At 29.3% G+C, this 57,671-nt stretch carries 51 protein-coding genes and 1 pseudogene (2 of these 52 running past the window's edge); 49 read left to right on the top strand and 3 right to left on the bottom strand.

The genetic code is table 11. From position 1 onward, the window contains the following. The 16 genes from cimA to recJ form a co-directional block, all read left to right on the top strand. Nucleotides 1-796 carry the end of a citramalate synthase gene (gene cimA, locus ARA19_RS12850; protein WP_055071369.1) on the top strand. It extends 797 nt beyond the left edge of the window, so 796 of the gene's 1,593 nt are visible here — the last part of the coding sequence; its start codon lies off the left edge, out of view; it ends in the stop codon at nt 794-796. Between the two features lie 21 nt (nt 797-817). Next, entirely contained in the window at nt 818-2,077 is a 1,260-nt protein-coding gene (leuC, locus tag ARA19_RS12845; RefSeq protein ID WP_055071368.1) for a 3-isopropylmalate dehydratase large subunit, read from the top strand. Between the two features lie 16 nt (nt 2,078-2,093). Next, nucleotides 2,094-2,594 (top strand): 3-isopropylmalate dehydratase small subunit, encoded by a 501-nt coding sequence (gene leuD / locus ARA19_RS12840; RefSeq protein ID WP_055071367.1) that lies wholly within the window; start codon nt 2,094-2,096, stop codon nt 2,592-2,594. Nucleotides 2,595-2,645: 51 nt separating this feature from the next. Next, complete coding sequence (gene leuB, locus ARA19_RS12835; protein ID WP_055071366.1) at nt 2,646-3,728, top strand: 3-isopropylmalate dehydrogenase; 1,083 nt, start codon at nt 2,646-2,648, stop codon at nt 3,726-3,728. Between the two features lie 5 nt (nt 3,729-3,733). Further along, nucleotides 3,734-5,392 carry a dihydroxy-acid dehydratase gene (gene ilvD / locus ARA19_RS12830; RefSeq protein ID WP_055071365.1) on the top strand — a complete coding sequence of 553 codons (1,659 nt, stop codon included), beginning with the start codon at nt 3,734-3,736 and terminating at the stop codon, nt 5,390-5,392. A 15-nt stretch (nt 5,393-5,407) separates the two neighbouring features. Continuing rightward, a complete protein-coding gene (gene ilvB / locus ARA19_RS12825) occupies nt 5,408-7,078 on the top strand; it encodes a biosynthetic-type acetolactate synthase large subunit (protein WP_055071364.1) in 1,671 nt (556 codons plus the stop codon). Between the two features lie 16 nt (nt 7,079-7,094). Further along, nucleotides 7,095-8,603 (top strand): 2-isopropylmalate synthase, encoded by a 1,509-nt coding sequence (locus tag ARA19_RS12820; RefSeq protein WP_055071363.1) that lies wholly within the window; start codon nt 7,095-7,097, stop codon nt 8,601-8,603. 102 nt (nt 8,604-8,705) lie between these two features. Beyond that, nucleotides 8,706-9,710: a ketol-acid reductoisomerase gene (gene ilvC, locus ARA19_RS12815; protein WP_055071362.1), complete on the top strand. Its 1,005-nt coding sequence runs from the start codon at nt 8,706-8,708 to the stop codon at nt 9,708-9,710. A gap of 427 nt (nt 9,711-10,137) precedes the next feature. Then, nucleotides 10,138-11,553: a glycosyltransferase family 2 protein gene (locus tag ARA19_RS12810; protein WP_055071361.1), complete on the top strand. Its 1,416-nt coding sequence runs from the start codon at nt 10,138-10,140 to the stop codon at nt 11,551-11,553. Between the two features lie 115 nt (nt 11,554-11,668). Further along, complete coding sequence (mnmH, locus tag ARA19_RS12805; protein WP_055071360.1) at nt 11,669-12,709, top strand: tRNA 2-selenouridine(34) synthase MnmH; 1,041 nt, start codon at nt 11,669-11,671, stop codon at nt 12,707-12,709. Between the two features lie 86 nt (nt 12,710-12,795). After that, nucleotides 12,796-14,748 (top strand): DNA gyrase/topoisomerase IV subunit B, encoded by a 1,953-nt coding sequence (locus tag ARA19_RS12800; RefSeq protein WP_055071359.1) that lies wholly within the window; start codon nt 12,796-12,798, stop codon nt 14,746-14,748. Nucleotides 14,749-14,761: 13 nt separating this feature from the next. Further along, entirely contained in the window at nt 14,762-17,683 is a 2,922-nt protein-coding gene (locus ARA19_RS12795; protein ID WP_055071358.1) for a DNA topoisomerase IV subunit A, read from the top strand. 115 nt (nt 17,684-17,798) lie between these two features. Next, on the top strand, nt 17,799-18,368 hold the full coding sequence (locus ARA19_RS12790) for a DJ-1 family glyoxalase III (protein WP_055071357.1): 570 nt from the start codon (nt 17,799-17,801) through the stop codon (nt 18,366-18,368). A 409-nt stretch (nt 18,369-18,777) separates the two neighbouring features. After that, a complete protein-coding gene (locus ARA19_RS12785; protein ID WP_055071356.1) occupies nt 18,778-19,962 on the top strand; it encodes an SAM-dependent methyltransferase in 1,185 nt (394 codons plus the stop codon). 129 nt (nt 19,963-20,091) lie between these two features. Then, nucleotides 20,092-21,300, top strand: a complete 1,209-nt coding sequence (locus tag ARA19_RS12780; RefSeq protein WP_055071355.1) for a M16 family metallopeptidase — start codon at nt 20,092-20,094, stop codon at nt 21,298-21,300. Nucleotides 21,301-21,315: 15 nt separating this feature from the next. Beyond that, nucleotides 21,316-23,115, top strand: coding sequence for a single-stranded-DNA-specific exonuclease RecJ (gene recJ, locus ARA19_RS12775; protein ID WP_055071354.1), 1,800 nt, complete (start codon nt 21,316-21,318; stop codon nt 23,113-23,115). A 118-nt stretch (nt 23,116-23,233) separates the two neighbouring features. On the opposite strand, the pseudogene ARA19_RS12770 reads toward recJ, so the two are convergent. After that, nucleotides 23,234-23,404, bottom strand: a pseudogene (locus tag ARA19_RS12770) (alpha/beta-type small acid-soluble spore protein); the annotation flags it as partial. Between the two features lie 329 nt (nt 23,405-23,733). Here ARA19_RS12770 and ARA19_RS12765 point away from each other — a divergent pair. The 3 genes from ARA19_RS12765 (at nt 23,734) to ARA19_RS12755 (ending at nt 29,423) form a co-directional block, all read left to right on the top strand. After that, nucleotides 23,734-24,801, top strand: coding sequence for an undecaprenyldiphospho-muramoylpentapeptide beta-N-acetylglucosaminyltransferase (locus ARA19_RS12765; protein WP_055071353.1), 1,068 nt, complete (start codon nt 23,734-23,736; stop codon nt 24,799-24,801). Between the two features lie 285 nt (nt 24,802-25,086). Then, a complete protein-coding gene (gene nifJ / locus ARA19_RS12760; protein WP_055071352.1) occupies nt 25,087-28,623 on the top strand; it encodes a pyruvate:ferredoxin (flavodoxin) oxidoreductase in 3,537 nt (1,178 codons plus the stop codon). Nucleotides 28,624-29,045: 422 nt separating this feature from the next. Then, nucleotides 29,046-29,423 carry a DUF1292 domain-containing protein gene (locus ARA19_RS12755; RefSeq protein WP_055071351.1) on the top strand — a complete coding sequence of 126 codons (378 nt, stop codon included), beginning with the start codon at nt 29,046-29,048 and terminating at the stop codon, nt 29,421-29,423. 328 nt (nt 29,424-29,751) lie between these two features. Here ARA19_RS12755 and ARA19_RS12750 read toward each other — a convergent pair whose 3' ends face one another. Both ARA19_RS12750 and ARA19_RS12745 read right to left on the bottom strand, forming a co-directional pair. Then, nucleotides 29,752-31,011 carry an ABC transporter permease gene (locus ARA19_RS12750; RefSeq protein ID WP_055071350.1) on the bottom strand — a complete coding sequence of 420 codons (1,260 nt, stop codon included), beginning with the start codon at nt 31,009-31,011 and terminating at the stop codon, nt 29,752-29,754. Between the two features lie 5 nt (nt 31,012-31,016). After that, on the bottom strand, nt 31,017-32,063 hold the full coding sequence (locus ARA19_RS12745; RefSeq protein ID WP_055071349.1) for an ABC transporter permease family protein: 1,047 nt from the start codon (nt 32,061-32,063) through the stop codon (nt 31,017-31,019). 742 nt (nt 32,064-32,805) lie between these two features. Between ARA19_RS12745 and ARA19_RS12740 the strand changes: the two genes are divergently transcribed. From ARA19_RS12740 to fliG, 30 genes are all read left to right on the top strand, one after another. Next, a complete protein-coding gene (locus tag ARA19_RS12740) occupies nt 32,806-33,225 on the top strand; it encodes a chemotaxis protein CheW (RefSeq protein ID WP_055071348.1) in 420 nt (139 codons plus the stop codon). 35 nt (nt 33,226-33,260) lie between these two features. Next, on the top strand, nt 33,261-33,767 hold the full coding sequence (locus ARA19_RS12735) for a chemotaxis protein CheD (protein WP_055071347.1): 507 nt from the start codon (nt 33,261-33,263) through the stop codon (nt 33,765-33,767). A gap of 3 nt (nt 33,768-33,770) precedes the next feature. After that, nucleotides 33,771-34,820, top strand: a complete 1,050-nt coding sequence (cheB, locus tag ARA19_RS12730; RefSeq protein WP_055071346.1) for a chemotaxis-specific protein-glutamate methyltransferase CheB — start codon at nt 33,771-33,773, stop codon at nt 34,818-34,820. A gap of 7 nt (nt 34,821-34,827) precedes the next feature. Beyond that, the gene (locus ARA19_RS12725) at nt 34,828-35,589 is read left to right on the top strand and encodes a CheR family methyltransferase (RefSeq protein WP_055071345.1); all 762 of its coding nucleotides are present in this window, start codon (nt 34,828-34,830) and stop codon (nt 35,587-35,589) included. Nucleotides 35,590-35,601: 12 nt separating this feature from the next. Further along, nucleotides 35,602-37,587 carry a chemotaxis protein CheA gene (locus ARA19_RS12720; RefSeq protein ID WP_055071344.1) on the top strand — a complete coding sequence of 662 codons (1,986 nt, stop codon included), beginning with the start codon at nt 35,602-35,604 and terminating at the stop codon, nt 37,585-37,587. 22 nt (nt 37,588-37,609) lie between these two features. Next, nucleotides 37,610-38,209 (top strand): chemotaxis protein CheC, encoded by a 600-nt coding sequence (locus ARA19_RS12715; RefSeq protein WP_055071343.1) that lies wholly within the window; start codon nt 37,610-37,612, stop codon nt 38,207-38,209. Between the two features lie 23 nt (nt 38,210-38,232). Continuing rightward, nucleotides 38,233-38,592 (top strand): response regulator, encoded by a 360-nt coding sequence (locus ARA19_RS12710; RefSeq protein ID WP_055071342.1) that lies wholly within the window; start codon nt 38,233-38,235, stop codon nt 38,590-38,592. Nucleotides 38,593-38,602: 10 nt separating this feature from the next. After that, nucleotides 38,603-39,004, top strand: a complete 402-nt coding sequence (locus tag ARA19_RS12705; RefSeq protein WP_055071341.1) for a chemotaxis protein CheW — start codon at nt 38,603-38,605, stop codon at nt 39,002-39,004. 18 nt (nt 39,005-39,022) lie between these two features. Next, complete coding sequence (fliM, locus tag ARA19_RS12700; RefSeq protein WP_055071340.1) at nt 39,023-40,018, top strand: flagellar motor switch protein FliM; 996 nt, start codon at nt 39,023-39,025, stop codon at nt 40,016-40,018. Then, complete coding sequence (fliY, locus tag ARA19_RS12695) at nt 40,011-41,159, top strand: flagellar motor switch phosphatase FliY (protein WP_055071339.1); 1,149 nt, start codon at nt 40,011-40,013, stop codon at nt 41,157-41,159. The genes fliM and fliY overlap by 8 nt, the downstream gene beginning before the upstream one ends. A gap of 159 nt (nt 41,160-41,318) precedes the next feature. Beyond that, a complete protein-coding gene (locus tag ARA19_RS12690; RefSeq protein WP_055071338.1) occupies nt 41,319-41,597 on the top strand; it encodes a flagellar biosynthesis anti-sigma factor FlgM in 279 nt (92 codons plus the stop codon). Further along, complete coding sequence (gene flgN, locus ARA19_RS12685; RefSeq protein WP_055071337.1) at nt 41,597-42,004, top strand: flagellar export chaperone FlgN; 408 nt, start codon at nt 41,597-41,599, stop codon at nt 42,002-42,004. Before ARA19_RS12690 ends, flgN begins: the two co-directional genes overlap by 1 nt. A 54-nt stretch (nt 42,005-42,058) precedes the next feature. Further along, nucleotides 42,059-43,876 carry a flagellar hook-associated protein FlgK gene (gene flgK / locus ARA19_RS12680; protein WP_055071336.1) on the top strand — a complete coding sequence of 606 codons (1,818 nt, stop codon included), beginning with the start codon at nt 42,059-42,061 and terminating at the stop codon, nt 43,874-43,876. A 12-nt stretch (nt 43,877-43,888) separates the two neighbouring features. After that, nucleotides 43,889-44,881: a flagellar hook-associated protein FlgL gene (flgL, locus tag ARA19_RS12675; RefSeq protein ID WP_055071335.1), complete on the top strand. Its 993-nt coding sequence runs from the start codon at nt 43,889-43,891 to the stop codon at nt 44,879-44,881. Between the two features lie 141 nt (nt 44,882-45,022). Further along, complete coding sequence (gene fliW, locus ARA19_RS12670) at nt 45,023-45,451, top strand: flagellar assembly protein FliW (protein ID WP_055071334.1); 429 nt, start codon at nt 45,023-45,025, stop codon at nt 45,449-45,451. 1 nt (nt 45,452) lies between these two features. Then, nucleotides 45,453-45,671: a carbon storage regulator CsrA gene (gene csrA, locus ARA19_RS12665; RefSeq protein WP_055071333.1), complete on the top strand. Its 219-nt coding sequence runs from the start codon at nt 45,453-45,455 to the stop codon at nt 45,669-45,671. 171 nt (nt 45,672-45,842) lie between these two features. Next, nucleotides 45,843-46,229 (top strand): flagellar export chaperone FliS, encoded by a 387-nt coding sequence (gene fliS, locus ARA19_RS12660; RefSeq protein WP_055071332.1) that lies wholly within the window; start codon nt 45,843-45,845, stop codon nt 46,227-46,229. Between the two features lie 35 nt (nt 46,230-46,264). Then, complete coding sequence (gene fliD, locus ARA19_RS12655) at nt 46,265-47,791, top strand: flagellar filament capping protein FliD (protein WP_055071331.1); 1,527 nt, start codon at nt 46,265-46,267, stop codon at nt 47,789-47,791. Nucleotides 47,792-47,796: 5 nt separating this feature from the next. Then, nucleotides 47,797-48,126: a hypothetical protein gene (locus ARA19_RS12650; protein WP_055071330.1), complete on the top strand. Its 330-nt coding sequence runs from the start codon at nt 47,797-47,799 to the stop codon at nt 48,124-48,126. Between the two features lie 61 nt (nt 48,127-48,187). After that, nucleotides 48,188-48,727, top strand: a complete 540-nt coding sequence (locus tag ARA19_RS12645) for a hypothetical protein (protein ID WP_055071329.1) — start codon at nt 48,188-48,190, stop codon at nt 48,725-48,727. A 198-nt stretch (nt 48,728-48,925) separates the two neighbouring features. Further along, nucleotides 48,926-49,417 carry a hypothetical protein gene (locus tag ARA19_RS12640; RefSeq protein ID WP_055071328.1) on the top strand — a complete coding sequence of 164 codons (492 nt, stop codon included), beginning with the start codon at nt 48,926-48,928 and terminating at the stop codon, nt 49,415-49,417. Between the two features lie 46 nt (nt 49,418-49,463). Further along, complete coding sequence (locus tag ARA19_RS12635) at nt 49,464-50,150, top strand: hypothetical protein (RefSeq protein WP_055071327.1); 687 nt, start codon at nt 49,464-49,466, stop codon at nt 50,148-50,150. Between the two features lie 321 nt (nt 50,151-50,471). Further along, entirely contained in the window at nt 50,472-51,281 is an 810-nt protein-coding gene (locus ARA19_RS12630) for a flagellin N-terminal helical domain-containing protein (RefSeq protein ID WP_055071326.1), read from the top strand. A 280-nt stretch (nt 51,282-51,561) separates the two neighbouring features. Then, nucleotides 51,562-52,668 (top strand): NAD/NADP-dependent octopine/nopaline dehydrogenase family protein, encoded by a 1,107-nt coding sequence (locus tag ARA19_RS12625; protein ID WP_055071325.1) that lies wholly within the window; start codon nt 51,562-51,564, stop codon nt 52,666-52,668. A gap of 192 nt (nt 52,669-52,860) precedes the next feature. Next, the gene (locus tag ARA19_RS12620; protein WP_055071324.1) at nt 52,861-53,721 is read left to right on the top strand and encodes a flagellin; all 861 of its coding nucleotides are present in this window, start codon (nt 52,861-52,863) and stop codon (nt 53,719-53,721) included. Nucleotides 53,722-54,107: 386 nt separating this feature from the next. Then, nucleotides 54,108-54,500, top strand: coding sequence for a flagellar basal body rod protein FlgB (gene flgB / locus ARA19_RS12615; RefSeq protein ID WP_278321700.1), 393 nt, complete (start codon nt 54,108-54,110; stop codon nt 54,498-54,500). 2 nt (nt 54,501-54,502) lie between these two features. Beyond that, on the top strand, nt 54,503-54,913 hold the full coding sequence (gene flgC / locus ARA19_RS12610) for a flagellar basal body rod protein FlgC (RefSeq protein ID WP_055071323.1): 411 nt from the start codon (nt 54,503-54,505) through the stop codon (nt 54,911-54,913). Nucleotides 54,914-54,920: 7 nt separating this feature from the next. Beyond that, the gene (gene fliE / locus ARA19_RS12605) at nt 54,921-55,238 is read left to right on the top strand and encodes a flagellar hook-basal body complex protein FliE (protein ID WP_055071322.1); all 318 of its coding nucleotides are present in this window, start codon (nt 54,921-54,923) and stop codon (nt 55,236-55,238) included. A 24-nt stretch (nt 55,239-55,262) separates the two neighbouring features. Further along, nucleotides 55,263-56,831, top strand: a complete 1,569-nt coding sequence (gene fliF, locus ARA19_RS12600; protein WP_055071321.1) for a flagellar basal-body MS-ring/collar protein FliF — start codon at nt 55,263-55,265, stop codon at nt 56,829-56,831. A 5-nt stretch (nt 56,832-56,836) separates the two neighbouring features. Next, nucleotides 56,837-57,671: the 5' portion of a flagellar motor switch protein FliG gene (gene fliG, locus ARA19_RS12595; RefSeq protein ID WP_055071320.1), read on the top strand. 182 nt of this gene lie beyond the right edge of the window; the window shows 835 of its 1,017 coding nt (coding positions 1-835); the start codon lies at nt 56,837-56,839; its stop codon lies beyond the right edge, outside the window.

The following is a 57,671-nucleotide window of genomic DNA, read 5'->3' as shown; positions in this document are numbered from 1 at the left end:
AAATCTCACATCAGTAGCAAGATATATAGCTGAAATATCAAATATTACATTAAGAGATGAAGAATCTTATATTGGAAATTCAGCTTTTGCACATAAGGGTGGAATGCATATAGATGCCGTTGTAAAGGAACCAAGAGCTTATGAACATATAAATCCTAGTTTAGTAGGAAATAAGAGGAGATTTTTAATTTCAGAAGTTAGTGGAAAAAGTACAATTTTAAAGGAAATACAAAAGATATTTCCTAATATATCTAAGGATTCAGAGGATGTAAGAAAAATAACAGATAAATTAAAGGAATTAGAATATGAGGGTTATCAATTTGAAGGAGCAGAGGGAACTGTTGAAATTGTAATGAGAAAGATTATGGGGAAATATAAACCTTTCTTTGAATTAAATAATTTTAAGACTATAGGGGAACAACAGTCATTATTAGAGAAAGAGTATAGCTCAACAGCTTTTGTTAATATATCTGTGGAAGGAAAAAATCAAATAACAGCAGCAGAGGGAGATGGACCAGTAAATGCTCTTGATAAGGCTTTAAGAAAGGCCTTAGAAGTTTTTTATCCAAAGCTTGCAGATGTGAGACTTGTTGATTATAAGGTAAGAGTTTTAGATACAGAAAATGCTACTAATGCTAAGGTAAGGGTTTTAATAGAATCAACAGATGGATATGAAAATTGGAGTACAGTAGGGGTTTCAAGGGATATTATTCAAGCAAGTTGGATAGCTCTTGTAGACTCTATTGAATATAAATTAATAAAGGACATTGAAAGAAATGTAAAAATGTATTTTTAAAAAAGAGGGGGATGTTTAATTATGGGGATGACTATGACACAGAAAATTCTTGCAGCACATGCAGGATTAAAGAAAGTAAAGGCTGGACAATTAATAGAGGCTAATTTAGATATGGTGTTAGGAAATGATATAACTACACCAGTAGCTGTTAAGGAATTTGAGAAGTTGGGGCTTAAAAAAGTTTTTAATAGTGATAAGGTTGCAATAGTACCAGACCACTTTACACCTAATAAAGATATAAAATCAGCAGAGCAATGTAAATGCATAAGAGAATTTGCTAGAGATAAGGAAGTAAATAATTTCTTTGATATAGGAGAGATGGGAATAGAGCATGTAATATTACCTGAAAAAGGTTTAGTTGTAGCAGGTGATATTGTTATAGGAGCTGATTCTCATACATGTACTTATGGAGCTTTAGGTGCTTTTTCAACAGGTATAGGTTCTACAGATATGGCAGCAGGAATGGCTACAGGAAAATGTTGGTTCAAGGTACCTTCAGCTATAAAATTTGTTTTAAAGAATAAACCAAGTAAGTGGGTAAGTGGTAAAGACTTAATACTTCATATTATAGGAACCATAGGAGTAGATGGAGCATTATATAAATCTATGGAATTTACAGGAGAGGGAGTAAAGCACTTATCAATGGATTCAAGATTTACAGTAAGTAATATGGCCATTGAAGCAGGAGCTAAAAATGGAATATTTCCTGTGGATGAGTTAACTATAGAATATTTAAAGGAACATGGAAAAAGGGAATGGAAGGTTTTTGAGGCTGATGAAGATGCTGTATATGATAAAGTTTATGAAATAGATTTAAGTACATTAAAACCAACAGTTGCATTTCCACACTTACCTGAAAACACAAGAACTATAGATAATGTAGGAAATGTTGAGATAAATCAAGTTGTTATAGGTTCTTGTACTAATGGAAGAATAGAAGACTTAAGAATGGCAGCTGAAATTTTTAAGGGGAGAAAAGTTAAGAAGCAAGTTAGAACTATAATTATTCCGGGATCACAAAAAATTTATTTACAAGCTATGGAAGAAGGTTTATTAAGAACTTTTATAGAGTCAGGAGCTATAGTTTCAACACCTACTTGTGGGCCATGTTTAGGAGGGCATATGGGTATACTTGCAAAGGGAGAGAGATGTGTTTCCACTACTAATAGAAACTTTGTAGGAAGAATGGGGCATGTTGAATCAGAGGTATATTTAGCTAATCCAGTAGTTGCGGCTGCTTCAGCTATATTAGGAAAAATATCATCACCAGATGAATTATAAAAAGGGGGATATATTAATGGAGGTTTGTGGAAAAGTTTTTAAATATGGAGATAATGTTGATACAGATGTAATAATTCCTGCAAGATATTTAAATACATCAAATCCAAAGGAGCTTGCTGCTCATTGTATGGAAGATATAGATAAGGAATTTGTAAAGAAGGTTAGTGATGGAGATATAATGGTAGCTAACAAAAATTTTGGTTGTGGTTCTTCAAGGGAGCATGCACCAATAGCTATAAAGGAAAGTGGAGTAAGTTGTGTAATAGCCAAAACCTTTGCAAGAATTTTTTATAGAAATGCAATAAATATAGGGCTCCCTATACTAGAGTGTGAAAAAGCTGTTGATGGAATTGAAGCTGGAGATAAAGTTTCTATAGATTTTTCAACAGGAATAATTAAAAACTTAACTAAGGGCGAAGAGTATGAAGGTGAACCTTTTCCTGAATTTATGCAAAACATTATAAATAGTAATGGACTTATAAATAAATTGAGAGTTAATTCAGATAGAACTATTTAAAGAGTTTAATTATATAAGTGAAGTTTTAAAATAAAAATTGGGGGAATTATTATGGATTTTAAAATTGGGGTTATTAGTGGTGATGGAATAGGACCAGAGGTTGTTTCTGAAACTATTAATATTTTAGATGAAATAGGAGAAAAGTATAATCATAATTTTGAATATACTGAAATATTAGCTGGTGGTTGTGCTATTGATGTAACAGGTAATCCATTACCTGAAGAAAGTTTAGAGGCTTGTAAAGCTATGGATGCAGTGATTTTAGGTGCTGTTGGTGGACCTAAGTGGGACAATCCAACTGCAAAGGTTAGACCTGAACAAGCACTTTTAGGACTTAGAGGTGGCTTAAATCTTTATTGTAATTTGAGACCAGCTTTATTATATGAACCTCTTAAGGATGCATCTCCATTGAAGGCTGAACTTGTTGGTGATGGTATAGATATTTATGTTGTTAGAGAATTAACTGGAGGAATTTACTTTGGAGAAAGAGGTAAGTCTGGAGAAGGAGAAGATGAGGCTGCCTTTGATACTGAAAAATATTCTGTTTCTGAAATAAGGAGAATTACTAAAATTGCATTTGATACTGCAATGAAAAGAAATAAGAAAGTAACAAGTGTTGATAAGGCTAATATATTAGAAAGTTCTAGATTATGGAGAAGAGTTATTGAGGAGGTTCATGAGGACTATCCAGAAGTTGAATTAAATCACTTATATGTTGATAATGCAGCTATGCAACTTGTTAGAGATCCAAGACAATTTGATGTAATTGTAACTAGTAATATGTTTGGTGATATTTTATCTGATGAAGCATCTATGATAACAGGTTCTATAGGAATGTTGCCATCAGCAAGTTTAGGGGAAGGAACCTTTGGAATATATGAACCTATTCATGGTAGTGCTCCTGATATAGCGGGACAAGGTATTGCTAATCCTTTAGCTACAATTTTATCAGCAGCTATGATGCTTAGATATAGTTTATCTTTGGAAGAAGAAGCGAAGGATATTGAAAATGCTGTTATAAGAGTTTTAGAAAAGGGATATAGAACTGGGGATATCATAAATGAAGGGAAAATTTTAGTAGGAACTAGAGAAATGGGCTCTTTAGTAGTTAGAGAGTTAATGAGGGAGGAGTGATTATTTTGAGAAGTGATCTTGTTAAGAAGGGGGCTAGTAAAGCACCACATAGATCTTTGTTTAAGGCAGCAGGTCTAACAGAAGAGGAAATAGAAAGACCTTTAATTGGTGTGGTTACAGCTCAAAATGATATTATTCCTGGACATGTAAATTTAGATAAAATTGTTGAAGGGGTTAAAAAGGGAATTTTAATGGCTGGAGGAACACCTTTAGCCTATCCTGTTATAGGAGTTTGTGATGGAATCGCCATGGGACATGAGGGGATGAAATTTTCCCTTGCAAGTAGAGAAATTATAGCAGATTCCATTGAGTGTATGACTAAGGCTCATGGTTTAGATGGATTAGTTTTAATACCTAATTGCGATAAAATTGTTCCGGGCACTTTAATGGGGGCATTAAGAGTTAATATACCAACTATAGTTATTTCTGGTGGTCCAATGCTTGCAGGAAATTTAAATAATAAGAAATGCAGTTTAACTACTATTTTTGAAGGAGTAGGAGCTTATGAGGCTGGAAAAATAACCTTAAGGGAATTAGATGAAATGGAAAATAAGGTTTGCCCAACTTGTGGTTCTTGTTCAGGGATGTTTACTGCAAATTCGATGAATTGTTTATGTGAAAGTTTAGGTATTGCATTGCCTGGAAATGGTACTATACCAGCTGTTTATTCAGAAAGAATTAGACTTGCCAAAAAGGCTGGAATGGCTATTATGGATTTAGTAAAAAAAGATATAAAGCCTAGAGATATAATAAATGAAAAGAGCATAAGAAATGCATTAACAGTAGATATGGCTCTTGGATGTTCAAGTAATAGTGTTCTTCATTTAACAGCTATAGCCAATGAAGCTAAAGTTGGATTAAATTTAGATATAATAAATGAAATAAGTTCAAAGGTTCCTAATTTGTGCAAGCTTTCTCCAGCTGGAAGCAATCATATTGAAGATTTATATGAAGCTGGTGGAGTTGCTGCAGTTATGAATGAGCTTAGTAAAAAGAATTTATTAAGTTTGGATACAATTACAGTGACAGGGAAAACCCAAGGAGAAAATATAGAGGGAAAACTTGTTTTAAACAATGATGTAATTAGATCAATAGAAAATCCTTATGGTGAAACAGGTGGTATAGCCATATTAAAAGGTAATTTAGCACTTAATGGAGCTGTAGTTAAGAGGTCAGCAGTATTACCAGAGATGCTTGTTCATAAAGGTCCAGCTAGAGTTTTTGATTCTGAGGAAGAATCTATTAAAGCTATAACATCTGGAAAGATTAAAAAAGGTGATGTAGTTGTAATAAGATATGAAGGACCAAAGGGCGGACCTGGAATGAGAGAAATGCTTTCTCCAACTTCTGCTATTGCAGGAATGGGACTTGATAGGGATGTTGCATTAATAACAGATGGAAGATTTTCAGGAGCTACGAGGGGAGCATCTATAGGGCATATTGCACCAGAAGCAGCAGAAGGTGGACTTATAGCTTTGGTAAAAGAAGGAGATATTATATCTATAAATATACCTGAGGGAGAATTAACATTAGAGGTTTCTCCTGAGGAAATTAATAAAAGAAGAGAAGGATTAAAGGATTTTGTGCCTAAGGTTAAAGAAGGGTACTTGTATAGATATAGTAAACTTGTATCCTCAGCTAGTGAAGGAGCAATATTAAAGTAAGGGGGGGATTTAGTTATGTTATTAAATGGTTCTGAAATTTTAATTCAATGCTTATTAGAACAAGGAGTAGATACTATTTTTGGTTATCCAGGTGGTTCTGTCCTCAATATATATGATGCTTTATATAAATATAAGGATAAGATAAATCATATTTTAACTTGTCATGAGCAAGGGGCAGCTCATGGAGCAGATGGATATGCAAGGTCAACTGGAAAGGTTGGGGTTTGTCTTGCAACATCAGGACCAGGGGCTACAAATTTAGTAACGGGAATAGCAACTGCATATATGGATTCAATCCCAATAGTGGCTATTACAGGGAATGTTCCTAAAGGCTTACTTGGGAAGGATAGTTTCCAAGAAGTTGATATAGCAGGAATAACAATGCCCATAACAAAGCATAACTATATTGTTAAAAATATAGAAGAGTTAGCAGAGGTAATTAGAGAAGCTTTTGTTATAGCTAAATCAGGGAGACCGGGACCAGTTTTAATAGATATACCAAAAGATATAACAGCCCAAAGAACTATATATGAATATAAATCTCCTAAAGCTATAGAAAGGAGTACATCATATATAAATGATAAAACTTTAGGGGAAGTGGCAAAGCTTATTAATCAAAGTGAAAGACCATTTATATACGCTGGAGGTGGAGTTATTAGTTCAGAAGCTTCAGAGGAATTAAGGAAGTTTGCTAAAAAAATAAATGCACCAGTAGCTACTTCACTTATGGGACTTGGGGCTTATGATGAATATGATGAGTTATTTACAGGAATGATTGGAATGCATGGAACAAAAGCTTCTAATTTAATGATTACCAAAAGTGATTTAATAATATGTATTGGAGCAAGGTTTAGTGATAGGGTTATTGGAAGTAAAAATCATATAAGGAATGCAGAAATTATTCATATAGATGTAGATCCAGCAGAAATTAATAAAAATATAAAGGTTGAAAAGTATATAGTTGGTGATATTAAAGAGGTACTGACTAAGCTTTTACCACTTGTAGATATTTCAGAAAAAAAAGAGTGGATTAAAATGCTTAATATATTTAAAGAAGATAATGAAAAGAAATATTATGATAATGAGAATACACCAGAGAAACTTTTTGATTCATTAAATAATTTATTAGATGATGAAGCTATTGTTGTTACAGATGTAGGACAACATCAAATGTGGACAGCTTTAAACTATAAGTTCAAAAAGCCAAGAAAATTTATTACCTCTGGTGGCTTAGGAACTATGGGATTTGGACTTGGTGCTGCAATGGGGGCACAAATTGGTAATAAGGATAAAAAGGTTGTTTTAATTACAGGGGATGGGAGCTTCGCAATGAATTGCAATGAGATTCCTACTTTAGTTAAAAATAATTTGCCTATTACTATAATTTTAATAAATAATAATGCTTTAGGAATGGTTAGACAGTGGCAGACTTTATTTTATGAAAAGAGATATTCTGAAACAACTTTAGATAGAAAAACAGATTTTGTTAAGTTAGCTGAAAGCTTCGGGGCTAAAGGAGTTAGAGTTTTAGAAGATAGTGAAATGGAAGAGGTTTTAAAGGATGCCATAGAATATAATGGGCCAGTTATAATTGATTATGTTATAAACGAAGATAAAAAGGTATTTCCAATGGTAGCACCGGGGGAACCTATATCAAATATTATTTTAGAAGAAGATTTAAATTAATAAGGGGGAAAAATTAATGAATAAAAAAATAAAAATTTTTGATACCACCTTAAGAGATGGGGAGCAAACACCTGGAGTTAATTTAAATCTGAAAGAGAAATTAATAATAGCAAAAAAACTTGAAGAATTAGGGGTTGATGTAATAGAAGCTGGATTTCCTATGGCATCAGAAGGTGATTTTAATAGTGTAAGAGAAATTGCTAGAAAGGTTAAGAACTCTTATGTTGCAGCTTTATGTAGGGCAACTAAAAGTGATATAGATAGAGCTTATGAAGCTGTAAAAGATGCAGCAAAACCTAGACTTCATATATTTATAGCTACTTCTAAAATTCATATGAAGTATAAATTAAATATGCGTGAAGAGGAAGTTTTAAAAAAGGCTGAAGAGGCAGTAGCTTATGGAAAAACTTTTTGTGAGGATATAGAATTTTCTGCTGAAGATGCCTATAGAAGTGATAAGGAGTTTTTAGTTAAAGTATTTGAAAGAGTAATAAGGGCAGGAGCCACTGTTATAAATATTCCAGATACAGTGGGCTATGCATTACCAAATAATTATTATGATTTTATAAAATATATAGTAGAAAATACTAAGGGCATAGAAAATGTAGATGTTTCAGTACATTGTCATAATGATCTAGGGATGGCTGTAGCAAATTCTTTAAGTGGAATAATGGCAGGGGCAACTCAGGTGGAATGTGCTATTAATGGACTTGGTGAAAGAGCTGGAAATGCAGCCTTAGAAGAGATTGTAATGGTCATTGAAACAAGAAAAAAAGACTTAAAGATGAGTACTAATATAGATACTACTAAATTTACTAAAATATCTAATTTAGTTTCAGCTATAACAGGTGTAAGGGTTCAGCCTAATAAGGCTATTATTGGAGAAAATGCTTTTTCCCATGAGTCAGGAATTCATCAAGATGGTGTTTTAAAGGAAAAGAGTACTTATGAAATAATAACTCCTGAATCTGTAGGGAAAATAAATAATAAGAATATTGTTTTAGGTAAGCATTCAGGAAGACATGCATTTCAAAGTTATTTACAAGGTAATGGAATAGATTTATCTGGTGATGAGCTAGATGAAGCTTTTAAAAAGTTTAAAAGGTTAACTGATATGAAAAAAACTATAACTGAAAAAGATATAGATGCAATAGTGAATGATAATATAAGTTCGGTAGATGAATATTATAAGTTAATTTCTTATCAAGTATATAGTGGAAATAAGATGATTTGTACAAGTACTGTGGAAATAAAAAAAGGTGATGAAATAATAATGGAAAGTGCTGTAGGGGAAGGTTCAGTAGCATCAGCCTTTACAGCAGTTGAAAGAGCGATTGATAAAAAAATAAATCTTAAAGATTATTCTATAAGATCAGTAACAGATGGAGAAGATGCTTTAGGAGAGGTTACAGTTAAAATAGAAGAAGGAAATAAAATTTTTACTGGTAGTGCTTTATCTGGAGATATTATGGAAGCAAGTTTAAATGCATTAATTAAAGCTATTAATAAAGCAAAACTTAATTAGATAATAAATTAAAAATGAATTTAATAAAATGGCAAATGGTGTTGTGGTGTGGATTGGGAATTTAATAGTAAGCAAAAATATAATTTGTAGGGGGTTTTTGAGATGGTTAATATGTATTATGAAAAAGATACTAATTTAGATTTATTAAGGGGGAAAAAAGTTGCAGTTATTGGTTATGGAAGCCAAGGACATGCACATAGTTTAAATTTACATGAGAGTGGTATTGATGTAACTATTGGATTATATGAGGGCAGTAAGTCATGGAAAAAAGCTGAAGATGCTGGTTTGAGGGTTGAAACAGTAAGTGAGGCAGTTAAAAATAATGATATAGTTATGATTTTAATTCCAGATGAGAAACAAAGGGAGGTTTATAAAGAAGAAATAGCACCATATTTAACAGAAGGTAAAGCTTTAGCTTTTGCACATGGTTTTAATATTCACTACAATCAAATAGTACCACCTGCAAATGTAGATGTATTTATGGTTGCACCAAAAGGACCAGGTCACATGGTTAGAAGAACTTATACAGAGGGTTCAGGAGTTCCATGTTTAATTGCAATATATCAAGATTATACAGGTAAGGCAAAAGATTTAGCTTTAGCTTATACAAACGGTATTGGTGGAGCAAGAGCTGGAGTTTTAGAAACTACATTTAAAGATGAAACAGAAACAGATTTATTTGGAGAACAAGCTGTTTTATGTGGTGGTGTGACAGCATTAATTAAAGCGGGATTTGAAACTTTAGTTGAAGGAGGATATGCTCCAGAAAATGCTTATTTTGAATGTATGCATGAAATGAAATTAATTGTTGATTTAATGTATCAAGGTGGAATGAGTTTAATGAGATATTCTATAAGTGATACTGCTGAATATGGAGACTATATGATTGGAAATAGAATAGTTACTGAAGATACTAAAAAAGAAATGAAAAAAGTACTTTCAGAAATCCAAGATGGAACTTTTGCAAAGAATTGGCTTGTTGAAAATATGGTGGGAAGACCAAACTTCAATGCAATGAGAAGAATGGAAAGTACTCATGAAATAGAAAAAGTTGGAGTACAATTAAGAGAAATGATGACTTGGATAAATAAAGATATAAATAAATAATATTTTAGGGAAGTTTATAAATATATAAAGAAATAGTTTATTGGAAATGATTTCTAAATATTTCCAATAAACTATTGTAATTTGGAAAAGTGTAATATAAAATAGTTATATTAAGAATTTTAAAATTATCTTAACAATAAAATTTATTGTTTTTATAAATAATATTTTATATTACATTTTTTTAGTTAAATATATTAAAAATAAAAAAAAGATTATTCTTAGTTTAGGTAATTTTAACAAAGAATTTATATGAGTTGTATATTTGTAAATAAAAGAAGGCTAATAAAAAAAAATCATTAAAAAAATATAAAGAGTTTGAATTTTACCTTAATAAATAATATAATATTTATTAGCAATGAATTAAGAATTTTTAAATTGAAGTAAATTAATATTTAGTAGTTAATTTAAAGCTTAGGAGTGACAAGAAATGGCGATATTCTTTTTAACCATTACTATTCTGTTTCTTTTAATCATGCTTTCTATTACTTTATACCATTTTTTCATTGGAATTATTGGAGCAAGGGCAATTAAGAAAGATATAGGAAAAGAAAAAATAGAACATAAACCTAAGAATAGCTTTGCACTTATAGTTTCGGCGCATAATGAAGAAGTAGTAATAGGCAACTTGGTAGATAGCTTCAATCAAATAGATTATCCCAAAGCCCTTTATGATGTGTATGTGATTGCTGATAATTGTACAGATTCAACAGCAAAAGTTGCTAGAAGACATGGGGCAAATGTTTACGAGAGATTTAACAAAGATAAAAGAGGAAAAGGTTATGCTCTTGAGTGGATGTTTGATAAGCTGTTCAAAATGAAGAAAAAATATGATGCTATAGCAATATTTGATGCAGATAATTTAGTTCATAAGGACTTTTTAACAAAAATAAACAATAAAATGTGTGAAGGCTATGAAGTTGTTCAATGTTTTATTGATACTAAAAATGCAAAGGATTCATGGGTAACAGAATCATGTGAAGCATCTCTTGCTAGTACTGCTAGAAGATTACAGTATGGACGAGATAGATTAGGATTATCAGCTCAATTAGGAGGAACTGGATTTGCTTTAAGTACGGAAATTTTAAAGAAGTTAGGTTGGGGAGCAACTTGCTTGACAGAAGATTTAGAATTTTCTTGTAAATTAGTTCTTAACAATAAAAAAATAGGTGTTGCAGATGACGCTTTAATATACGATGAGAAACCTTTAGAATTTAATGATTCTTGGAAGCAAAGAAAAAGATGGATGCAAGGTTTTGCTGATGTAGCAAGCAGATATGCTATTCCATTATTTAAAAAAGCTATAAAAGAAAGAAGTATGGTTGCTTTTGACTGTGCAATGTATGTAATACAACCATTCATAACAGCTATATTTGGTTTATCATTACCTTTTGTTATATTTATATTTATGATTATAAATTCATCAAGAGAATTCATCAATAACTACATATTCTTTGATGGATTGTGGGCATTTATATGTATTGCAGAAGTTGGTTTTGTTGGCTTCATGTTAATAAAAGATAAGACAAACATCAAACGTGGAACAGGAGCCTTAGTATTATTTTTAATAATAGCATTTTTACAGCCATTTTTCGTTGTAAATTTATCTATATTAGGTCAAACAGCATTATTAACAATGTTTAATTTAATATATGGAGCAATTTATTTTGGATTAGCTGTACAAATATTAGGTACTGAAACAAAATCAGAGGTAATAAGAGCTTTAGGATCTATGGTATATGTTGTAAGTTGGATACCTATAACTATAATAGGAATAGCTAATAAGGATAATAAAGAGTGGTCACATACAAAACATGTTAGACAACTTGGAATATATGAAATGTAAAGACACCAATAATGGTGTCTTTAATTTTTTCTAGAAAACTAGTTGTTATCAGCTATTTGACAACTAAGATTAAAAAAATTATACTAAAATTTAGTGATAATAAGGTGGTGTATATATGTTTGGAATCATTGAGTATTCAGAGATATACGGAAATGAAGAGGAGTATATTTTTGTTGACGTCAGAAGTGAAAGTGAATTTTTGGAGGATGCAATAGAAGGTTCAGTTAATATACCCATTCTTCAAGATAAAGAAAGGGAAATAGTTGGAACTACTTATGTTAGAGAAAGCGTTGAAAAGGCTAAAATGCAAGGTATTGAATTTGTTTCAGCTAGACTTCCATTAATTTTTAAAGAATTTCAAAAGTTAATAAAGGCAAATGAAAATAAGAAAATTGTTATATATTGTGCTAGAGGTGGCATGAGAAGTGGAAGTATACATTCTCTTTTAAATAGTATAGGAATACATGTTTTAAAATTGAAGGGTGGATATAAAAGTTATAGAGCTTTTATGGTTCAAAAACTGGAAGAATATTGCAATAAAGTGAAATTTATAGTACTATATGGTAATACTGGAATAGGAAAAACAGAAATATTATATAGATTAAAAGAAAAAGGTTATAACATACTAGATATTGAAAAGGCTGCAAATCACAGAGGTTCAATACTTGGTGGTGTTGGTTTAGGAGATTGTCATTCTCAGAAAAAATTTGAGACTATGGTTTATAATCAGCTAAGAACTAGGAAAAATAACATAGTGTTCACAGAAGGTGAAAGTAGAAGACTCTATAAAATATTAATAACACAATGTTTATGGGATTCATTACATAGAGGTAAAAAGATTTATCTTACAGCTGATTTAGAAACAAGAGCTGAAAGATTAGTTAAAGAATATACTGCTTTTGATACAGCAAAGGATGAGATAAATCAAGCAATAAATGTGTTAGGAAAACATATTAGCGAAGAAAAAGCTAATTATTACATGGAATTAGTGAAAAAGGGAGACTATAAGAAAGTAGCCATGGAACTTATGGAAAAGTATTATGACCCTATGTATGTTTTTGGAACTAAGAAAAATGAATTTTTAGATAACTTTCATATAGAGTCCATAGAGGATGCTGTGAATAGACTTATAGAAATATATAATGATTTAAAATAGAGTTTTGAACTTTATGGAGGGAGGTGACTGTTGCAGTAATAATATAAAATGTGAAAAATTTTATATAATTCTGGCAACGGAATTTAATGTCTAATGAAATAAACAAGAATTATGATGTGAATTCTCTTACGTCTTTAGAAAAGTTAGAACCGGTAAGAGTAAGACCAGGTATGTATATAGGTTCAACAGGAACTAAAGGGTTGCATCATTGTATATGGGAAATTTTAGATAATGCTATAGATGAAATATCTAATGGTTATGGTACATATGCAGAGGTTATTTTAAATAAAGATAAAAGTGTAACTATAGTTGATGATGGTAGAGGAATACCAACAGGAATGCATCCAACAAAGAATAAATCAGGTGTAGAGATGGTATTTACTGAATTACATACTGGAGGAAAATTTAATAATAGTAACTACAAAACTTCTGGAGGACTTCATGGAGTAGGTGCTGCTGTAGTTAATGCCTTATCAAAGTGGTTAGAAGTTGAAGTAAAAAGAGATGGGAAATTACATAGACAAAGATTTGAATATGCTTATGATAAAGAATTAGATAAGGTAATGCCAGGAACTGCAATTACACCTTTAGAAGTTGTAGGAAAGGTTAACAAAAATGAAACTGGAACAAGAGTTACTTTTTTACCAGATAAAGAAGTATTCTCAACAAGTGATTTTAAGTTTGATGTAATAGATGAAAGACTTCAAGAATTAGCTTTTCAAAATAAGGGCATGAGGCTTAAATTAATTGATAATAGAAAAGAAGAATCTGTAGAAAAGGAATATTATTCAGAAAGAGGATTACTTGATTTTATAGCATATTTAAATGAAAGTAAAACACCTCTTCATCAAGATCCTGTTTCTTTCGAAGGAGAAAGAACTGTAAATAATATTCAAATGTATGGAGAGGTTTGTCTTCAATTTACAGATTCAACTACTGAAAATATAGCAAGTTATGTTAATAATATACCTACTACTGAAGCAGGTACTCATGAAACAGGTTTTAAAACTGGAATGACTAGAGCTTTCAAAGAAGGAGCTAAAAAGCTTAATCTTATTAAAGAAAAAGATAAGGAATTTGAAGGTGACGATATAAGAGAAGGCATGACTGCTATTGTAAGAATCAAAATAACCAACCCTGTTTTTGAAGGACAAACAAAAACAAAGCTTGGAAATAATGAAGCTTACACTATGATGAATGACTTAGCTTATACTAAATTTTCAGAGTGGATAGAAGATAATAAGGTAGTAGCAACTATGATTATAAATAATGCTATAGATGCTGCTGCAAGAAGAGAGAAAATAAAAAAAATAAATGAAGCAGAGAAAAAGAAAATAGGAAAAGGAACTGCTCCTTTAGCTGGGAAAGTTGCAGTTTGTACTTTAAAAGACAATACTGTAAATGAATTTATCGTAGTTGAGGGAGACTCAGCTGGTGGTTCTGCTAAACAAGCTAGGGATAGAAGATTCCAAACAATAATGCCTTCAAAGGGTAAAATAATGAATACTGAAAAGCAAAAGTTAGAAAATGTTTTAGCTTCAGAGGAGCTTAAAATATTTAATACAGCAGTAGGTACAGGAACTTTAGATAACTATAAGGAAGCGGACTTAAAGTATGACAAAATAATAATAATGAGTGATGCTGATGTAGATGGATATCACATTAGAACTTTGTGGATGACTTACATCTATAGATATATGAGACCTTTAATAGCTAATGGTCATTTATATTTAGCGCAACCTCCTTTATATAAAGTTTATAAAACAGGAAAAAATGAAAAAACAATTTATGCATATAGTGATGAGGAACTAGAAAAGGCTAAAAAGAAAGTTGGAAAAGGAGCATTAATTCAAAGATTTAAAGGTCTTGGGGAAATGAATCCAGATCAACTTTGGGAAACAACTTTAAATCCAGAAACTAGAACTTTAGTACAAGTTACCATAGAAGATGCTGCAAAGGCTGAGAAGATGGTTTCGTTACTTATGGGTGATGTTGTTGAGCCTAGAAAAAAATATATGTATAAATATGGTGAATTCTAAAGGAGGGGATTAAATGGCAAAGAAGAAGGTTGAAATACCTAAGGATAATAATATTATTAGAATGCCACTTGAAGAAGTTATGCCTGATAACTATCTTCCTTATGCAGTTGAAGTCGCAAAAGATAGAGCACTTCCAGATGTAAGAGATGGTTTAAAGCCTGTTCATAGAAGAATTCTTTACGGAGCTTATATGTTAAAGGCTTTTCCAGACAAACCTTATTATAAGTCAGCTAGAATAGTTGGGGATATACTTGGTAAGTATCATCCGCATGGAGATAGTTCAGTTTATGATGCTATGGTAATTTTAGCTCAAAACTTTAGTACAAGAGCTCCATTAATTGATGGGCACGGAAACTGGGGATCAATTGATGGAGATGGAGCAGCTGCTATGAGATATACTGAAGCTAGACTTTCAAGTATATCTATGGAGATGCTTAGAGATATAGATAAAAATGTTGTGGATATGGTTCCAAACTATTCTGATTCAGAAATGGAACCTAAGGTATTACCAGCTAGATATCCAAACCTTTTAGTTAATGGTACTTTTGGTATTGCTGTAGGATTAGCTACTAATATACCACCACATAACTTAAGAGAAGTTATTGATGGAACCTTAGCTTATATAGATAATAAGGAAATTACAACTGAAGAATTAATGAATTATGTTAAAGGACCAGACCTTCCTACAGGTGGTGTTTTAATAGGTAAAAAATCCTTAAGAAGTGCTTATGAAACAGGAGAAGGAAAGGTTACTTTAAGAGCTAAAGCTTCCATAGAAAAACTTGAAAATGGGAGATTAGGAATAGTTATAACAGAGTTCCCTTATAGAAAAAATAAGGCTAAAATTCTTCAAGGAATTTCTGAAATGACAGCTGATAAGAAGCATTCAAAAGCTTTAGAACCAATAAGTGATATTAGAGATGAATCTGATAGAACAGGTATAAGAGCAGTTATTGAGTTTAAGAAAAATGTTGATGAAGATGTAGCAGATAAAGTTTTGAAATATTTATTTAAGAAAACAGACCTTCAAGGAAATATAAGTTTTAATATGGTTGCCTTAGCAGATGGAAAACCAGAAACGATGGGATTAAAAACAATTATAACTCATTATGTTAACCATCAAAAAGAGGTTATAACAAGAAGAACTCAAAGAGAACTTGAGATAGCTGAAAAAAGATTCCACATTGTAGAAGGATTTATTAAAGCTATTGATATCTTAGATGAAATTATTAAAACTATTAGGGAATCAAAGTCTAAAAAAGATGCTCATGGAAATTTAGTATCTAATTATGGATTTACTGACCCACAAGCCGAAGCTATTTTAGAATTAATGCTTTATAGACTTACAGGTCTTGAAATAAATGTATTTAAAAAGGAATATAAGGAACTCGAAAAGAAAATAAAAGAGTTAAGAAAAATATTATCTGATGAGAAAGTTTTATTAGAAGTTATTAAAAAAGAGCTTAAAGAAGTTTCAGATACCTATGGTGATGAAAGAAGAACTATGATGGTTGAAGATGAAAGTGAAGCTAAAATAGATTTAGATGAACTTATAGTAGTAGAAGATGTTATGGTAACAGTGTCTAATGAAGGATTCATTAAGAGATTACCATTAAAGACTTATAATCGTTCAAATGCTGATGAAAAAGATATAGACTACAGAGAAGGTGATTATCTTAAACATCTAGTTAAGTCTAATACTAAGGAATTATTATTATTATTTACTAATAAGGGTAATATGTATAAATATAAGACCTATGATATTCCAGAAGGAAAATGGAAGGATAAAGGAGAAAAGCTAGAAGAGTTAATAAAAGCACTTGATTTAAATGAAGAAGCAATAATTGATGTTAAATCTGTAGATAGTTTTACTCCATCAAAGAGTTTTAAATTTATTACAGCTAATGGATTAATAAAGAAAACAACTTTAGATAAGTTTGTAACTAATTATACTAAATTAATGTCATTAAAACTTAAGGGTGATGATGAATTAGTTAAAGTGTTCTATGAAGATAGTAATAAAGAAAAAGGATTCTTTAAAGTTAAAACAAGAAATAATTTAGAATTTACTGTACAAGAACCTGAATTAGAACTTGTAGATAGAAATATATTAGGAACAGATTTATGCTTATTAAGTAAAGAAAATAAAATAGAGGATATTGAAGAAGTAGAAAGTTATGAATTTACTGAGTTTATTTTAGGTGTAAACAAAAAAGGTCATATAAAGATATATGATGGTCCATCTCAAGATAGTTATGAAAAGGTGAGTACAAATTCACTTGAACATATTCTTTTATTTACTAATAAAGGTAATGTTTATAAGTTCCAAAGTAATATGGTTCAAAATAAAAAGCAATTAAAGCTTCAAGATATTGTTGATAACTATAGTGATGAGGAAGTTGTAGTTAGAGTAGTTTCTTTAAGCGATGATTCATATAATAGAGAAAAAGTTTATGTTTATACTTATACTAAGAATGGATTGATTAGAAAGTCTGTTCTTAAGGAATTTGAAGGGAAGTTCAATAATTTAATAGCATATAAGTTTAAAGGCAATGGAGATGAAGTTGTTGCTGTAGATTTAAGTGAAGGTGATAATTCACAAATTATAATAGTAAGTAAAAATGCCATGACTATTAAGTTCCAATCAGAGAGCATTAATCCTATGGGAAGAATCTCTTCAGGTGTAACAGCTATAAGCTTGAAGGATGAAGATGAAGTTATTTTTGGAAAATGTATAACTATTGAAAATATAGTTAATAGAGATGGAGAAATAGAAGAGTATTCTAACTATAAAAAACTAATATTAACTTCTAGAAATAAAGAGAAAAAAGAAGTTGATGTAAAAGAAATAAAATTACAAAATAGAGCTGGAAGAGGAAATTCTATGATGATGGTTCTTATGGATGATTTCATAAAAACAGTAACTATTAAATAATTTTTATTAGTTTTTTATTATGATTTCAGAGGAATGATTTAGTTCATTCTTCTGATTTTTTTTTGTAGTTTTGATATAATTAGTTCAACAAGATTTTAATTAAGGAGTGATTTTTATGAAGAAAGTTTTATTAATGTTAGCTGATGGATGTGAGACTTTAGAAGCATTATCAGTTAAAGATGTATGTGCTAGAGCAGGGATTCACTGTACTTTATGTGGTGTCACAGGAAAAAGTATAACTACAGCTCATGGAATAAAAGTTGAAGCAGATATTGAAATTAATAATGTTGATTTTAGTGATTATGACGCTTTAATAATACCAGGAGGATTACCAGGAGCTTACAACTTAAGAGATAATAATATTGTTATTACTAATGTTAAGAAATTTTATGAGGAAGATAAGTTAATAGGAGCTATTTGTGCAGGACCTATAGTTTTTCACAAGGCAGGAATATTAAAAGGAAAAATAGCAACATCTAATCCAGGATTTAAAGATAAAATAGGAGAAGTTAACTATAAAGAAGACCCTGTTGTGGTTGATGGAAATATTATAACAAGTAGGGGGCCAGCCACTGCTATAGAATTTGCGTTAACTATAATAAGAGAGTTAGGATATGAAAAGGAATATGAAGAACTTAAAGAAGCAATGCTAGTTAATTATTATATAGATAAATGTAAAAAATAAAAAAATTATTATGTATATTTGTAATTAAAATGGCAAAAATAATCTTAAAAGAAAAAATAATTATCATAATTAATGTAATCTAAAGAAATATATTCTATAATTTTTCTAAAGAAATTTTGTTTAATTATAAAAATAAGGCTGAGAAATAGATTATTTATAAGAATTGAAATTAAAATTATAAATATTTCACTTCTTTATGGTAATACTGCTTTATTTAGGACATATTGACAAGGAAAAGTGAGTAAAATAGACATATTTTGATTAATATAGCATTAAGTTTATTTAATTAAACAATATAAGAAAATACAAGGATTAAATTTATTGTATAAAAAGATGTATAATAATTGTATTAATAAAGTATTAAAAATACATTACTAAATTATGATAAAGTAAATGAAGAGGTGTACTAATGGCAATAGATAAAATCTTAGTAAAGAAATTTGCTAAAAATGTAAGCGATCAACCATTCACATTAAAATTTGGAGATGGTGAAGAATTAGTTATAGGAGAAGGGGAACCAAAATTTTCAATTATAATAAATAAGTTTCCTTCAGCTAAAGATTTGTTAGATGATGCAAGTTTAGCATTAGGAGAAGCTTTCATGAATAAAGACATCGATTTTGAAGGTGATTATCAAGAAATCGTTGAAAGTATGATGAGAAGAAAAGGAAGCTTCCTAGGTGAAAATAAATTAATGAAAGCTTTAGGAAAATTCAAAGGTAAGAATAAAAAAGAAAATAAAGAAGGCATAGCAAAACACTATGACATAGGAAATGATTTTTACTCACTATGGTTAGATCCTACAATGAGTTATTCATGTGCATACTTCAAGAATGAAAATGATTCACTTTATGATGCTCAAATGAATAAAATATACCACACATTAACAAAATTAAACCTTAAAGAAGGTGAAACCCTATTAGATATCGGATGTGGTTGGGGTTACTTAGTAATCGAAGCTGCTAAAAAATATGGAGTTAAAGCTGTAGGTATTACTTTAAGTGAAGAGCAATTCAAAAAAGGTAACGAAAGAATTAAAGAAGCTGGTTTAGAAGGCCAAGTTGAAATAAAATTAATGGACTACATGGATTTAGAAAAGAGTGGTTTACAATTTGATAAAATAGTAAGTATAGGAATGGCTGAACACGTAGGAAGTGCAAATTTACCAGTATACTTCAATAACATAGATGCTGTGTTAAAACCAGGTGGATTATTCTTACTACACAATATAACAAACATTAAAGAGTTAGTAGGAAATAAGTGGATAACAACTTATATATTCCCAGGCGGATATGTTCCAACACTTAGAGAAGAAATATACTTAGCTGGAGAACATGGATTCTCAACAGTAGATGTTGAAAGTTTAAGACGTCACTACATGAAAACTTTAATGCACTGGGCAGCAAACTTTGAAGAGCATTTAGATGAAGAGAAAAAGATGTTTGATGAAAGATTCTTAAGAATGTGGAAGCTTTACTTAACATCATGTGCTGCTGCTTTCCATTATAGTGGATTAGATATACACCAAATATTATTCTCAAAAGGAGTAAACAACGATATTCCTTGGACTAGAGAATACATGACAGATCACTAAGATTAATAAAACTAGTTTTACAATTTATTATTGTAAAACTAGTTTTTTACTTTAAAAAAATAATTTTAAATAAAGTAAAAGAATGATAGTATAACAAAGTAGGACTTTAAAAATAAGGAGGGTTATTAGTTGATAAGAGAAGTTTTTGAAAATGGAGTTACATTTTTATATGAATATAGAAATATAAGTCACAGTTCTTTTTGCATAGGTTTAGAGGCTGGAGCTAATGCAGAAGATGAAAAAAATATAGGGGTAGCACATGCCTTAGAACACTTTTTATTTAAAGGGACAGAAAATTATGGTGAAGAAGAAATAAATAAAAAGTTGGATGGATTATTTGGATTTTCAAATGCTATGACTAATTTTCCTTATGTAATTTACTATGGAACAACATTTAATGATGATTTTGAAGATGCTTTTAATTTATATAGTGATATTATATTAAAACCAAGCTTTACAGAAGAAGGATTTAAAGAGGAAATATCAGTTATAAAACAGGAACTTTCTGATTGGAAAGGGGACTTAGAGCAATTTTGTGAAGATAAGTTGTTATATAATTCACTTTTTGGTGAAAGAATAGGAAAAAGGATTATAGGGACAGAAGATGATATTGAAGAAATTACCTTAGAGAAAATGAAGGAATTTCATAATGATTTTTATGTTAGTGAGAATTTAGTTGTTTCAGTTGTTACTTCCTTAGATTATGATTATGTAAAACAATTAGTTTTAGAGAATTTTGGAGTGCTTTCTAAAAAGGCTATTAAGCTAAAAGAAGAAAGAAAGAGAGTTTTTAAATCTGGTTATTATGAGGATAATAGAGGACTATATAAAGGAGCTAAAATACAAATAATTTTTGATATAAGTGAATTAACTTTAGAAGAGGTTAAAGGATTAAGAATCTTAAATATGTATTTAGGAGAAGGTGTAAGTTCATTATTTTATGATGAAATAAGAACAAAGAGAGGCTTAGCTTACGAAGTAGCAAGTGAAGTTAAATGGGAGAAAGGAATAAGATTGTTTAGCATAGCTATGAGTACAACTAAGGATTCGGTAAATGAAGCTATTTCAGCAGTTGAAAACATACTAGAAAATATTAAGGAACTTAAGCTATCTAAAGAAGAAATAAAGAATTTAGTAAAAAGATATAAGATGAAAAGTTCTTTAGAAATAGAGAGAAGTATAGTATTAGCAAACAGAATGGCAATAAATGAAATCTTAAATGGTAATGGAGAAATACCTATTGAAGATGCTGAAAAAGATTTTAAGCTAAGTAGTAAAAAAGTAAATGAGATTATTAAAAAGGTATTTAAAAATAAGGCTATTGAAGTTTTAAAGTAGGAATATGGAGGAATAATGAATAAAGAAAATTGGTTTTTAAGAAGAGAAGGAACGGACAAGGAAGCAGTAGAAGAGCTTAGTAGAGGTCTTTCTGTAGATCCATTCATAAGTAAACTGTTATTAAATAGGGGCATAAATAATGTAGAAGAGGGAAGACAGTTTCTTTTTGGTGATGTTAATGATTTATTAGATCCCTATGAAATGAAGGATATGAGAAAAGCAGTAGAAAAAATGAAGGAAGCCATTATTTCTGAAAGGAACATAATGATTTATGGAGATTATGATTGTGATGGTGTCATAAGTACAGTGATTTTAAATAAAGGATTAAAGAGAGTAGGAGCAAAGGTTAGATATCACATACCACATAGGGAAGCTGAAGGTTATGGAATGAATTCTAAAAGAGTTGAAATATTAAAGTCAGAGGGTACTGAACTTATAATAACTTGTGATAATGGTATTGCAGCTTTTGAAGAAATAGATTTAGCTAATGAATTAGGGATGGAAGTTATATTAACTGATCATCATGATATTCAATTAGTTGATGATGAAAATGGAAATAAAATACCTAAGGTTCCAAATGCCTATGCTGTTATAAATCCAAAACAAGAAGATTGTAATTATAGTTTTAAGTCACTTTGTGGAGCTGGTATAGCATTAAAGTTTATAATTGCTTTATATAAAGAATTTGGAGTGAGCTATGAGGAAGCAGTGAAATTAATGGAGTTTTGTGCTATTGCTACAGTTTGTGATGTAGTTGATTTAAAAGAAGAAAATAGGATTATTGTTAAAAAGGGCTTAGAATTACTAAACAATAGTAGGAACTTTGGAATAAATGCTTTAAAAAAACAGTGTAATATAACTGATGATGTGTCAGCTTATCATTTAGGTTTTGTAATAGGACCTTGTATAAATGCTACAGGAAGATTGGAGACAGCAAATCTATCTGTAGAATTATTAATGGCTAATGATGCAATTGAAGCTGAGAGATTGGCTAAAGAGCTTTATGAATTAAATGAAAGAAGAAAAGAACTTACCCAAGAAAATGTTGAGGAAGTTTTAGAGCAGGTAAGAAAAGAAGGTTTATATAATGATAAGGTAATTGTTGTTTATAATCCGAATATACATGAAAGTATAGCAGGGATAGTTGCAGGGAGAATTAAAGAATATTACAATTTACCAACTATAGTATTGACTAAGGGAAAGGATATGCCAAAGGGATCAGCAAGATCTATAGAAGGTTATGATATGTTTAAAGAACTTAGTAAGTGTAAGAATATATTAAGTAAATTTGGAGGACATCCAATGGCAGCTGGATTATCTTTAGAGGAAGATAATATAGTGAAATTAAGGGAGCTCTTAAATGAATTTTGTGAGTTAAAGGAAGAGGATTTTGTTCCTAAGGTAAGAATAGATGTGGCACAGCCAGTTAATACTTTAAGCGAAGGCTTAATAAATAATATATCTATTTTAGAGCCTTTTGGAAAAGGAAATGCTACACCACTTTTAGCTGTTAAGTCTTTAAATGTATGCAATATTTATGAGATGGGGAAAGAAAGAAATCATTTAAAACTTATATGTAAAATTCCTAATAGTTTTAAAAAGATAAATGCTATAGGATTTAATATGATGGAGAAATTTAGAGAAGAATATATAGAAATTTTTGGAGAACATAGTTTAGAAAATGCCTTAGCAACGGGATATTGTAATTTTAATATAGATTTAATATATAAACCAAGTATAAATGAATTTAGAGGAGAAAAAAACATACAACTAGAAATCAAACATTTTAGATTTAAAGAAAATAAGGAATGTTAAAAACATTCCTTATCTTAAGCTACTTAATTATTAAAAATTATTTATTGTAGTTTTTTGTTGATTGATTGTTGTAGTTATGAGGGTTTACGCTGTTTTCCATAGTGTTTCCAGCATGTTTTTGTTCATATGATTCTACCATTCTTTTAACCATTTCTCCACCAACGCTTCCGCATTCTTTTGAAGATAGGTTTCCGTTGTAATCAGAGAATTGTACTCCCATTTCGTTAGCAACTTCATTTTTGAATTTTGCTAAAGATTCTTTTGCTTCTGGAACTAATTTTTGTGCCATTTTAAAATCCTCCTTTAATTTAAGTTTACACTAGTATATTGTCACTAAAGAGGAATAAATATTATATGGAATGAAAGGGATTAAAGGAAAAATATACTTTTCAAGTTTTGGTTTGGGAATTTTAATAAAATTTAAGTGAAGTTAAAAGTCTATGTGGATTAAGTCTCAGTTTATGATAAAATAAGAAATTAGAGAAAAAAATTTATTTGATCATTAGTATCTGTCAAACTTCAATATTATATAAGATAATAAGATAAATAGATACAGATCAGTAAAAAAATAGAATTACCTAGTTAAGATATAAAAAATATTTAGGAGTTGAGTTGATTTTGAGTAAGTATAAGATAATTATGACTGGTGGAGGATCTGCAGGACATGTTACTCCAAATTTAGCCTTAGTGCCAAAGCTAGAAAGTTTAGGCTTTGAAATAAAATATATAGGAAGTAAAAAAGGAATAGAAAATGATATCATAAAAAAGGCTAATATTCCTTTTTATAGTATAAGCTCAGGAAAACTTAGACGTTATTTTGATTTTAAAAACTTTTCAGATCCTTTTAAGGTTATTAAAGGAGTTGGAGATGCTTTTAGAATTTTATCAAAGGAAAAGCCAGATATAGTATTTTCTAAAGGAGGATTTGTAACTGTACCTGTTGTAATAGCTGCATCTATGAAAAAGATACCTGTTGTTGCACATGAATCTGATTTTACACCAGGATTAGCTAATAAAATAGCAGGAAGATTCTGTGATAAACTTTGCGTTACATTTCCAGAAAGTTTGAAATATATAGAAGGAAATAAGGGGATTTTAACAGGAACTCCCATAAGAGAAGAGTTATTTAATGGAAGAGCAGAAATAGGTAAAAGGTTCTGCAATTTTAAATATGATAAGGAAACTATACTTATAATCGGTGGAAGTCTAGGGGCTAAGGTTATAAATGATACTGTCAGAATGGATATAGAAAGACTACTTAAGGAATATAATATTATTCATCTATGTGGAAAAAATAATTTAGATGATAAGTTAAAAAATAAAGAAGGATATATTCAACTAGAATACGTATCAGAGGAATTACCAGATTTAATGGCTTATGCTGATTTAGTTATATCAAGAGCAGGAGCAAATGCAATATTTGAATTATTAGCATTAAAAAAACCACATATTTTAATTCCCTTATCAGCAAAAGCTTCAAGAGGAGACCAGGTTTTAAATGCTAAGTCATTTAAGAAATCAGGTTATTCAGTTGTTATAGAAGAAGAAGAATTAACAACTGATAAATTATATGAAGAGCTTAAAGAATTGGATTTAAATAAAAGATTATATATTGATAATATGAAGAAGAGTAATTTAGGCAACGGAATAGAAAATATAATAAAGGTTATTTTAGATAATATGTAGAAATATTCTGTAAATTTTATAATCGAGAAAGCATATGTAAATAAAGAAAAAAACATAGATTTTATGAAAAATACTAGGTTTTTAGAGGAATATCAAGAAATTTAAAACTTGATTATATTGGATAATAAGTTATATATTAAACTAGGAATGAATTTTAAATAAATTGTTACTATAAACAATATATTTATTTACATTCTAAGAAATAACTAAGCTATTAAATACTTATATTAAGTATATTAATAATAAAGTGTTGTTTAAAATTTTTTAGAAAGAGGGGTCACTAAAATGGCAAATAGAAAAATGAAAACTATGGATGGTAACACAGCTGCTGCTCACATTTCTTATGCATTCACTGATGTTGCTGCTATATTCCCAATTACACCTTCATCACCAATGGCTGAGTACGTTGATGAATGGAGTGCAAAAGGTAGATTAAATGTATTTGGTCAACCAGTAAAGGTTGTTGAAATGCAATCAGAAGGTGGAGCTGCTGGTGCAGTACACGGATCATTACAAGCAGGAGCTTTAACTACAACTTATACAGCTTCTCAAGGGTTACTATTAATGTTACCAAACATGTACAAAATAGCAGGGGAATTACTTCCATGTGTATTCCATGTTTCAGCTAGAGCTTTAGCTACTTCAGCTTTAAGTATATTTGGAGATCACCAAGATGTTATGGCTGCAAGACAAACTGGATTCGCAATGCTTGCAGAAGGATCAGTACAAGAAGTAATGGACTTATCTGCTGTTGCTCATTTAACATCAATTAAGTCAAGAGTACCATTTGTTAACTTCTTTGATGGATTCAGAACTTCTCATGAAATTCAAAAAATAGAAGTTTTAGAATATGATGAGTTAAAAGGATTATTAGATATGGATGCTGTTAAAGCTTTCAGAGATAGAGCTTTAAATCCAAATAACCCTGTAACTAGAGGTACAGCACAAAATCCAGATATCTACTTCCAAGAAAGAGAATCTGTAAACAAATTCTATAACGCTGTTCCTGAAATAGTTGAAGGATACATGAAAGAAATAACAAAGTTAACTGGTAGAGAATACAACTGTTTCGATTACTATGGTGCTAAAGATGCAGATAGAGTAATCGTAGCTATGGGATCAGTAACTGAAGCAATCGAAGAAACTATCGATTACTTAATGAGTAAAGGTGAAAAAGTTGGTTTAGTTAAAGTAAGATTATTCAGACCTTTCTCAAATGAAAGATTAAGAAAAGCTATACCAAGCACAGTTAAAAAAATAGCTGTTTTAGATAGAACTAAAGAACCAGGTTCAAACGGAGAACCATTATACTTAGACGTTAAGAGTGCATTCTACGGAGTAGAAAATGCTCCAGTAATAGTTGGTGGAAGATATGGATTAGGTTCAAAAGACACACTTCCAGAACACTTAGTTGCTGTATATGCAAACTTAGCTAAAGAAGAACCAAAAGATGGATTCACTATAGCAATAGTTGATGACATGACAAACACTTCATTAGAAGTTCCAGCAGAAGTTAAGAACTTAAATGTTACTCCAGCAGGAACAAAAGCATGTAAATTCTGGGGTATGGGATCAGATGGAACAGTTGGTGCTAATAAGAGTGCTATCAAAATCATCGGTGATCACACTGACATGTATGCTCAAGGTTACTTCTCATATGACTCAAGAAAATCAGGTGGTATAACAGTATCACACTTAAGATTTGGTAAAGAACCAATAAAATCAACTTATTTAATAAATAATGCTGATTTCGTTGCTTGTCATAACCAATCATACGTTAAAAAATACAACGTATTAGAAGGATTAAAGAAAGATGGAGTATTCTTATTAAACACAGTTAGAACTCCAGAAGAAGTTGTTAAAAACTTACCAGCAAGCTATAAGAGATATTTAGCTGAAAATAACATCAAATTCTATACTTTAAATGCTGTTAAAATAGCACAAGAAATAGGATTAGGTGGAAGAATCAACATGATAATGCAAGCTGCTTTCTTCAAATTAGCTAACATTATCCCAGTAGAAGATGCTGTTAAATACCTTAAAGATGCTGTTGTAACTTCATACGGTAAAAAAGGTGAAAAAGTTGTTAACATGAACCATGCTGCAATAGATAAAGGAATAGAAGCTTTAGTTGAAATTCCAGTTCCAGCAGATTGGAAAAATGCTGTTGATGAAGAAGCTCCAGCAGAATTAAAAGGAAAAACTGAATTCATTAAGAATATAGTTGATCCAATAAACAGATTAGAAGGAGATTCTCTTCCAGTTTCAGCATTCAATGGAATGGAAGATGGTACTTTCGAAGCTGGTACAGCTGCATTCGAAAAGAGAGGTGCTGCTATCAACGTACCAGAATGGATTTCAGAAAACTGTATCCAATGTAACCAATGTGCTTATGTATGTCCACATGCTACAATAAGACCATTCTTATTAAGTGATGAAGAAAAAGGAAATGCACCAGAAGGAACTAAGACTATAGTAGCTAAAGGATTAAAAACTGAAGAGCCAATGAACTTCACAATAAGCATAAGTCCATTAGACTGTACTGGTTGTGGAAACTGTGCTCAAGTTTGTCCAGCTAAGGATAAAGCTTTAGTTATGAAGCCATTTGCTTCTCAACAAGATCAAGTTGAACCATGGGATTACTGTGTAAATGAAGTTTCAGTTAAGAAAAACCCTATGAACAACAAAACTGTTAAAGGTAGCCAATTCGAAAAACCATTATTAGAGTTCTCAGGAGCTTGTGCTGGTTGTGGAGAAACTGCTTACCCAAGATTAGTAACTCAATTATTTGGAGATAGAATGATGATAGCTAACGCTACTGGATGTTCATCAATCTGGGGTGGATCAGCTCCTTCAACTCCATATACTAAGAATGCTAAAGGTCAAGGACCAGCTTGGGCTAACTCATTATTCGAAGATAATGCTGAGTTTGGTTTAGGTATGCACTTAGGTGTTAAAGCTGTAAGAGAAAGCTTAGCTTCAGTAGCTGAAAAAGCTATAGAAGCTGGTGTAAGCGCTGAATCAAAAGCTGCTTTAGAAAATTGGATTGAAAATATAAATAATGGTGAAGGTACTAGAGATAGAGCTGACGCTGTAATAGCTGCATTATCAAAAGAATCAGGAAATGAATTCGTAGCTGAAATCTTAGAAAAGAAAGATTACTTAGCTAAGAGATCACAATGGATCTTCGGTGGAGACGGATGGGCTTACGACATCGGATACGGCGGAGTTGACCATGTTCTAGCTTCAGGAGAAGATATAAATATATTCGTATTTGATACAGAAATATACTCAAATACTGGAGGACAAAGTTCAAAATCTACACCTACAGCTGCAATAGCTAAATTTGCTGCTTCAGGTAAGAGAACTAAGAAAAAAGATTTAGGTATGATGGCTATGAGCTATGGATACGTATATGTTGCTCAAGTTTCACTTGGAGCTGATAAGAACCAAGTTCTTAAAGCTATAACTGAAGCAGAAGCATATCCAGGTCCATCATTAATAATCGGATACGCTCCATGTATCAGCCACGGTATCAAAGCTGGTATGATGAACTCATTAGAAGAATCTAAGAACGCTGTAGAATGTGGATACTGGGCATTATACAGATTCAACCCTGCTCTTAAAGAAGCTGGAAAGAATCCATTTAGCTTAGATTCAAAAGAGCCAACTAAAGACTTCAGAGAATTCTTAATGGGAGAAGTTAGATATGCTGCTCTTGCTAAGTCATTCCCAGAAGCTGCAGAAGCTTTATTTGAGAAAACAGAAAGAGATGCTAAAGAAAGATTAGAAGGATACAAAAGACTTGCTAATCAACAATAATTTAGCATAACGGAAATTTTAGATTGAAGCATTGAGAAAAAGAGACCATTTATGGTCTCTTTTTTATTAAGATTTTTAGCTTATAATCAGCGTTTGTAAACTTTTATTTTTTTATATAAATCTAAGCTTTATCCTATTTGAATATTCAATACTAGCTATAAGATAAATTTAATTAAAAATTAATTTTTAATTAAGTTATGAATAATTAAAGTAAGTTTGTTAATAATATAGAAGAGTATTATAGCTAGATAAATTAATTTTGAATGTATAATAATATAAAAAATAATGTTTTTTATTATTAAAAGTATGGTAAAATAGTAATAGGATAAACAAAATAATAAATTTTGCTAAAATATCTTTCATTCCTTTAAGAATGATAGTACAATTATAGCAATACAATTTCCACAAGGGAGGAAAGAAATATGTCAGAAAAAGAATTACATGAACATGAATGCTGTGGAGGAAAAGGCCATCACGAGCACGGAAGTGAAGGATGTTGCGGTGGAAAAGGTCACGGTAACGGAGAAGGATGTGGATGTGGACATGACCACGGACATGGAGAAGAAGAATTCCAACATTTAGTTGTTGATTTAGAAAAAGAAGATGGAACTATAGTAACTTGTGATATAGTTGATAGTTTTGAGTATAAAGAAAATGAATATATTTTAGTTGAAGATCCAGATGGAGAAGTTTTCTTATTTAAAGCTGTTGGTGATGAAGAAGAAGGAGAACTTATAGTTCCAGATGAAGATGAATTTGAAGAAGTAAAAAAATACTATGAAGAAGAATTAGCTGAATAGTTTTAAAAGAGAGTATCTTATAATAGAATTTAATTCTACTATAAGGATACTCTTCTTTTTCTTTAATAGTATACTTACAAGTTTGTATAATATATTAAGGATTTAAAAGTATAAATTTATGATTCAAAAAAATTAATTATCTAATACTTTATGTTTATTCTGAATATCTGAAATAATAATGCCATCTTCTAAGGAAATTATCCTATGACACTTTTGAGCTATACTTCCTTTTTTATTTCAATATTGATATGATTTAATGCTGTAAACTTAGTTGATTTATCTTTATTATATACTTTGCGTATATTATTTAATTTAATCATTATTTCTCCTATCTTTCTTTTAATAATTCTATTAGCTTTAAAGTTTTTAAATAGTGTATAGGTAAAATCGATATTGTTATTACGATTAAAGTTATGCAAGCTAGATTTAATAATAATATGGGAATATATGGTATCTTTCCTATGGAAAGAATTATAGAAATTATACTTGCTAAAGTACAAATTGTAAGGAGTTCCTTTACAAATTCTTCAATTATATTATTTATAGTAGTACCGTTAATTAACTTTATAGCAAATTCCTTTTTTCTCTCTTTAATAACTCCAAGTAGTATACATATTGTTCCTATTATAGATAATATGCATAATATTATGCCTAAAAATAACGAAGATTTATAATCCCTAGTTAAATTTAAAGCAACATTATTAAGCATTCCCATATCTGATATCTCAACCTTAAATCCTAGTTTATTAAAATTCTCATTTAAATAATCTTTTATATATTTTATTGATGTATTATCATTTATTTCTAATATAACACCACAATCTCCTATGGCAGCCCCATAAGATAATGAAATGAAATTATCAACTGTTGGAATTACAGTGAAGGCATTACCTAATAATACACTGCTTGCAAAAGCATTTCCGTATGCAGTTGTTGCTGGTATGGCATATTCTTCCATTATACCAACAACTTCAAAGATTATATTATCTATATCATTTGTGGTTGAGTAATTTGTTGTTTCTATCTTATCACCTATTTTAAAAAGTCCTTTAAAGTCACTGCCTAATAAAATTGGTATTACATCATTTTTATAGTCTTTTTTTGTATCTTCTATAGTTAAAGTTCTTCCCTCTGAAACCTTTATATTGTTTTTATTTAAAAAACTATCATTTACCACTATTTTAGATAATGCTTCCATCCTTTTTTCTTCTGATAGATTTTTATATTTTTCTGGGAGCTTCTCTAGATTTATTGCTTTTATTGGCATAATACTTGGATAGTAAATAAAATCATTTTTTATTAGATTATTTCTTTTTAAATTAGAAAATATATCATAATTTTCATTGGCAACTATAAAAGACTCAAAGTAATCAAAATTTTCATCTACATCATCAAAACTATTTATAGGAATTAACCTAACTAAATATGATTTATTTATATTAAATAATGATTCTATTCCATTTTTCTTTTTTTTATTTGATAGCAATAGATTACTACTATTATTTATTATAGATAATGATAATGATAACTGTAATAATATTATTATTACTAAGTACCCCATTTTTTTTATTCTTTTCAAAGTATACATTGCATCTAATTCCTCCTAGTAATTAATACAGGTTCAATTTTTATTATATAAACTAAAAAAGGTATTATTGATATAATGGAGAAAGTTATTATAAAAATAAATGACATTAATAAATTAAAAAAATTCATTGATATTTTCATATTTCCTAAGTATCCATTACTAATAAAATTAAGTGCTAAATGAGATATTATAGCTATAAAAAAAGACTTTATAGCTATTTTATTAAAATAAAGAAAAAACTCTTTGATAATGTTAAAATTAGATGCTCCAACAACCTTTTTTATAATTATTTCTTTTTCTATATTTTTTACTAAGAAATAAGAAATTCCAATAGTATTTAAAAATGAGATTAAAAATATTAATATTAGTGAAAAAATAAGGCCTTTCCATTCAGTTGATGTATCATATGAAAAATAATCATTTATTTTAAGTGTAGTATTACTATTTAATAAAGAGTTTTGTATTATTTTTATACAATTTTGTATTTCTTTTTCATCTCCAGACAAAACTATATTTATATCTTTTTCACTTAAGGATTTATTTTTTATATATTGGTTAAAAAGATGATTATTAATAATCATCTTGCCTTCATTGGAATAAATTTTTCCAAACTCATCTAAGTGGATGTTTTTTATTATTCCATTTTCTAATTTTATATCTAAAGTTTTATTTCCATTAAAGGTATTACTAAATATTACCCAATTGGTATTTTCTCTAAAGTGTTTTAATGAAATTAATTCTGTACTTTCTATATATTGATTATAAAACATATCATTAATATTTAAATATGTTTCTACAATCATATCATCTTCTCTATATTTTTGTAATTTAATAGTTATATTTCTATCCTTTAATATTTCATATAAATCATTTAAATAGATATTGGATTTATCTGGAAAAGTAATTTGTTTATTATATTTAGGATTATTGATTTTATATTTTTTTATCTCTTCAGTAATTGATGAAACACTTATTGAGAATAGTAAAGTGATTATTGAACAAGAAATAATAAAAAAATAATTTGATAATTTTGAATTTAGCTTTTTATTCATGCTACACCTCCTAATTAATCATTCCATTAAAATACAGTTATATATAATATTTTACATTATTTTAAATAATAATACTAATTTAGAAATATTATGTTATTTTAATAAAAAACGGAAGTTGTAATTTGAGGAGGTTATTTTATGAAAAAATCATTTAAAACTATAGCTATATCTGCTTTATTTGCAATCATGTCATTACCTATGTCAACAACAGCTAAAGAAGCTAAAGTTCTATAAAATATTCGATAAAATGGAGGTATAAGTTAAATCATTGAGTAACAAATAATTCATTAGGAAAAATAATTTCTGGAGATTCACAATGTTATCAATATCATGATTATATAAAGGCTATTAGTTCAAAAGCTGGCAATACTACAAGAAGAACTCATAGATACAAAGATAGTTTTTTTTATAACTAATAGTTTAAATTTAAATATTTTTACTTTCGTTTTAAAATTATAGAGTATATAAGGATAAGTAAAAAAGAAATATAGATTTTAAAAAAAAGAAATTAGTAAATAGTTAAATATAAGTAAAAAATATACTTAAACTATGGAGAAAGAATATCCAATTTGGTATTATTTTAGTATATAATTAGTTAAAATGTTATTTTATTAAATAAATGAAAGTATAATATAAATAAATCTTAAGTAGTGTTATTTTATGGTCGATATTTTAAATGTTAAAAAACTTTATATTAATTTTGATAAATATTAAAGTAATTTAGTTGCTTAGGGAGAAAAAAATGGATTATGAAAAAATATTAATATTTAATATTGCAGGAAGTGAATTTGCTATAAGTATAAAAGAGATTCATAGGATATTAAACCAATGTCGTATAACTCTTATTCCAGAAAAAGAATATTTTGTAGAAGGTATAATAGATTATTCAGATACTGTTTTAAATGTTGTAAACTTAGCTAAACTCTTTTCTATTGAGGAAAGAGATGAAGAAGAACTTACTTTAATAATAGTGACTAAGGAAGATAAAAAAGTAGCTTTAAAAACTAATGGGATTTCAAAAATTATAGATTTAAATTTAGAAAATAAAAAAAGTATACCACAATTAGCTTTTAAAGAAGGGAATTTTTTTAGTGGAGTAGTTAATTTTGAAGGAAGATTAGTGATACTTTTAGATGTAGAAAAAATTCTCAGCATTGCTTGAATAGAATAAGTTTTTAATTTGAAAGTGAGAATGTTATGGGAGAAGTTGAAAAGATCACTGTTGGCATAGCAGATTTAAAAGTAAGTAAGACTTCTAGGGCAATAACAACTGTAGGCTTAGGGTCATGTGTTGGTATAACCATATATGATAAATATAAAAAAATAGGTGGATTAGCCCATGTAATGTTAGCTGATAGTAGAAAATTTAATAATAATAAAAATAAAATGAAATTTGCAGATACAGCTATCCCTTTGTTAATTTCAGAATTAGTTAAATTAGGAGCTAATAAAAGAATGTTAGAAGCAAAAATAGCTGGTGGTGCATCTATGTTTAATTTTTCTGATAATAGCATTATGAATGATATAGGCAAAAATAATGTGGAAATGGTAAAAGAAGTTCTTGTAGAAAATAAAATTCCTCTTGTATCTAGTGATGTTGGTGGTAATAAGGGAAGAAATATGACATTAGATATAGAAACAGGAGAAGTTATTATAGAAATGGTGGGAAATGACAGATTAAAGAAGTTTAAAAAGGGGATTTAAGCTATGAATGGCAAAATAAAGGTTATTGTTGTTGATGATTCTGTATTAATAAGAAAAATTATATCAGATATGATAAATGAAGAAGATGATATAGAAGTAATAGGTGTAGCTAGAAACGGAACAGAGCTTTTAAAGAAGTTAGAATATGAAAAACCAGATTTAATTACTTTAGATGTGGAAATGGATAATATGAATGGCATAGAAGTTCTTAAGGAACTAAATAAGAGAGAAGAGGCCTATAGAATTTTAATGGTAAGTTCATTGACTACTAAGTCATCAACAACCACAATTGAATGCTTAAGGTTAGGTGCTTTAGATTTTATTTCAAAACCATCTAAAAGAACTTCAGATTTAAAAACTATAAAGGAAGATTTAGTTAGTAAAATAAGAGTTCTTGCAAAGGTAAAGAAAAATAATATAAGAAGAGCAAAAGACATTGAAGTAAGGAAAATAAAAACTACAGGAAATATAATAGAAAAAAATAAAGGGAAAATACAAGCAGTAGCAATAGGTGCTTCTACAGGAGGACCAAAAGCTTTAAATGAAATAATAACAAAGTTACCAGAAGATTTAGGTGTTCCCATATTCATTGTGCAACATATGCCTGTTGGTTTTACTAAAACTTTTTCAGAAAGACTAGATAAACATAGTGCTCTTAGAGTTTGTGAAGGCTTTGAGGGACAAATTATTGGCAGAAATGTAGTTTACATAGCTCCAGGCGGATACCATATGGAAATAAACAAGAGTAAGAAAATAACACTAACAAAGGAGTCACCTTTATGGGGAGTAAGACCAGCTGTAGATAAATTATTCATTACGGCATCAGAAGTCTATGGAGATGGATTGCTAACAGTAGTTTTAACAGGAATGGGAAGAGATGGTGCAGAGGGTACTGCTTTTTCTAAAAAAAATAATGGATATTGTATAAGTCAGGACGAGAAATCTTCATTAATATATGGAATGCCTAGAGTAGCATATGAAACAGGGTGCATAGATGAAGTTGTTCCTTTAGAAAAGATGGCTGAAGTTATATCTAAAATAGTTAAGGGATAGGTGAGCTATGGAATATAAGGAGTTTTACAAGTGGGTGCATTTAAAGTTAGGGATTAATTTAGAAGGATACAAGCAAGAGCAATTAAGAAGAAGAATAGAGAATCTAATGAGAAGATTAGAGATTAAAAGTTTAAAAGAGTTTACAGAAGTTATGGAAAGAAATATAAGTTATAGAAATAAATTTTTAGATTTTATAACTATAAATGTAACAGAATTTTTTAGGAATCCTGAGTTATATAAAAATTTAGAAAAAAGTATAAATACTAACTTTCCAAATAAGAAAGAGAAGTTAAAGATATGGAGTGCTGCTTGTTCATTAGGTTGTGAACCATATTCTGTTGCTATGTTATTGAAAGAAAATGGTTATAGTAATTTTAAGATTATAGGCACTGATATTGATAAGAATATTTTACAAGCTGCTAAAGAGGGAATTTACACAAAAAACGAATTAAAGAGTATTCCATCAACATATAAAAAGTATTTTGGAGAAAAAAATGGACAATTTTATCTTTCAGAGGATATTAAAAAGTGTGTAACATTCAAGAGAGCAGATTTAATATTAGATAAATATGATAATAATTTTCACATAGTTTTATGTAGAAATGTAGTAATTTATTTTAATAATGATATTAAAAAATCTATATATAAAAAGATAGGAGATTCTTTAAATAAAGGTGGATTATTTTTTGTTGGAGCTACTGAAAGCATAAATAATTTTAAGGAATTTGGATATGAAAAGGAATCAACTTTTATATATAAAAAAATTTAGGGGGAGAATTTAATGGATACAACTCAATATATGAGTATGTTCCTTGAAGAATCAAAAGATAATTTACAAATGTTAAATGACTGTCTTTTAGATTTAGAAAAGGAACCAGAAAATATTGAAAAAATAGGTGAAATATTTAGAGTTGCCCATACTATGAAAGGTATGGCTGCCACTATGGGTTTTAATCATATAGCTGAATTAACTCATAAAATGGAGGATGTTCTTTCAAAGTTTAGAGATGGTGAAATCTATGTAACCGCTGAAGTAGTAACTGTGTTATTTAAATGTTTAGATGGCTTAGAAAGAATGGTTGATAATGTTGAAAATTCCATAGAGGAAAATTCAGATGTAAATATAAATGAAATAATGAAGGAATTAGTTAAGGTTTCTAGTGAAAATATAGAAGAAAAAGAAATTGAAATTTTTGAATCTAAGGAGTTATTAGAACTTAATGAATATGACTTAAGTATTATAAGTCAAGCCAAAGAAAGAGGATTTGAAGCTTTTAAGATAAAAATAGAGTTAGATAAAAATACTTTATTAAAATCAGCAAGAGCATTTTTAATATTGAAGGATTTAGAGGAACTTGGAGAAGTAATAAAATCTTATCCATCAACTGAAGATGTAGAAGCTGAAAATTTTGAATTTACTTTAGAGTATATTTTATTAACAGAAACTATAGAATCTAGAATAAATGAGACTCTAGAAGGGCTTTCAGAGGTTGATGGATATTCTACAGAACTTTTAGAAGTAGATAAATTAGTAGAGAAAAAAATAGAAGAAGAAGTTAAAAAAATAGAAGAAAAGAAAGAAGAAGTTAAAGAAAAGCCTAAGAATGTAGCTAAAAAGACTCCAAATAAGAGTAGTAAGGCTCATCAATCAGTTAGGGTTGATTTAGAGAGATTAGATAAGCTTATGAACATGGTATCCGAGCTTGTTATACATAGAACAAGATTAGAGCAAGTGAATAATGATAATAGATTTATGGAGCTTAATGAAATATTAGAGCAAGTAGCAAGAACTACATCAGATTTACAAGATTTAGTGATGAAAATAAGGATGCTTCCTCTAGAGGTTGTTTTTAATAGATTTCCTAGAATGATTAGAGATGTAGCTGTAGATCTTAAGAAAGAAATAAACTTTATTATAGAAGGGCAAGATACAGAACTTGATAGAACCGTAATTGATGAAATTGGTGAACCACTTATTCACTTATTAAGAAATGCAGCAGACCATGGTATAGAAAGTAGAGAAAATAGGGAAAAAGCAGGGAAAAGCCCTGTAGGAACAATAAAACTTACTGCTTATCAAGAGGGAACTAAGGCTGTAATTAAAGTTGAAGATGATGGTGCAGGGGTTAATATTTCAAAGGTAAAGGCTAAGGCAGAAAAGGTTGGAATAAATACTGAAGGACTTAGTGAAGATGAAATAAGGAATTTAATTTTTGCTCAAGGATTTAGTACGAATGAGGTTGTAACAGACCTTTCTGGAAGAGGAGTTGGTATGGATGTTGTAAAAACAAAAATATCAGCCCTAGGAGGAACTATAGAACTTTATAGTGAAGAGGGAAAAGGTTCTACCTTCATAATAAAGCTTCCTTTAACGCTTCAAATAATACAAGCTTTACTTGTTAAGGTTGGAGAAGAGAACTTTGCTATATCTTTAGGATTTATAGATAGAGTAATTGATTATAGAGAAGATGATATTAAGAAAACTAATGGAAAAGAAGTTGTTATTTATAGAGAAAATATAATTCCTTTAATAAGGCTAAATGAAGTTTTTGAAATTGAATCAAGCGAAAACGCAAAGAAGTTCATAATCATAGTTAAAGTAGGAAGTAAGGAAGTTGGACTTTTAGTTGATAGCTTACTTGGGCAACAAGAGGTGGTTATAAAGCCTTTAGGAAAAACTTTAGAAAATCTAAAGGAATATATAGGAGCAACTATTTTAGGAAATGGATTAGTTACCTTAATTTTAGATGTAGCAGCTTTAATATAATGAGTAAAAAAGGGTGGTAAAAGTGGATTATTCTAAATTAACAGATATGCATTTAGATGCAGTTAAGGAGATATTTAATATTGGAGCTGGCCATGGGGCTAATGCACTTTCATCTCTTTTGAGCACAGAAATAGATATAAATATTCCTTATTTAGAGATAATAGACATTGAGACAATTTATGAAAAAATAGCATTGGAGGAGGTGGTTATTGGTGTATTAATAAGGATTATTGGAGATGCACCAGGAAATATATTATTTACATTTAGTGAGGAAACAGCAAAAAAAGTTATAAAAACCTTAATAAATTATGAGGGTGAAATTGAAGAGAGTGAGATGGGACAATCAGTCCTATGTGAAATAGGAAATATGATAGGAGCATCTTATATGAATGCAGTATCTGAATTTACTGGGATAAGAATGTTAGCTTCTGTTCCAGCATTAGCCCATGATATGACAGGAGCTATACTTACAACTGCATTTATAGAAAGTCTTCAACAAGCAGATAAAATATTAGAGATAAAAACAAATTTAAAAGTTATTGGTGACAGCCTTAGTACTTGTTTATATTATCTTCCAAGTGAAGATTCATTAGATAAAATATTAAGTTCAATAGGGTTTTAGTTAAGTTTAGGGAGGAATTTGAAATGGCAAGAGTATTAATAGTAGATGACGCAGCGTTTATGAGAATGATGGTAAAGGATATATTAACAAAAAATGGATTTGAAGTAATAGGAGAAGCAAGTAATGGCTTAAAAGCAGTTGAATTATATAAACAAGAAAAGCCAGATGTAGTAACTATGGATATAACAATGCCAGAGATGGATGGAATAGAGGCAGTTAAAGCTATAAAAGCCTTCGACCCAAATGCTAGAGTGGTAATGTGTAGTGCAATGGGACAACAAGGAATGGTTATGGATGCTATAAAAGCAGGGGCAAAAGACTTTATAGTAAAGCCTTTTCAAGCTAATAGAGTTTTAGAAGCTATAAATAAAGCTATGAAGTAAGGAGTAGAAAATGCAAATAGTAATATTTAAATTAAAAGATGAATTGTTTGCAGTTGAAACAGCTAAGGTTCAAAGCATAACAGATGTTATGGAAATAACAAAGGTTCCAAAAGCACCTATGCATATAAAGGGACTTATTAATTTAAGAGGAAATATATTGTCTTTGTTAGATATAAATTTACTTTTAAATATAGATAAGGAAGATAACAGTCAAAGAAATGTAATAATTATTGACATAGAGGAAGAGGAAATTGCAATTTTAGTTGATGAAGTTGAAGAGGTTCTAGAAATTGATGAAAAAATAATTCAAAAATTTGATAATGAGTTAGGAAAAGAATATGTTAAGGGAATAGTTAACTTAAAAAATAGAATAGTTACTTTAGTTGATTTAAATAAATTATTAGGTAATTAATTGAAATGAGGGGATATAGTGAGTGAGGTATTGTCACAGAGTGAAATAGATGCACTCCTATCTGCATTATCTACAGGAGAAGTTGAACCTGAACAATTAGAACAGGACAAAGTAGAAGCAAAGGTAAAAGTCTATGATTTTAAAAGTCCTCAGAAATTTTCTAAGGAACAAATAAGAACTTTAGAATTAATACATGATAATTTTGCAAGGGTATTATCTAACTATTTAACAGGAAGAGTAAGAAAAAATGCTAAAGTTAAATTAGTAACTGTTGAACAGTTAACCTATGAAGAATTTATACATTCGGTGCCTAATCCTACAATTCTTATGAATTTTAAATTAGCTCCACTGAATGGAACTCTTGTATTTGAATTTAATCCATCTTTTAGTTTTCAAATTATAGATATACTTCTTGGGGGAAATGGTGACAGAAAGCAAATAAGCAAGGAGTTTACTGATATAGATAAAAATATAGTAAAACAAGTTGCAGAGGGAGTAATAGAGAATATAAAAGTAGCTTGGAGCGAAATTTTAGATGTTACTTCAGAGATTGAGGGGATGGAAACTAATCCAGCACTTAATCAAACTATAGCACCAACTGAACCAGTTGCTCTAATTACTTTTTCTATAGAAATGGGAAGTGGAACAAGTTTCATAAATCTTTGTTTACCATATTTAAGTATTGAAAAAATCATGGATAAATTGGTAGTTCAGCATTGGTTTGAACATAATGCAGAAGAGGATAAGACAGAAAATAGATTTAAACTTCAAAGAAATATTAATGAAGTGAGTATAAATTTAGAAGCAGAGCTTGGTAAAGGGAATATTACCATTGATGAATTTTTAAAGCTTGCTGTAGGAGATGTTGTTACATTGAATACAACTACAAAGGAACCTATAAAGGTTATTGTAGGGGACAGAAGCTGTTATTATGGGAAACCTGGATTAATAGGAAAATATAGAGGATTAGAGATTCTCGACACAATTGAAGAGGTGGTGGAAAATAATGAGTGATGGATTTTTATCACAGGAAGAAATAGATTCTTTACTTAATGTTGGAGAAGATAATAATGGAGAAGGGGAACCAGAAGTAGAAGAAGTAGTATTATCAGAATTAGATAAGGATTTACTTGGAGAAATAGGGAATATTTCTATGGGTTCAGCTTCAACAGCTTTATCACAAATATTAAATCAACCTGTTAATATAACTACACCAATTGTAGGAGTAACTACTATTGGTGAATTAAAAAATAATTTTGATGTTCCTAATATTTTATTAGAGGTTGAATATACATCAGGGATAGTTGGAAAAAATATATTAATAATGAAAATTCCTGATGCAGCTGTTATTGCTAATTTAATGATGGGTGGAAATGGAGAAGCTACAGCTACAGAGCTTAGTGAAATTGAAATAAGTGCAGTGCAAGAAGCGATGAATCAAATGATAGGTTCAGCAGCAACTTCCATGGCAACAATGTTTGCAAGAGAAGTAAACATATCGCCACCAAATTCTAGGACTTGGAATACCTTAAGTGAGCCTATTGCAGATGATTTAAGAGATGAAGAGGCTATTATAAGTGTTAGTTTTAATTTAAATATTGGTGATTTAGTTGATAGTAATATAATGCAAATACTTCCTATAAAAACAGGAAGAAGGATTATATCTATAATGATGGGAGAAGATACTGAAAGCAATGAAAGTGATTCAGTAGCTTCTGTAAGTGAAAATGAACCAATAGCTCCAATTGAAAACACCTATGTAGAACCAAAACCTATAGTTAATGAACTAGTTAGTACATATGAGGAGTCAGTTAGAGTGGAACCTCCTAGACAACCTGTGGAGGTACATAATGTAAAATTTGAGAGCTTAGAACAAAATACTAATGTTTCAGGATATAATAATATAGATTTAATAATGGATGTTCCTTTAGAAGTTTCAGTGCTTCTAGGAAGAACTAAGAAGAGTATAAAGGATATATTAAATTTAGGGGTTGGATCCTTAATAGAGCTAGATAAATTAGCTGATGAACCAGTAGAAATATTAGTAAATGGAAAAATGATAGCTTATGGAGAAGTTGTTGTTGTTGATGAAAACTTTGGTGTTAGAATTACTAGTATAGTAAGTGGAAAAGAAAGATTAAATAGTTTAAAGTAATAAAAAAGAAAGTCGTATTTTGTCGTTTATAGGTAAAATATGGCTTTCTTTGTTTGATTTTTTTTCATTTTTAATTAAAAATAAGTATAAATAAAATAAATTTATATACGATAATATTATTATAGAAGAAATAGAGAGTAGCTAAAGGAGGAATTTGTTATGAATATAAATGGTATAAATTCAACTAATAGAATAATGAATAGTTATGGAAAAAGTAAGGTGAATAATTCTGTTAAAAAAGAAAATATACAGTTAAGAGACAAACTAGAAATTTCTAATGTAGCTAAATCAATACAAAATAAAAGTTTAGATATAAAGGTTGATCATAGTAAGGATATAGAAAGAATAAAAGAAGCTATAAAAAATGGAACATATAAAGTTAATAGTGAAGATTTAGCTAAAGCTATGGTTGAAAGAATGAGGGGTAATAATATTTAATGGATTTAATAGTTTTAAAAAATATTATTGATGAAGAATCTATAGGATTAAAAAAATTATTAAAGTTACTTGATAAGCAATATAAGTTGATAATGAGTAATGATCCTATAGAGGTGGAATCTATAGTAGATGAAATAAAGTTATGTAATAAAGAAATAGCAGAGTTAGAAGTAAAAAGAAGAAGAGTTTTAAATGGAGTTTCCTTAAAGGAGATTGTTTTTAATAGTAAAGATAAGGAGCTTGAAGAATTATTTAGAGAAGCTAAGAAATTAGTAGAACTTTTAAAGTTACAAAAAGAAAGTAATGAGCTATTGTTAAAACAACAAATTTCTTATAATACTAAGATGCTTATGATACTTAATCCAAATAGGCAAGCAAAAACCTATAATTCTTATGGACGTATTTAAGGGTTAAGTCAAAGTTTATAATATATAAGTTTAAGTAATAAAGGGGAAAAATTTATGAGTTTATTTTCTACGTTAAATGTCGGAAGAAGTGGGATGTTTACTGCACAACAAAGTCTTAATACTACATCTCATAATGTATCAAATGCTAATACGGCAGGCTATACTAAACAAAGGGCTAAAATAGTTACAAATAGAGCACAGAGTTTAAGTAATGGAGTTGGACAAGTAGGTACAGGGGCACAAGTTCAAGCTATTGAAAGAGTTAGAAATAACTTTTTAGATTATCAAGTTAGAAATGAAAATTCTATTTTGGGTACTTATGATATGAGAAGTAGTTATTTAAGCCAAGTTGAAGGAATATTTAATGAACCATCAGATACAGGAATAGCTAATCTTATGAGTAAATTCTTTGATTCATGGCAAGAACTTTCAAAACAACCTCAAAGCTCTAATAATAGAACAGTAGTTGTACAACAAAGTTTAGCTTTAACAGATGCATTAAATCATACAGCTAAGAGATTAGAAGAATTAAGAAATAATGCTCAAAATGAAATAAGAAATTCAGTTAATGGTATAAACTCAATGTTAGATCAGATAAATCAACTTAACAAAGAGATTACCACTGTAAGTATATCAGGAAATTCTCCAAATGATTTAATGGATAAGAGAGATTTACTTTTAGATGAGTTGAGTAGGAAGTTTGGAATTTCTGTAGATAAAGAAGGGTTTGAAGGAATTAATGTAAGAGCACAGGGCGGGACATTAAGTTCAGTTCCACCTCTTGTTAATGCTAATCCTAATAGTGATTATACGAGATTATCATATATAAATACTATAGAGAGGGATAATACTGACCCTTCTGGAACTACATATAAAATAAGCTATTACCAATTAGGAAATATGGATAGTGAAAATAATATAAAAACTTTAACTATTAGGGATGTTACTGATGAAACTCTTAAGCAAATAGAAAACTCTAGAGTTATTTTATCAGATTCAAGGGGAATGGCAGTAAAAGGTGATGGTTCACCTCTTAGAAATAATGAAACTATAACAGCTAGTGAACTTATGGTGTTTACACCAAATCACGGTGAATTATCTGGTGCAATGTCAGTACAAAAGGATCTAAATGATTATATAAAGCAACTTGATAGAATGGCACTTGGATTAGCTTTATCGGTAAATGCTATACATTCTGGAGTTGAAAATGCTATAGGTGGAAATGGATATCCAGATAAGGATTATATGCCTTTCTTTGTAAATTCAGCAATTGCTAAATATGGAATAGATGGGACAGTAATTAATTTAGATAAACTTTTAGAAGAAGAAGGCTCCATAAGGGCTGCTACTATAACAATAAATAAGGAACTTTTAAAAGATCCTATGAAGTTAAAAACAAAAACTCATGATAGTGATTATCCATATACAGCTAATAATAATGTAGATGGTGAAACTGATGGAGAAAGAGCATTAGCTATTGCTCAACTTAGAAATTCAATGATAAAGTTACAAAATATAGGTGGAACCATAAGAAAAAGAGCAGATTTGTTTGACTTAAGTAAAGGTGGAAATAGATTAATAAATAATGGAATGACTATAGAAAATAATACTTCTGGAATGAATATGGAAGGTTACTATAAGGACATTATAGATAGACTCGGCGTGCAAAGTCAGGAAGCACAAAGAATGGTTGAAAATCAAAGTAACTTAGTTATGGATATAGCAATGCAAAGAGAGAGTATATCAGGGGTTAATTTAGATGAAGAAACTATAAATTTAGTTCAATTTCAACATGCTTATAATGCAAATGCTAAAGTAATTTCAACAGTAGATGAATTACTAGATGTTGTTGTAAATGGATTGAAGAGATAAGGGGGAGTTTAAATGAGAGTTACCAATAAAATGATGACAACTAGATATCTTAACAATATGAATAGAAATTTAAATCAAATGCAAAAAATACAAAATCAATTGACTACAGGAAAAACAGTTCATAGACCTTCTGATAATCCATTTATAGTGGCTAGAAGTATGCAGTTAAATGCAGATATTGAAGCAAATGAGCAATACAATACTAATATTAAGGATACTATAAATTGGTTAGATGCAACAGATACAGCCTTAGGACAACTAACAGATACAATGCAAAGAATAAGAGAATTAACTGTATCAGCAGGGAATGCAGCTTATGGAGAAGATGAAAGAAAGGCCATAGGTGATGAAATTAATCAAAGAATAGAAGAAATAGGAACTATTTTAAATACAAGCTTTGATGGAAGATATATTTTTGGTGGAACAAGAGGAGCATTTAAGCCAGTAGGAACAGAAAAAGATAACTTAGGAAATTCATTTTTAAATTATATTAGTAAAGAAGGTGTAGCCATAAAAGAGGGTACTGATAATTCAAAACATTTAGATGAATTAGTAATGATAGGACGAGATTTAAATGTAGAAATATCTAAAGGTGTAGTAATGGATTATAACGTTACTGCAAAAGATATAATAAGCTTTAAAAATGAAGCTGGAGAAGAACTGAATATGATGAATTTATTAGGAGAGTTAATAAGCAATATAAATTCACCAGATATTGTTGATAGAAACAAGGTAATAGAAGAAAATCTTAAGGGTGTAACAGATGCTATAGATAATTTACTAACTATAAGGGCAGAGGTTGGGGCTAAACAAAATAGAATGGAATCAGCCCAAAGTAAAAATGAAGAAGAAAACCTAAATTTAAAGGAAGTTTTATCGAAAACAGAAGATGTTAATTTTACGGAAAAGAGTATAGAAAGTGAAACAATGAGGACTATATATATGGCATCATTACAAACTTCAGCAAAGGTATTACAACCATCTTTATTAGATTACATAAGATAAGTAAATTTTGTAATGTAATTTACTAGATGTGAATTATAAAATTAATGTAAAAGATATAGAAAGCTTGTGCCTTTCATCTAGACTGCTTTTATTTAATGGGTTAAGATAAAAGATATAGAACCAATATAGGAGGGTGACATTATGAATTTAGAGACGTTGAATTATGGGACTATAAGCTATAATGAAGAAAATATTGTAGTTTTTGAAAAACCACTTTTGGGATTTAATAATTTAAAAAAATTTGTTTTAGTTGAAATAGAGCAAAATTCCATGTTTAACTTATTACAATCTATTGAAGAAAAAGCTGTAGGGCTTATTGTGGTTAGTCCTTTTAGTGTAAGACAAGATTATGAAATAGAATTAGATGAAGCTACTATTAAGGAATTGGATATAGAGAGTTATGAGGATGTTGCTGTTATGAATACTGTAACATTAAATGCAGTACCAGAAAAAATAACAACTAATTTAAGAGCACCTATAATAATAAATATAAAAAACAAAAAAGGTAAGCAAATAATATTAAATAATGATAAATATAAGATAAAAGAACCTTTAATGGGGGGAAAGTAGTATGCTAGTATTATCAAGGAAAAAGGGTGAAAGCATATTAATTGGAGAGAACATCGAAATATCAGTAATGAAAATAGAAGATGGTTTAGTAAAGCTTTCTATTAATGCACCAAAGGAAATCTCAATATTGAGAAAGGAACTTGTACTAGAAGTTACAGATGAAAATAAAGCTGCCATAGGTGGAGATTTAAGTTTACTTAAATTAATTGAAAATAAATAAAACAAAATGTTATGAGCATTGAACTAGCAATTAAAAGCTCTTCATTTCTTTACAAAATTATTGTAGAAGAAATGTTAGAGCTTTTTTGCGTAATTAGTTTGATTTTTCTAAAGTTTTAGAATAATTTAGTCGATTGTTATTTTATGAATATTAATGTTGGGGGTAATTAACTTGTATAAAAGTAATGGATATAATACATACAAAGAAAATAGCATAACATCAGCATCAAGGGAACAGCTTTTGTTAATGCTTGTTGATGGAGCAGTTAAATTTGTTAAAAAGGGTAGAATTGCTATAGAAGAAAAAAATATATCAGATGCACACAATAATTTAGTTAGGGTTCAAGATATATTTTTAGAGCTTATGGCTACTTTAGATAGAAAAGCAGGAAAGTGGGCAGAGGATTTATTTGACTTATATGCTTTTATAAATAGAACAGTAGCTGAAGCTAACTTAAAGAAAGATGTAAAAATATTAGATGATGCCATAGGATTAATTGTGGAAGTAAGAGATATGTGGCATGAAGCTTATAAGTTATCTAAGGGACAACTTGCTTAGATAAATTAAGAATTATATAGTAAGGAGTGAATTTTATGAGATTAGGTGGTCTTTCTTCAGGTTTAGATACTGATACTATGATTAAGGAAATGATGAAACCACATCAAAGTAAAGTTGATAAAGCTAAACAGGATAAATTATTAGTTGAGTATAAGCAAGAGATTTATAGAGATATTATGAAAGATATGAGAGGGATTTATACTAAGTATTTAGATATTGGTTCTTCTACTAATAAGGATAACAATCTTTTATTAAGTTCAAATTATGAAACTGTTGCTTTTACAAGCAGCAATGATTCAGTTGTTACAGCTAGAGGGCTTGCTGGTGCTAAGGGAGGTAATTATAGTGTTACTGTTAAACAAATGGCTAGTGCATCTAAGTTATCTATAAATATGGATGCTTTCAAGGGTGCAACTGGAGATAATGTGGAGATAAAGATTGGTGGAGAAACTATTAATATTAGTTTATTAGATAAAGAGGGAATTTCCATAAAAGAAAATTCAAGAGCTATAGTAGATAATATTAATACAGCTATAGCAGAACATAATAAAAAAGATGGAGTTAATAAAATTGATATTAAAGTTTCCTATTCAGAAATGGGAAATAATATTACTTTAGAAGGGAAAAATACTGGAGAAAGTAATAATTTAGAGATGTCTATTTCTGGTATAGCTAATAAAAATGATAAAGGTGAAGATACCTTTAAATTCATAGAAGCTAAGGATGCCATAGTTGATTTAAAAGATTCGAGTGGAAATATAGTAAGAGATAAAAAGTATTCAAGTAATAAATTTATCATAGACAATGTAGAGTATAGCATAAATGGTGTTTCTGAAGAAATTAAGGATAGTACAGGGGCTACTATTGGCTATGAAGAAAGTAAATTAAATGGAAAAGCTGATACAAAAAAAACTATTGAGAATATAAGAAACTTTGTTAATGATTATAATAATATGATTGATAAGGTTAATAAACTTTTAGTTGAAAAAAATGATTCTTCATATAAGCCTTTAACTGAAGAACAAAAGAAGGAAATGAGTGAAGATGAAATAAAGCTTTGGAATGCAAAGGTAAAGAAAGGCTTATTAAGAAGTGATAATATTTTGTCAGGAACTATTAATGAATTTTTAGGACATCTTTCAACTAAAATGGGAAGCGGATTAAATTTAAGTGCTATAGGAATTTCAACTAATCCAGACTATAGAACTCAAAAGGGAAAAATAATTTTAGATGAAGATAAATTATCTAAAGCCTTAAGTGAAAATGGTGAAGAGACAAGAAAATTACTCAACGATACCTTTGGAAAAATAAAAGATACTTTAAATAATACTGCTGTTAGTTCAGGATCTAAACTAGCCAAAAAAGCAGGCTATGAAGGAACTGCAACGGCTATTAATAATGAATTAACTAAAAAGATGGAAACACAACAAAAAAAAATTGATCAATTAACAAAAGCTTTAAAAAGTAAGGAAGATGCTTATTATAAGCAATTTACAAGACTTGAGGTAGCTATGAATAAGGCAAATTCTCAAATGTCTTATTTTATGCAACAAATGGGGTAAAATAAATGGATGATTTACTAAAAGAATATGCAGAGCTAAGTAAAGTAGCTTTAAAAGAATTGGACAAAGAAGAATTTGAAAATTTAGAAGTTTTACTAGAACAAAGAGCAGTATTGCTTAAGGAAATAGTTAAATTAAATGATGGTAATGCAGAAATAAAAGAATTAATAAAAAAATATGAAGTATTAGAAATAGAAAGAGATTTCGTAGAAAAACTAAAAAATAAAAAAGAGAAAGTGAGAGAAAATTTAAATAATATTAGAAAAATGAAAGCTATGAATAGTCAATATAGAGATGCAGCAGGAAAAGTTTTTTTCTTGAATAAGCAAATTTAAATTTTTAAAAGTATTTAGTTATTTTAATATAAGTATTAAATTTTTGCTTAAGGAGTTTTATATGAAAAGAGTTTTTAAGTACGTTGCAATTGGAACTATTTCTGTAGTTGGCCTTTTAGGACTAAATTACAGTATGCTTCAACCTGTTAATAGTTTAAGCTCAAAGGTTGATGGAAATAATACTATGTCCTTACTTAAGGAGATTAAGACAGAACATGGTGCTATAACATTTTCTGTAGAAAGTAATATTTATGAATATAACAAAAATTCTTGGGATGATGGAATTAGAATGGAAGCTGATTACTTTAAAAAAGGATTTTTAGATTATAAACATAGTTATGGTGATGCTGAAAATGTTAAAGTTATAGATAATAATATTAGTATAAATAATTTTCAAACAAAGGATAAAAGTAAAAGGTATTTTTATGGTTACATAAGTAATCCAGAAATAAAGGAAATAGCATTAATAAATGGTGATAAAAAAGAAATGGCAGAAATAATAGATTATTATGGTCATAGATTTTGGGTTGGTGAAAATAAACTTGGAGAAGGAGCTAAGGTTCAAGTTACTATGAATGACGGAAGTTCAATAATTATTTAATTGGTGTATCTAGAAAGAAAGGAAAGCAAGGCTTTTCTTTCTTTTTTTCTAAAGTTAAAAGGTAAATAATCGAATATAAAATTAAGGGTAAATTTAGTGTTTAAAAATAATTTAGAAAAATATTAAAAACATATAAAGTAAATTAAAAGTTATACGAAATATATAATGTAGTTAATTATTTTAGAAGAGGTGACTTCAATGAAAAATAATTCAAAAAAGCTAAGAATTATATATATTATGTTGTTTTTAGTTTTCCTAGTTACAGTAGGCGTATTTTTTCTAAAAGCAAAAGGTACAAATAAATTAAAAGTAGCACCTAATGTTATAACGAAGGATTCAGATGTAAAAAAAACTATTGAGGAGATGCAGAAGGAAACAGATGCAAGTATGATTGGTGTTAAGATGAATATACATCCTGTATTTAATACTGGTGATGCTTTTGGGAATATACTTCTTGAAAATACATCAAGTAATGGAAATTCATATGTAATGACTATAGTTACTGAAGATAATGAAGAAATTTATAAATCAGATTTAATAACAAAAGGAACTAGAATTGATGAAATTAAGCTTAATAAAAAACTTAAAAAGGGTAAATATCCAGCAATAGCATATTTTACATCATATGATAAAGATCAAAATAAAAAGGGTAAATCAGGAATAAACATAGAAATTAATGTTTTAAATTAGTAATTAAAGTACATAAACACTATCATTTATGAGGGGGAATAATAAAATGAATAAAAAATTAATTAGTGCTTTATTAACAATGTCAATATTTTTAGGGACATCTTCAATAGCTATGGCAGAAACAATAGATAACTCAACAACTACAGAGGCGGAATTAACAGTAACAGGAGAAGTTGCTCCAGCAATTATAAATGTTGAAATACCAACAACTCTTGGATTTAAAATAGATCCATTTAACATAGGAAAGGCTGGTAAAGTTAATACGTCTGTAATGACTATAGAAAATAAGAGTAATGTTCCAGTGGAAATACAAATGTCAAAATTAAAAGGATCAGCTAGTGGAGACCTTAATCTTGTTGAAAGTCCAGCAGAAGTGACAAATGAAGGAGATAGCAAAGATGCTTTTTTATGGATTGGGCAACTTGCAGTAACACCAGATAAAAATGAGGAAGGAAAATTTACATCTGTAAAACCATTAGGAGCTTATAATGAAGCTAAAAATAAACAACAAGTTGTAACAGGAACTGAAGGTAGTGAAGTTGTTAGTATGGGAAGTTTAGTAGAAGCTACATATGATGAAGAGGGAGATTATTCGGCAACTAATGCAAAAGGAAAAATGTATTTAGGAATTTTAGGTGATGTAAGAACAGTTGATGGATGGGCAGAAGAGGATGGAGTAGAAATAACAGCTACTTTTACTGTTCAACCAAAAGCTGTAGGTAGTATAAAATAATAAAAAATAATAAAAGGTAAAAATGGTGTTTATGTATTTTATATAAAGGGCTGTTTCAAAGTGAAGTTACACTTTACTTTGTTGACAGTCCATTTTTTATTTTAATTCTGTAAAATTTATTATAATACTTTTCATTCAATGAAAAGTTAAGTATTAAATTTTATTAAGGTATTTAAAAAATAGATTAAAAAAATAATAAAGAAACTATAAAGTAATAAAAAGAAATAACGAGTATATAAGTGTAAGGTTTTAGGTCTAAAATAAAATATAAAAAAATAAGAACAAGGATGTTCAAAAGGTAAATTCAAGGAGGAATTTAAAATGATAATTAATCACAATCTTAATGCAATGAATGCTCACAGACAAATGGGAATCAACACAACTAATCAAGGAAAAGCAATTGAAAAGTTAAGCTCAGGTCAAAGAATAAATAGAGCTGGTGATGATGCTGCTGGTCTTGCAATTTCAGAAAAAATGAGAGGTCAAATAAGAGGGCTTGAAGGTGCTTCAAGAAATGCTCAAGATGGTGTATCAATGATACAAACTGCAGAAGGTGCTTTAAATGAAACTCATAATATGCTACAAAGAATGAGAGAATTAGCAGTTCAATCAGCTAATGACACAAACGTTGATGCTGATAGAGAAGCAATACAAGCAGAATTAGATGCTTTAATTGAAGAAATTGATAGAATTTCTACAGATACAGAGTTTAACACTCAAAAATTACTTGATGGAAACTTTGATGGACAGTTACAAATAGGGGCAAATACTAACCAAGTAACAGGTATACAAATAGAAGATATGAGTGCAAATGGATTAGGTGTTGATGGAATAACACTTGATGATCATAGTAATTCAACAGCAGCTATTGAAACTATAGATGAAGCTATAGCAACTGTTTCAACTCAAAGAGCAAATTTGGGAGCAACACAAAATAGATTAGAGCATACTATTGCTACAAATGATAATTCAGCAGAAAACTTACAAGCTGCTGAATCAAGAATAAGAGATGTTGACATGGCTAAAGAAATGATGAACTTATCTAAGAATAATGTTCTTGTTCAAGCAGCTCAAAGTATGTTAGCACAAGCGAATCAACAACCACAAGGTGTATTATCATTATTAAGATAGTTATATGTATATTATTTATTATAGACAGAGAGAAATCTCTGTCTTTTTCATTATCAATTATTGTGAAAAGAATTATAATTTTTATGTATTTGGTTTTGATTATATAAAACTAAGTATTTTATATTTGTAAATTAATTTACAAATAAATAAACAATTTATGATTAATATTGAAATTGGTAATTTAATTTTGCTATAATTTCTTTAGTGATAAAGAGATTTTATTTTATATAGTAAGGTTTGTTTTACCTAATAATTAAAAAGTAAAGGGGGATTTAGAATAATGAATATTTTAGTTGTTGGTGGGGGAAATATTGGGAGCTACTTAGTTTCTATATTATCTGAGGATAAAAATAATAGGGTAACTTTATATACTTCTAAACCTGAGGTTTTTAATGATAGATTTGAAATTATTGAGGAGGAAAATGGTAGCAGTAGAATGTCAGGCGTTTTTAAGGCTACTAATAATTTAAGGGAAGCTAGTAGTGATGCAGATTTAATTCTTATTACTTTTCCAACATTTATGGCAAAGGATTTCTTAACTGACCTTAGTAAATATGTTAAAGATGATTGTAATATTGGTTTTACTCCTGGCTTTGGTGGAAAAGAATTTCTTATAAAGCTATTTGAGGGAAAAAATTGTACTTTTTTTGGAACTCAGAGAGTGCCAGCTATTATTAGAGTAAAAGAGTATGGAAAATCAGTAATTATAAAAGAAGTTGGAGAAACTGTTAGTTTAGCTTCTATTCCAAAGGAAAAATCAGTAGAACTTTCTAATATGATGAGCTCTCTGCTTGGAATACCTTTTAGAGCTTTAGATAATTATATTACTATAACTTTAACACCATCTAATCCAGCTATGCATCCATCAAGATGTTATGAGTTATTCAAGGATAATAAGCATTTTTCTAAAAATCCATTATTTTATGAAGAGTGGGGAGATTTTGCTTCAGACTGCTTAATAAAAATAGATGATGAAATAGGGAAACTTTATGAAAAATTAAGTGGAATAAATTATGAGCATGTAGAAACTATAAAAAATAGATTTAGTATAAAAACACCATCTGAGTTAACAGAAAAGATTAGAAATAAACCAGGATTTAAGTCTATAGGTTCACCTGTTAAAGAAGTTGAAGATGGTTTCATGGTGGATTTTGATTCGAGATATTTTGGAGAGGATTTACCTTATGGCTTGTGTCTTTTAAAGGCTTTTGGAGATATTCTTGAAGTGGAATTACCACTAGTAACAGAAATAATAGAATGGTATGAAAAAGAAACAGGATCCAAATACATTATAAAGGGAAAAATAGAGGGGAAGGATTTACTTATACCTCAAAATTATGGAATAAATAATAGAAAAGATTTATTAGATTTCTATGGATTAAGTTAACTTTAGCAGGCTTTTGCCTGCTTTTTTTATTTTAAGGGATTAGATTATTTCTGAATTTTGGGGATTAGATAATTTCCTTTAAAGCTTACAAGAGATATGGGGAAATTAAAGTTTATTAAATAAAGAACGATTATAAACGTAGAATTAATTCAGGTAAATTTAATTAGAAATAAGGGTGGAGGTATAAATTTTATGCGTTTAAGTTATAATGTTATGTCAATGAATGTTTTTAGAAATTACAGTGAAACATCTAAGGTAAATAGTAAAGCTCTTTCTAGAATATCATCAGGAAGTAAAATTATGTCTGCTAAGGACAATCCAAATAAATTAGGACAAAGTGAAGGTTTTAAACTACAAATAAGAGGGCTTCAAGCAGCACAAAGAAATGTACAGGATGGAGCTTCTATGATGCAAACTTTTGATGGAGCATTAGATGGAATTAGTGAATCTCTTATAAGAATGAGAGAGCTTACTGTTAAAGCTGGAAATTCTACTAATACGGAAGAAGATATGAAGGTTATTCAGAAGGAAATTGAACAAATTAAAAATGGTATAGATGATTTAGCTAAAAATACAGAGTTTAATGGAGTTAAATTAATTGGTGGTAATGGTGTTAATGATAATAGATTTCCAGGGACTATAAAAACTGTATCTGGAGCTAATGTAGGAGAAACTATAGATATACCTAAATATAATGTTGGTGCAGATTTTTTAACTGATGCTACAGGGAAGAGGAGCATAAGATCATTGGATATTTCCAAAGGGGATATTACTGAGGCTTTAGAAACAATTGATCAATCAATGAAGACTATAAATGAAATTAGAGGAAAGTTTGGTGCTTTAGAAACACGTTTTACTAATTTGAGTAAGAATTTTGATGAAAATAACATTATGCTAAGTAGAGCTCAAGGAAATATAGAAGGTGCAGATATAGCAAAAGAAATGATGGAATTTACAAGAACTAATATTTTAATAGAAGCAGCTAATGTTATGATTGCTCAGACAAATAACTTGCCAAATGATGCTCTTAAAGTTTTAGAAAGAATTAATTAAATTATATAAATACAGTTTGTCAAATTTGTAAAATCGTTCGACAAGTTGTATGTGTTTTTTTACAAAAAAATACATAAAATTAAGAGGTTTATTAATTATATTTTTGTCTAATTATAAAATTTATAGACTTTAATGGAGAATTAAAGAAAGTTAAAAGAAATATGGAAAATAATATTAACTAACTGTAAAATTACGATTTTACAGTTAGTTCTGTTAAAAGAATATTTTATTTTTTTTTCAATAAAATGGAGTATAATATTTATAAAAGCAATAAAAATAGACAATATTGTTTAAATTTACATAAAATTAAATAAGTATTAAGTAGGTTTTTGTAAAAAAATAAAGTATTTATGATTAAAATGTAAAGTTTTAGAGGAGGGGATTTTGTGTCTAAAATTGTAGATACGGGAAGCTATACTTACGAATTAATAAAAAGAGCTTTAGATGCGTCAGACTTAAGAGGAAAAGCTATAGCAAATAATATAGCAAACATAAATACAAAGGGATATAAAAGAATAAATGTGACTTTTGAAGAAACACTTTCTAATGTTACAGCGGATTTTAGAACTAAAGGGAATACTAAAGTATCTAAAAATGAAATAGGATCAATTTCATTAAAGAGAGATAACAGTACTTCTATGAGAGCTGATGGAAATAATGTTGATTTGGAAGTAGAAAAAACTAACCAAGCAGCAAATACATTAATGTATAATGCTTTAGTTTCAAAGGCTAATGGAAAACTTTCTATGCAAAAATATGTTATTTCAGGAGGTAGATAAATATGAGCAATTCCTTATTTTCATCAATGAGAATAAGTGCTAGTGGTTTATCAGCAGAAAGATTAAGAATGGATATTATAGCTAATAATGTGGCTAACAGTAATACTACTAGAACTGACTCAGGAACAGCTTATAGGAGAAAGATAGCTGTCTTCAAGGAGAATTTAGACAGTGAATTAAAACCAAAGGGTGTAAAAGCAGTGGCGATTAGAGAAGATAATAGCGAGTTAAAAGCAAAATATGACCCAACACATCCAGATGCTAATGAAGAGGGCTATGTACTTATGCCTAATGTAAATATTTTGAATGAAATGGCAGATATGATAGCAGCGTCAAGAAGTTATGAAGCTAATGTTAATACTTTAAATGCTTCAAAATCTATGTTTATGAAGGCTTTAGAAATAGGAAGGTAATTAAATTATGAACATATCAAGCAATCCATACCTAAGAATTAATGATTTAAACAATAATTTATTTTTAAACAAAGTTGTAGATGAAAAATTAGAAAATAAGTCTAATGGATTTAAAAATATTATTACAGAACAATTAAACAAAGTTAATGAGAAACAAATAGAGGCAGATGTACTAACTGAAAAAATGATAAGAGGAGATAAGGATGTTTCAATTCATGAAGTAATGTTAGCAGGTGAAGAAGCAAATATGTCACTACAATTAGCAGTTCAAGTTAGGAATAAGTTATTAGAAGCTTTCCAAGAAATAAGTAGAACACAAATTTAGTCAAAAAATTTAGGGGGACAATAAATGGATAAGATTAAGGAGTTTTTTGGTAAGCTTGTGGAAAAGTTTAAGAGCATGGGAAGGTTAGCGAAAATCTCTATTATTGTATCTTTTGTAGCCATAATAATAGCAGTAATTATATTTGGGGTGTATTCGTTTAAGAATAAGTATAATGTGTTATTTACAGGATTAGATCCTAAGGATGCAAAGGTTGTTACTGAAAAACTAAAAGAATTAAAAGTTGATATGAAAATAGAGGGAGATACTATTTTAGTAACTAAAGATAAGGTTGATGAACTAAGGTTAGAATTAGCTCCACAAATAAGTAATGGTAGCGTTGGATACGAGCTTATGGATCAAGGTGGATCATTTGGAATGACTGATGAGGAATTTCAAATTAAAAAGCTTAGAATGTTACAGGGGGAGCTTGAAAAGACTATAAAAACTTTCCCACAAATAGAAAATGCTAGAGTACATATTACATTACCCAAGGAATCTGTTTTTGCAAAAGAGAGCGAGCCAGGTAAGGCTGTTACATACATACAAGTTAAGGCAGGAGAGACTGTTGAGCCAGAGCAGGTTAAATCAATAGTATCTTTAGTTGCAGCAGCAGTTCCTAATTTACCTAGGAATAATGTAGAGGTTATAGACCAAAATATGAAGCTTTTATCAGAAGGTGTTTTTGATGAGAATGGAAATGGTACAGCATCAGGAAGTGCATCTGTAGAAAATCAAAAAACTTTAGAAAAGAATTATGAGGAAAAGCTTGAAAATAGCGTTTATGAATTATTAAATCCTGTTATAGGTAAGGGTAAAGTGAAAACACAAATTAATGTTCAGATGGATTTTGATTCAAAACAAAAAACAGAAATTATAGTAGATCCAAATAAAGTTGTAAAAAATCAAGAAACTTTAAGAGAGAAAAATGGAACAGGTTCAGATTCTACAACAACTAATCCCGTAGATGATAATATGAGTAATACCATAGATGAAGGAAATGGTAATAGTGGTGAGAATTATAGAGAACAAAGTAAAACAGAGTATGATTCAGGAAAAACAGAAGTTAAAACCATTAGTGCACCTGGTGAGGTTAAGAGAGTTACAGCTTCTGTAGTTATAGATGGTTCTTTAGATCCTATGACAACAGAGGCAATAAAGGAACTTGTTAGCACAGCTATAGGATATAAACAAGACAGAGGAGATCAAATAAGTGTGATGAGCATGAATTTTGATCAAAGTGAAAATGAAGAGACTAAAAAACAAATTGAAGCCATGAAGGCTGAAGAAAAGAAAGAAAATATTAGAAATATTGTTAAGTGGTCTTTAATTGCTCTTATATTAATCATAATAATTGTATCTTTAATAATTTTCTTTAGAAAGAAAAAAAATGAAGAAGATGATGAGGATGAAGAAAGACTTTTAGATATTGTTGTTGATAATGATGTTAATGAAGTAGCTAATTTTGAACCAATTAATTTTGAAGTTAACAACCAAAAGGTTCATGTAGAAAATGAAATTAAGAAATATGCGACAGAAAAACCTGATCAAGTAACAGATGTTATTAAATCTTGGTTAAATGAAGACGAGAGGTAATATAGATGGCTAGAGAAAATGGAAAATTAACAGGGGCTCAAAAGGCTGCCATATTATTTATAACTTTAGGTCCAGAAGCTTCATCAGGAATAATAAAGAAGCTTCCTGAGTCAGAAATACAAAAGATAACTTATGAAATAGCAAATATAAGTAGTGTGACTTCAGCACAGAGAGAAGGAATATTAGAAGAATTCATTCAGCTTAATAAGGTTAGAGATTATATAAAAGAAGGGGGCATAGATTATGCTAGAACTCTTCTTGCAAAGGCTTTAGGAGCTCAAAGGGCAGATGAAATAATAGATTCTGTTTCAGCCATAACTCAAAAAAATAGGCCTTTCGCCATAGCTAGAAAAGCAGATGCAACACAACTTTTAAATGTAATTTCTAATGAACATCCACAGACTATTGCTTTAATTCTTTGTTATTTATCACCAGAAAAGGCAGCTCAGGTAATTGGTGAGTTACCTGAGGAACTTCAAAGTGATGTTTCTTATAGAATAGCTACAATGAGTAATACTTCACCTGAAGTTATAAAGGAAATTGAAGCTGTTTTAGAAAGTAAATTACATTCTATTGTAAGAACTGAAGTAGCAACTTTAGGAGGAGTAGATACCTTGGTTAGTATATTAAATCAGGTTGATAGAACTACTGAAAAAAATATTACTGAATCTTTAGAAATAGAGGATCCAGAACTTGCTGATAAGGTTAAAAGCAGTATGTTTGTATTTGAAGACATACTTACTATTGAAGATGTATATATTCAAAGAATTCTTAGGGAGGTTGAAATTAAAGAGCTTGCTATGGCACTTAAGGGATGCTCTAATGAGGTCGCTGAGGCTA

The organism is Clostridium massiliamazoniense (genome assembly GCF_001403635.1).
In the GTDB taxonomy this organism is placed as follows: Bacteria; Bacillota; Clostridia; order Clostridiales; family Clostridiaceae; genus Sarcina; species Sarcina massiliamazoniense.
Note: the sequence above shows the minus strand (reverse complement) of the source record. Positions and strands in the feature narration are given on the sequence as shown.

Bases quoted from the DNA above. Each gene is read 5' to 3' on its own strand.
- ARA19_RS12710 (WP_055071342.1), top strand. From the start codon at position 38,233: ATGGCAAGAGTATTAATAGTAGATGACGCAGCGTTTATGAGAATGATG.
- leuD (WP_055071367.1), top strand. From the start codon at position 2,094: ATGGAGGTTTGTGGAAAAGTTTTTAAATATGGAGATAATGTTGATACA.
- ARA19_RS12720 (WP_055071344.1), top strand. From the start codon at position 35,602: ATGGATACAACTCAATATATGAGTATGTTCCTTGAAGAATCAAAAGAT.
- ARA19_RS12745 (WP_055071349.1), bottom strand. From the start codon at position 32,063: ATGAATAAAAAGCTAAATTCAAAATTATCAAATTATTTTTTTATTATT.
- mnmH (WP_055071360.1), top strand. From the start codon at position 11,669: ATGTTTGGAATCATTGAGTATTCAGAGATATACGGAAATGAAGAGGAG.
- ARA19_RS12640 (WP_055071328.1), top strand. From the start codon at position 48,926: ATGAAAAATAATTCAAAAAAGCTAAGAATTATATATATTATGTTGTTT.
- ARA19_RS12650 (WP_055071330.1), top strand. From the start codon at position 47,797: ATGGATGATTTACTAAAAGAATATGCAGAGCTAAGTAAAGTAGCTTTA.
- ARA19_RS12790 (WP_055071357.1), top strand. From the start codon at position 17,799: ATGAAGAAAGTTTTATTAATGTTAGCTGATGGATGTGAGACTTTAGAA.
- ARA19_RS12750 (WP_055071350.1), bottom strand. From the start codon at position 31,011: ATGTATACTTTGAAAAGAATAAAAAAAATGGGGTACTTAGTAATAATA.
- ARA19_RS12625 (WP_055071325.1), top strand. From the start codon at position 51,562: ATGAATATTTTAGTTGTTGGTGGGGGAAATATTGGGAGCTACTTAGTT.
- nifJ (WP_055071352.1), top strand. From the start codon at position 25,087: ATGGCAAATAGAAAAATGAAAACTATGGATGGTAACACAGCTGCTGCT.
- flgC (WP_055071323.1), top strand. From the start codon at position 54,503: ATGAGCAATTCCTTATTTTCATCAATGAGAATAAGTGCTAGTGGTTTA.
- fliD (WP_055071331.1), top strand. From the start codon at position 46,265: ATGAGATTAGGTGGTCTTTCTTCAGGTTTAGATACTGATACTATGATT.
- ilvC (WP_055071362.1), top strand. From the start codon at position 8,706: ATGGTTAATATGTATTATGAAAAAGATACTAATTTAGATTTATTAAGG.
- ilvB (WP_055071364.1), top strand. From the start codon at position 5,408: ATGTTATTAAATGGTTCTGAAATTTTAATTCAATGCTTATTAGAACAA.
- ARA19_RS12795 (WP_055071358.1), top strand. From the start codon at position 14,762: ATGGCAAAGAAGAAGGTTGAAATACCTAAGGATAATAATATTATTAGA.
- ARA19_RS12705 (WP_055071341.1), top strand. From the start codon at position 38,603: ATGCAAATAGTAATATTTAAATTAAAAGATGAATTGTTTGCAGTTGAA.
- ARA19_RS12630 (WP_055071326.1), top strand. From the start codon at position 50,472: ATGATAATTAATCACAATCTTAATGCAATGAATGCTCACAGACAAATG.
- csrA (WP_055071333.1), top strand. From the start codon at position 45,453: ATGCTAGTATTATCAAGGAAAAAGGGTGAAAGCATATTAATTGGAGAG.
- flgK (WP_055071336.1), top strand. From the start codon at position 42,059: ATGAGTTTATTTTCTACGTTAAATGTCGGAAGAAGTGGGATGTTTACT.
- ARA19_RS12645 (WP_055071329.1), top strand. From the start codon at position 48,188: ATGAAAAGAGTTTTTAAGTACGTTGCAATTGGAACTATTTCTGTAGTT.
- flgL (WP_055071335.1), top strand. From the start codon at position 43,889: ATGAGAGTTACCAATAAAATGATGACAACTAGATATCTTAACAATATG.
- ARA19_RS12740 (WP_055071348.1), top strand. From the start codon at position 32,806: ATGGATTATGAAAAAATATTAATATTTAATATTGCAGGAAGTGAATTT.
- ARA19_RS12725 (WP_055071345.1), top strand. From the start codon at position 34,828: ATGGAATATAAGGAGTTTTACAAGTGGGTGCATTTAAAGTTAGGGATT.
- ARA19_RS12635 (WP_055071327.1), top strand. From the start codon at position 49,464: ATGAATAAAAAATTAATTAGTGCTTTATTAACAATGTCAATATTTTTA.
- fliF (WP_055071321.1), top strand. From the start codon at position 55,263: ATGGATAAGATTAAGGAGTTTTTTGGTAAGCTTGTGGAAAAGTTTAAG.
- ARA19_RS12735 (WP_055071347.1), top strand. From the start codon at position 33,261: ATGGGAGAAGTTGAAAAGATCACTGTTGGCATAGCAGATTTAAAAGTA.
- cheB (WP_055071346.1), top strand. From the start codon at position 33,771: ATGAATGGCAAAATAAAGGTTATTGTTGTTGATGATTCTGTATTAATA.
- ARA19_RS12755 (WP_055071351.1), top strand. From the start codon at position 29,046: ATGTCAGAAAAAGAATTACATGAACATGAATGCTGTGGAGGAAAAGGC.
- leuB (WP_055071366.1), top strand. From the start codon at position 2,646: ATGGATTTTAAAATTGGGGTTATTAGTGGTGATGGAATAGGACCAGAG.
- ARA19_RS12785 (WP_055071356.1), top strand. From the start codon at position 18,778: ATGGCAATAGATAAAATCTTAGTAAAGAAATTTGCTAAAAATGTAAGC.
- ARA19_RS12810 (WP_055071361.1), top strand. From the start codon at position 10,138: ATGGCGATATTCTTTTTAACCATTACTATTCTGTTTCTTTTAATCATG.
- fliW (WP_055071334.1), top strand. From the start codon at position 45,023: ATGAATTTAGAGACGTTGAATTATGGGACTATAAGCTATAATGAAGAA.
- fliE (WP_055071322.1), top strand. From the start codon at position 54,921: ATGAACATATCAAGCAATCCATACCTAAGAATTAATGATTTAAACAAT.
- recJ (WP_055071354.1), top strand. From the start codon at position 21,316: ATGAATAAAGAAAATTGGTTTTTAAGAAGAGAAGGAACGGACAAGGAA.
- leuC (WP_055071368.1), top strand. From the start codon at position 818: ATGGGGATGACTATGACACAGAAAATTCTTGCAGCACATGCAGGATTA.
- ARA19_RS12620 (WP_055071324.1), top strand. From the start codon at position 52,861: ATGCGTTTAAGTTATAATGTTATGTCAATGAATGTTTTTAGAAATTAC.
- ARA19_RS12800 (WP_055071359.1), top strand. From the start codon at position 12,796: ATGTCTAATGAAATAAACAAGAATTATGATGTGAATTCTCTTACGTCT.
- ARA19_RS12690 (WP_055071338.1), top strand. From the start codon at position 41,319: ATGAATATAAATGGTATAAATTCAACTAATAGAATAATGAATAGTTAT.
- flgN (WP_055071337.1), top strand. From the start codon at position 41,597: ATGGATTTAATAGTTTTAAAAAATATTATTGATGAAGAATCTATAGGA.
- fliY (WP_055071339.1), top strand. From the start codon at position 40,011: ATGAGTGATGGATTTTTATCACAGGAAGAAATAGATTCTTTACTTAAT.
- ARA19_RS12820 (WP_055071363.1), top strand. From the start codon at position 7,095: ATGAATAAAAAAATAAAAATTTTTGATACCACCTTAAGAGATGGGGAG.